The organism is Mesorhizobium sp. M0408 (genome assembly GCF_040321495.1).
In the GTDB taxonomy this organism is placed as follows: domain Bacteria; phylum Pseudomonadota; class Alphaproteobacteria; order Rhizobiales; family Rhizobiaceae; genus Mesorhizobium.
In genome coordinates, this window is the sequence record NZ_JAMYRO010000009.1 from 164,554 (window position 1) to 221,786 (window position 57,233).

At 63.4% G+C, this 57,233-nt stretch carries 53 protein-coding genes (2 of these 53 only partly in view); 20 read left to right on the top strand and 33 right to left on the bottom strand.

What is annotated here, in order from left to right; genetic code table 11:
- From NKI67_RS13345 to NKI67_RS13360, 4 genes are all read right to left on the bottom strand, one after another.
- Positions 1-1,077, bottom strand: the 5' portion of a protein-coding gene (locus NKI67_RS13345) for a Gfo/Idh/MocA family protein (RefSeq protein ID WP_352576507.1). 12 nt of this gene lie to the left of the window's left edge; the window shows 1,077 of its 1,089 coding nt (coding positions 1-1,077); it begins with the start codon at positions 1,075-1,077; its stop codon lies beyond the left edge, outside the window.
- 55 nt (positions 1,078-1,132) lie between these two features.
- On the bottom strand, positions 1,133-1,918 hold the full coding sequence (locus tag NKI67_RS13350; protein ID WP_352645549.1) for a ThuA domain-containing protein: 786 nt from the start codon (positions 1,916-1,918) through the stop codon (positions 1,133-1,135).
- Between the two features lie 365 nt (positions 1,919-2,283).
- Positions 2,284-3,819, bottom strand: coding sequence for a DUF2778 domain-containing protein (locus NKI67_RS13355; RefSeq protein WP_023677239.1), 1,536 nt, complete (start codon positions 3,817-3,819; stop codon positions 2,284-2,286).
- 569 nt (positions 3,820-4,388) lie between these two features.
- Positions 4,389-5,201 (bottom strand): class I SAM-dependent methyltransferase, encoded by an 813-nt coding sequence (locus NKI67_RS13360; protein WP_352645551.1) that lies wholly within the window; start codon positions 5,199-5,201, stop codon positions 4,389-4,391.
- A gap of 191 nt (positions 5,202-5,392) precedes the next feature.
- Between NKI67_RS13360 and NKI67_RS13365 the strand changes: the two genes are divergently transcribed.
- Positions 5,393-5,815, top strand: a complete 423-nt coding sequence (locus NKI67_RS13365; RefSeq protein ID WP_031211929.1) for a cupin domain-containing protein — start codon at positions 5,393-5,395, stop codon at positions 5,813-5,815.
- Between the two features lie 285 nt (positions 5,816-6,100).
- On the opposite strand, the gene NKI67_RS13370 is transcribed toward NKI67_RS13365, so the two are convergent.
- Together NKI67_RS13370 and NKI67_RS13375 are read right to left on the bottom strand one after the other, a co-directional pair.
- Positions 6,101-6,697, bottom strand: coding sequence for a cation efflux transmembrane domain-containing protein (locus NKI67_RS13370; RefSeq protein WP_352645553.1), 597 nt, complete (start codon positions 6,695-6,697; stop codon positions 6,101-6,103).
- Between the two features lie 32 nt (positions 6,698-6,729).
- Positions 6,730-8,928, bottom strand: coding sequence for a heavy metal translocating P-type ATPase (locus tag NKI67_RS13375; RefSeq protein WP_352645555.1), 2,199 nt, complete (start codon positions 8,926-8,928; stop codon positions 6,730-6,732).
- A gap of 63 nt (positions 8,929-8,991) precedes the next feature.
- Here NKI67_RS13375 and NKI67_RS13380 point away from each other — a divergent pair, with 63 nt between their 5' ends.
- From NKI67_RS13380 to NKI67_RS13420, 9 genes are all read left to right on the top strand, one after another.
- Positions 8,992-9,417 (top strand): MerR family transcriptional regulator, encoded by a 426-nt coding sequence (locus NKI67_RS13380; protein WP_352645557.1) that lies wholly within the window; start codon positions 8,992-8,994, stop codon positions 9,415-9,417.
- Positions 9,418-9,504: 87 nt separating this feature from the next.
- On the top strand, positions 9,505-9,912 hold the full coding sequence (locus NKI67_RS13385; protein WP_352645559.1) for a hypothetical protein: 408 nt from the start codon (positions 9,505-9,507) through the stop codon (positions 9,910-9,912).
- Positions 9,913-10,042: 130 nt separating this feature from the next.
- Positions 10,043-11,476 (top strand): multicopper oxidase family protein, encoded by a 1,434-nt coding sequence (locus NKI67_RS13390; RefSeq protein WP_352645561.1) that lies wholly within the window; start codon positions 10,043-10,045, stop codon positions 11,474-11,476.
- Between the two features lie 29 nt (positions 11,477-11,505).
- Positions 11,506-11,946, top strand: a complete 441-nt coding sequence (locus tag NKI67_RS13395; RefSeq protein ID WP_023677230.1) for a DUF411 domain-containing protein — start codon at positions 11,506-11,508, stop codon at positions 11,944-11,946.
- Between the two features lie 7 nt (positions 11,947-11,953).
- The gene (locus NKI67_RS13400) at positions 11,954-12,481 is read left to right on the top strand and encodes a TlpA family protein disulfide reductase (protein WP_156937355.1); all 528 of its coding nucleotides are present in this window, start codon (positions 11,954-11,956) and stop codon (positions 12,479-12,481) included.
- A gap of 67 nt (positions 12,482-12,548) precedes the next feature.
- Complete coding sequence (locus tag NKI67_RS13405; protein WP_502902184.1) at positions 12,549-13,232, top strand: SCO family protein; 684 nt, start codon at positions 12,549-12,551, stop codon at positions 13,230-13,232.
- Between the two features lie 53 nt (positions 13,233-13,285).
- Positions 13,286-14,065: a DsbA family protein gene (locus tag NKI67_RS13410; protein WP_031211922.1), complete on the top strand. Its 780-nt coding sequence runs from the start codon at positions 13,286-13,288 to the stop codon at positions 14,063-14,065.
- A 65-nt stretch (positions 14,066-14,130) separates the two neighbouring features.
- Complete coding sequence (locus tag NKI67_RS13415; RefSeq protein WP_352645564.1) at positions 14,131-14,628, top strand: hypothetical protein; 498 nt, start codon at positions 14,131-14,133, stop codon at positions 14,626-14,628.
- Positions 14,629-15,363: 735 nt separating this feature from the next.
- Positions 15,364-17,898 (top strand): NAD-dependent epimerase/dehydratase family protein, encoded by a 2,535-nt coding sequence (locus tag NKI67_RS13420; protein WP_352635973.1) that lies wholly within the window; start codon positions 15,364-15,366, stop codon positions 17,896-17,898.
- Here NKI67_RS13420 and NKI67_RS13425 read toward each other — a convergent pair.
- The 3 genes from NKI67_RS13425 to NKI67_RS13435 are packed head-to-tail and all read right to left on the bottom strand — an operon-like array spanning position 17,895 to position 20,889.
- The gene (locus tag NKI67_RS13425) at positions 17,895-19,115 is read right to left on the bottom strand and encodes an NAD(P)/FAD-dependent oxidoreductase (RefSeq protein WP_352645566.1); all 1,221 of its coding nucleotides are present in this window, start codon (positions 19,113-19,115) and stop codon (positions 17,895-17,897) included. The two genes, NKI67_RS13420 and NKI67_RS13425, sit on opposite strands and share 4 nt — an antisense overlap.
- Entirely contained in the window at positions 19,112-19,825 is a 714-nt protein-coding gene (locus NKI67_RS13430) for a methyltransferase domain-containing protein (protein ID WP_352645568.1), read from the bottom strand. Before NKI67_RS13430 ends, NKI67_RS13425 begins: the two co-directional genes overlap by 4 nt.
- Positions 19,822-20,889 carry a type III polyketide synthase gene (locus NKI67_RS13435; RefSeq protein WP_352645570.1) on the bottom strand — a complete coding sequence of 356 codons (1,068 nt, stop codon included), beginning with the start codon at positions 20,887-20,889 and terminating at the stop codon, positions 19,822-19,824. The genes NKI67_RS13430 and NKI67_RS13435 overlap by 4 nt, the downstream gene beginning before the upstream one ends.
- A gap of 264 nt (positions 20,890-21,153) precedes the next feature.
- Between NKI67_RS13435 and cueR the strand changes: the two genes are divergently transcribed.
- Positions 21,154-21,552, top strand: coding sequence for a Cu(I)-responsive transcriptional regulator (gene cueR / locus NKI67_RS13440; RefSeq protein ID WP_352645572.1), 399 nt, complete (start codon positions 21,154-21,156; stop codon positions 21,550-21,552).
- Entirely contained in the window at positions 21,549-22,106 is a 558-nt protein-coding gene (locus tag NKI67_RS13445; protein ID WP_352645574.1) for a cytochrome c, read from the top strand. The genes cueR and NKI67_RS13445 overlap by 4 nt, the downstream gene beginning before the upstream one ends.
- A 5-nt stretch (positions 22,107-22,111) precedes the next feature.
- Here NKI67_RS13445 and atzF read toward each other — a convergent pair whose 3' ends face one another.
- Genes atzF through NKI67_RS13485 form a run of 8 tightly spaced genes read right to left on the bottom strand, consistent with a single transcriptional unit; the run spans position 22,112 to position 30,384 of the window.
- Entirely contained in the window at positions 22,112-23,917 is a 1,806-nt protein-coding gene (gene atzF / locus NKI67_RS13450) for an allophanate hydrolase (protein WP_352645576.1), read from the bottom strand.
- Positions 23,914-24,264: a cupin domain-containing protein gene (locus tag NKI67_RS13455; RefSeq protein WP_352645578.1), complete on the bottom strand. Its 351-nt coding sequence runs from the start codon at positions 24,262-24,264 to the stop codon at positions 23,914-23,916. Before NKI67_RS13455 ends, atzF begins: the two co-directional genes overlap by 4 nt.
- On the bottom strand, positions 24,257-24,925 hold the full coding sequence (locus NKI67_RS13460; protein WP_352645579.1) for a cysteine hydrolase family protein: 669 nt from the start codon (positions 24,923-24,925) through the stop codon (positions 24,257-24,259). Before NKI67_RS13460 ends, NKI67_RS13455 begins: the two co-directional genes overlap by 8 nt.
- Positions 24,925-26,457, bottom strand: coding sequence for an ABC transporter ATP-binding protein (locus NKI67_RS13465; protein ID WP_352645581.1), 1,533 nt, complete (start codon positions 26,455-26,457; stop codon positions 24,925-24,927). The genes NKI67_RS13460 and NKI67_RS13465 overlap by 1 nt, the downstream gene beginning before the upstream one ends.
- 10 nt (positions 26,458-26,467) lie before the next feature.
- Complete coding sequence (gene biuH, locus NKI67_RS13470; RefSeq protein WP_352645583.1) at positions 26,468-27,169, bottom strand: biuret amidohydrolase; 702 nt, start codon at positions 27,167-27,169, stop codon at positions 26,468-26,470.
- Positions 27,170-27,185: 16 nt separating this feature from the next.
- A complete protein-coding gene (locus NKI67_RS13475; protein WP_352645585.1) occupies positions 27,186-28,112 on the bottom strand; it encodes an ABC transporter permease in 927 nt (308 codons plus the stop codon).
- A complete protein-coding gene (locus tag NKI67_RS13480) occupies positions 28,112-29,236 on the bottom strand; it encodes an ABC transporter permease (protein WP_352645587.1) in 1,125 nt (374 codons plus the stop codon). Before NKI67_RS13480 ends, NKI67_RS13475 begins: the two co-directional genes overlap by 1 nt.
- A 20-nt stretch (positions 29,237-29,256) precedes the next feature.
- Positions 29,257-30,384: a BMP family ABC transporter substrate-binding protein gene (locus NKI67_RS13485; protein WP_352645589.1), complete on the bottom strand. Its 1,128-nt coding sequence runs from the start codon at positions 30,382-30,384 to the stop codon at positions 29,257-29,259.
- A gap of 322 nt (positions 30,385-30,706) precedes the next feature.
- On the opposite strand from NKI67_RS13485, the gene NKI67_RS13490 reads away from it, so the two are divergent.
- On the top strand, positions 30,707-31,366 hold the full coding sequence (locus NKI67_RS13490) for a GntR family transcriptional regulator (protein ID WP_352645623.1): 660 nt from the start codon (positions 30,707-30,709) through the stop codon (positions 31,364-31,366).
- A 3-nt stretch (positions 31,367-31,369) separates the two neighbouring features.
- Here the strand turns inward: NKI67_RS13490 and doeB are convergent, their stop codons facing one another.
- From doeB to ehuR, 10 genes are all read right to left on the bottom strand, one after another.
- Positions 31,370-32,371: a N(2)-acetyl-L-2,4-diaminobutanoate deacetylase DoeB gene (doeB, locus tag NKI67_RS13495; protein ID WP_352645591.1), complete on the bottom strand. Its 1,002-nt coding sequence runs from the start codon at positions 32,369-32,371 to the stop codon at positions 31,370-31,372.
- A 5-nt stretch (positions 32,372-32,376) separates the two neighbouring features.
- On the bottom strand, positions 32,377-33,555 hold the full coding sequence (doeA, locus tag NKI67_RS13500) for an ectoine hydrolase DoeA (protein WP_352645593.1): 1,179 nt from the start codon (positions 33,553-33,555) through the stop codon (positions 32,377-32,379).
- A gap of 38 nt (positions 33,556-33,593) precedes the next feature.
- Positions 33,594-34,586 (bottom strand): cyclodeaminase, encoded by a 993-nt coding sequence (locus tag NKI67_RS13505; RefSeq protein ID WP_352645595.1) that lies wholly within the window; start codon positions 34,584-34,586, stop codon positions 33,594-33,596.
- Positions 34,583-35,575: a hydroxyectoine utilization dehydratase EutB gene (gene eutB / locus NKI67_RS13510; protein WP_352645597.1), complete on the bottom strand. Its 993-nt coding sequence runs from the start codon at positions 35,573-35,575 to the stop codon at positions 34,583-34,585. The genes NKI67_RS13505 and eutB overlap by 4 nt, the downstream gene beginning before the upstream one ends.
- A gap of 10 nt (positions 35,576-35,585) precedes the next feature.
- A complete protein-coding gene (gene eutA / locus NKI67_RS13515) occupies positions 35,586-36,359 on the bottom strand; it encodes an ectoine utilization protein EutA (RefSeq protein ID WP_352645598.1) in 774 nt (257 codons plus the stop codon).
- Complete coding sequence (ehuD, locus tag NKI67_RS13520) at positions 36,356-37,015, bottom strand: ectoine/hydroxyectoine ABC transporter permease subunit EhuD (RefSeq protein WP_023677202.1); 660 nt, start codon at positions 37,013-37,015, stop codon at positions 36,356-36,358. Before ehuD ends, eutA begins: the two co-directional genes overlap by 4 nt.
- Positions 37,016-37,031: 16 nt before the next feature.
- On the bottom strand, positions 37,032-37,691 hold the full coding sequence (gene ehuC, locus NKI67_RS13525; RefSeq protein WP_254819481.1) for an ectoine/hydroxyectoine ABC transporter permease subunit EhuC: 660 nt from the start codon (positions 37,689-37,691) through the stop codon (positions 37,032-37,034).
- A gap of 171 nt (positions 37,692-37,862) precedes the next feature.
- On the bottom strand, positions 37,863-38,714 hold the full coding sequence (gene ehuB / locus NKI67_RS13530; RefSeq protein ID WP_352587308.1) for an ectoine/hydroxyectoine ABC transporter substrate-binding protein EhuB: 852 nt from the start codon (positions 38,712-38,714) through the stop codon (positions 37,863-37,865).
- A 65-nt stretch (positions 38,715-38,779) separates the two neighbouring features.
- Positions 38,780-39,565 (bottom strand): ectoine/hydroxyectoine ABC transporter ATP-binding protein EhuA, encoded by a 786-nt coding sequence (ehuA, locus tag NKI67_RS13535; RefSeq protein WP_352645600.1) that lies wholly within the window; start codon positions 39,563-39,565, stop codon positions 38,780-38,782.
- Between the two features lie 121 nt (positions 39,566-39,686).
- A complete protein-coding gene (ehuR, locus tag NKI67_RS13540) occupies positions 39,687-41,072 on the bottom strand; it encodes a MocR-like ectoine utilization transcription factor EhuR (protein WP_352645602.1) in 1,386 nt (461 codons plus the stop codon).
- Between the two features lie 82 nt (positions 41,073-41,154).
- Between ehuR and NKI67_RS13545 the strand changes: the two genes are divergently transcribed.
- The 5 genes from NKI67_RS13545 (at position 41,155) to NKI67_RS13565 (ending at position 47,172) form a co-directional block, all read left to right on the top strand.
- Entirely contained in the window at positions 41,155-41,646 is a 492-nt protein-coding gene (locus NKI67_RS13545) for an Lrp/AsnC family transcriptional regulator (protein ID WP_352484028.1), read from the top strand.
- Positions 41,647-41,773: 127 nt separating this feature from the next.
- A complete protein-coding gene (locus NKI67_RS13550; protein WP_352645604.1) occupies positions 41,774-43,267 on the top strand; it encodes an NAD-dependent succinate-semialdehyde dehydrogenase in 1,494 nt (497 codons plus the stop codon).
- Positions 43,268-43,302: 35 nt separating this feature from the next.
- Positions 43,303-44,682, top strand: a complete 1,380-nt coding sequence (locus NKI67_RS13555) for an aspartate aminotransferase family protein (RefSeq protein ID WP_352645605.1) — start codon at positions 43,303-43,305, stop codon at positions 44,680-44,682.
- 9 nt (positions 44,683-44,691) lie between these two features.
- The gene (locus NKI67_RS13560; RefSeq protein ID WP_352645607.1) at positions 44,692-45,840 is read left to right on the top strand and encodes an alcohol dehydrogenase family protein; all 1,149 of its coding nucleotides are present in this window, start codon (positions 44,692-44,694) and stop codon (positions 45,838-45,840) included.
- Positions 45,841-46,059: 219 nt separating this feature from the next.
- The gene (locus NKI67_RS13565) at positions 46,060-47,172 is read left to right on the top strand and encodes a nucleotidyltransferase family protein (RefSeq protein WP_352645609.1); all 1,113 of its coding nucleotides are present in this window, start codon (positions 46,060-46,062) and stop codon (positions 47,170-47,172) included.
- 87 nt (positions 47,173-47,259) lie between these two features.
- On the opposite strand, the gene NKI67_RS13570 is transcribed toward NKI67_RS13565, so the two are convergent.
- Positions 47,260-48,636, bottom strand: a complete 1,377-nt coding sequence (locus NKI67_RS13570) for an aspartate aminotransferase family protein (protein WP_352645610.1) — start codon at positions 48,634-48,636, stop codon at positions 47,260-47,262.
- A gap of 167 nt (positions 48,637-48,803) precedes the next feature.
- On the opposite strand from NKI67_RS13570, the gene NKI67_RS13575 reads away from it, so the two are divergent.
- Together NKI67_RS13575 and ftsZ are read left to right on the top strand one after the other, a co-directional pair.
- A complete protein-coding gene (locus NKI67_RS13575) occupies positions 48,804-49,922 on the top strand; it encodes an NAD(P)/FAD-dependent oxidoreductase (RefSeq protein ID WP_352645612.1) in 1,119 nt (372 codons plus the stop codon).
- Between the two features lie 222 nt (positions 49,923-50,144).
- Positions 50,145-51,152, top strand: a complete 1,008-nt coding sequence (ftsZ, locus tag NKI67_RS13580; protein WP_023677189.1) for a cell division protein FtsZ — start codon at positions 50,145-50,147, stop codon at positions 51,150-51,152.
- 43 nt (positions 51,153-51,195) lie between these two features.
- On the opposite strand, the gene NKI67_RS13585 is transcribed toward ftsZ, so the two are convergent.
- The 5 genes from NKI67_RS13585 to NKI67_RS13605 all read right to left on the bottom strand — a co-directional run.
- On the bottom strand, positions 51,196-52,212 hold the full coding sequence (locus NKI67_RS13585; RefSeq protein WP_352645625.1) for a phosphotransferase family protein: 1,017 nt from the start codon (positions 52,210-52,212) through the stop codon (positions 51,196-51,198).
- 7 nt (positions 52,213-52,219) lie between these two features.
- Positions 52,220-53,461 (bottom strand): acyl-CoA dehydrogenase family protein, encoded by a 1,242-nt coding sequence (locus NKI67_RS13590; protein ID WP_352645614.1) that lies wholly within the window; start codon positions 53,459-53,461, stop codon positions 52,220-52,222.
- A gap of 222 nt (positions 53,462-53,683) precedes the next feature.
- Positions 53,684-55,825: a beta-galactosidase gene (locus NKI67_RS13595; protein ID WP_352645616.1), complete on the bottom strand. Its 2,142-nt coding sequence runs from the start codon at positions 55,823-55,825 to the stop codon at positions 53,684-53,686.
- Positions 55,826-55,843: 18 nt separating this feature from the next.
- Entirely contained in the window at positions 55,844-56,983 is a 1,140-nt protein-coding gene (locus NKI67_RS13600) for an ABC transporter ATP-binding protein (protein WP_352645618.1), read from the bottom strand.
- 61 nt (positions 56,984-57,044) lie between these two features.
- Positions 57,045-57,233: the 3' end of a carbohydrate ABC transporter permease gene (locus tag NKI67_RS13605; protein ID WP_352621439.1), read on the bottom strand. Its footprint extends 663 nt past the window's final position; only the last 189 of its 852 coding nucleotides appear in the window; the start codon falls outside the window, past its right edge — the gene reads right to left on this strand; its stop codon occupies positions 57,045-57,047.

The window sequence follows — 57,233 nt, forward strand, 5'->3', positions numbered from 1 at the left end:
CCTCTCACGATTCCCTGAACGATATCGCTGCGTATCGGTGCTCAATTCGGCCCGCTTCTCATCCGAGACGACTGCGAGGTCTAGGACCTTCTGCAATTCGGCCGCGTGGCGGAACGACGGTTCAGCCTGGACGCCGCTGCGGACCGCATCGACGAAGCGCTGGTAGTTGGTCGGCACCGTTCCGGCGTCCAGAACTTGCCATTTGGCGTTCTCGACATCCTCGCCGATGCAGGCTTTCAGCTCCGAGCCGGTCAGATTGTGCACGACTTCGATGCCGCCCTTGTCGCCGTAGATGCGCAGGCGGAGTTCGTTCAAATGGCCGGTTGCCCAGCGGCTGGCATGGACGACGCCGAAGGCGCCATTGCTGAAATCAAGCGCCATGGTGAAGCTGTCGTTGGCGTCGAGCTCGTATTCGCCGATCCGGTTGCCGGGCGCCTTGTCGAAGGATCTCAGGCGGCAGAACACATGGTCGATGTCGAGCGCCGCGCCATAGCTGGCGAAATCGAGAATGTGGATGCCGACGTCGCCCAGCACGCCATTGGAGCCGTGGCCGCGCGACAGCCGCCACAGCCATTTCGGATCGGTGCGCCAGTCGCCCCAGAACTTGGATATCAGCCAGCTCTGCAGATAGGACGCCTCGACATGCCTGACGGTGCCGATCTCGCCTGCCAGCACCATAGCGCGCGCTCTCTGCAGCGGCGCGACATTGCGATAGGTCAGGTTGACCATGTTGATGATGCCGGCCCGCTCGGCGGCATCGGCCATCTCACTGGCTTTCTGGTAATTTTCGGCCAGCGGTTTCTCGCACAGCACCGGCTTGCCCGCCGCGATCAGCATCATGGTGGTCGGATGGTGGATGCGATCGGGCGTCACGTTCGCCACCGCGTCGAACTTGCCCCATGCCAGCGCCTCGTCCAGCGACGCGAAGCGGTTGGGGATACCATAGATGTCCGAAAACTTGTCGACACGCGTGCGGTCGAGATCGACGGCGCCGATCAGTTCGACGCCCTCGATCTTGCCGAACTGCCTGGCGTGCTCCTCCGCCATCCAGCCGGTGCCGAGTATCAACAGACGCATGATTCTTATCCTTAGGACAGGGCTTTATCTTCTTGTTCGATCATGGATTTGTCGTCTAGCGGAAGCCGGCTTCGCCGGCGGAATGAAGTTTTCCGCCGCGCTCGACGATCGGCTCGAGCGCCTTTTCCACCGGCACGTTCGGCGCATCGAGGATGGCCGGATTGGCGCCTTGCGGGTTGTGCGCCCATCTCACCGCATTGCGCAGCACCTTCTGGACATTGGCGTCGTGATAGGTCGGATAGGTCTCATGGCCTGGCCTGAAATAGAAGATGTTGCCGGCGCCGCGACGATAGGTCAGCCCCGACCGGAACACTTCTCCGCCCTGGAACCAGGAGATGAAGACGGTTTCGAGCGGCTCCGGCACGGCGAACTGCTCGCCGTACATCTCCTCGTTCTCGAGCTCGAAATACTCGCCAAGTTCCGCGGCGATCGGATGGCTTGCGCTGGTCACCCAGAGCCGTTCGCGCTCGCCGGCCTCGCGCCATTTCAGCGTGCAGGGCGTGCCCATCAGCTTCTTGAAGATTTTCGAGAAATGGCCGGAATGGAGAACGATCAGCCCCATGCCTTCCCAGACGCGGCGCGCCACGCGCTCGACCACTTCGTCGGCGACGGCGCCATGGTCCTTGTGCCCCCACCACAGCAAGACATCGGTCTCGGCCAGACGGTCGGCCGGCAGCCCATGCTCCGGCTGCTCCAGCGTTGCCCACGACACTGATATCTCCGGGTCGAGCTTCAGTGCATTGGCGATCGTCGCATGCATGCCGTCGGGATAGATGCCCGCGACCACCTCGTTGGTCCGCTCATGGATGTTCTCGCCCCAAACGACAGCGCGTATTGTCATGATGTCCTCGTGATTGTTTGAAGCTGGAGCCGCCCCTACGGGTCAGTCATAATATCCTCGGCCGGGAATGAAAACCGTTTCGCGGCCGGCTGCTGACAATCCGTTGGAAATCCGGCGGGGAAGTCCACACTGCAAAGCCAGCGATGCCGGCGGGACAGCGCCCCCCTCTGTCCTGCCGGACATCTCCCCCACTTGGGGGGAGATTGGATATCACGCCGGTTTTCGCAAATCGCCAACGTTGCAGGAATGAGCGGAGCGTGAAAACTGCCGATCTCCGCCCTCGTGGGGGAGATGTCCGGCAGGACAGAGGGGGGCGCGAAGGAACGCTACAGAGCGGCTTTCATTCTCCGCCGCCCGCGAGCAATCTAAGCGCCTCGCCCCTCTTGGGCGACGCGTGTCAGCGGCTTCGACAGCCGCGGCACGACTACAAGCCGCTTGATCTTGCCCTTCTTGTAGGCGGCGAGGAAGCGGGCATAGTCCTTGAAGACGACGCAGCCATTGGATTCGGCGCGCCCGCCGCGCAGCATGTAGGTGTGGGCGAGCAGGCCGTCGCGGCCATATTTGTTGCTGCCGCTGGCCGGCGTCAGACGGATCGCCTCGACACCGTGAAAGCGCGATTCCCGCATCGTCAGATTGTAGGTATCCGGCGGCGTCGGGCCGACATTCTTCTTGTGGACGTAGCGTGGCTGGTCGACCATCGCGCCCAGTCCCGAATGTGCCTCCAGCCGCGAGCCGTCGGGCATATAGACGGTCTTGGCCGAGATGTCGTAGACGGCGACGCCAGTACCCATGTTGGGCGTGGTGAACAGGTTCCTGAAGGCTCCGCCGAGACCGCCGGAAGGCATGTCGGGCTTGGCATAGGCCAGCATGTCGCCGCCCTGCGTCTTCGACCGTTTGCCCGGCTTGCCCGACACGGCCGGCACTGCCGCTTGTGACGAATTGCGAGGCGACAGGCTGCCGGGTAGCGTCTCGGCCGGCGGAGCGTCGGCCGTCTGCACCTTGCTCGCCCTGGCGGTCCTAGAGGTCTGCGCCTTGGGCGGCTCCGTTTTCGATGCTTGATCCTTTTGCGCCTGGGCCCTTGGCGCCTGGTCTTTTGGCGCCTGATCTCTTGACGCTTGAGCCCGCGGCGCCTCGGCCGGCTTATCGATGTCCGCCCGCGGACGCAGCGTCGGCAGCGGAATGCTGTCGGGCATGTCGTCTTGCGGCGGCAGCGAGGCTAGCTGGACCTCAGGTTCTTGCGGCTCTTGCGAAGCCGCGGGCTCGCTTGCCGCGATGGCTGCCGGGAGCACATCGATCATCTGCTCCGGCAATGTATTCGCCAGCGCCAGCGCCAGGCGCGACGAGCGTTCGATCTCCGCCACCTCCGGCCCGAAGCGCACCGGTGCCGGGCCGTTCGGGTCGGGTATGCGTACCGGCTCGGCGAACCGGGCGTGGGCCGGCAGGCTGGCGAGCATGACGGGAGAGCGGGCTGAGGCACGGGCAAAGGCGGCGGCAAGCTTTTGCGGCGACAGCGCGGCCTTGGCGACCACGTCGTCGAAGCTCGATTGCCGCGACGCATCGGCGACAAGCGGCACGGTGTTGCGCTTGAGGCGGGCCGATTTTCCCTGGTGGACGAAGTTCGACGCCGACCGCAGGCAGTTGGCATCGCACCCGTGCTGCAGCAGCTTGGCCGACAGCGCCGCGTTGGCCGCGGCCCATGTCGGGGCCTGCGCCTTTGCAAGGCTGCGGCGAGGATCGGCAAGCGCGATGGTGCGCGGCGCGAGCAGGCTTTGCGGGAGACCGTTGGAAGCGGCGCTGAGCGAGGTTCCCACTGAATAAAGGCCGGCCAAAGTCGCCACCGACCATAAAGCAATGGCTGCGCCGACGGCCGGAACCGCGACCCAGCGTAGGCCGGGCCTCATCGAAGTCAATCCAGTTGCAGGACTGTCACCCCGGGTTTTCGCACTTACAAACGCCATTCAACCACTCTCAATCGGCCGATGCCGGCTAGCGGATTTCGCAGCCGTGACATTCACAGTTCGCCTGGTGCCCCCAGCACGCTTTGCGTCTGTTGCCGATTGATTCAAAAGATGGACAAAGTTGGTTAACCAATCCCTCTACCGACCGCCGATTGGGCGACGGTCACACCGAAAAACGCCCTCCAAAACCTGCATAGTTGGCAAAACTGCCCTCCAATGATGACTTTGCTGCCCGTTTTTGTCGGCCGAGTCAAGAAAGCGAAATGACTAGACCTTGCTGGGCGGAGTCGGCCATGGCTGCGAAAGTGAAGCCGGGCCGACCAGAATCTTGCGGCCGGCAGCCGCCGCCATCAAGCCCCGGCGATCGATCAGACCGGCGATTATCGAGCGGGCACTTGTCGACCTGCCACTCGGCGAATGAACGATTAACGTCTGAGAATTCGGGACAGCGGCAAGATGTTTGCCGCGCAGCAGCTGAATGTCGCCAAGTGCCGGAGCGGGATATCCAACACCTAGGCCACAGCCACCACTATGTGAGCCTGGATTTTGGCGGCAACCTTGCCGCTGCCATGCCTGTCTGCAATGGCGGCTGCGGCATAGTCGGTTGCAGCGTCCAGTTTTCCCGCCTCTCTGGCCTCGATTTCATTGCGAAGGAGAGTGCCCTGGCAATAAGCAACGGCCGGAAGGCGCGGCGAGGAGGCACGGCTTTGTTCGGCTCTCGTCTCGATCACCGCACCGGAAAAACCTGCGTCCTCCAGCTCGCTACGGATCAGTGCCGTATCGTGGCAGCCATGCGGCGTGCGTGCCAGAAAGCGCGGCGGATCGTTCGGAAAAATCCTCGCCAGGGCATTCGTCACATCGTCCGCAAATACATTCTCTTCGATGCGATCCCATACGCTGAATAGAAAATGTCCTCCGGGCTTCAGGACTCGCCGGGCTTCGCGATAGGCAGATGAGCGGTTGGGAAAGAACATCGCGCCGAACTGACAACAAACGAGATCGAAGGCCGCATTTTCAAACGGTAGCGCCAGAGCATCCGCCTGACGCCATTTGATGCGATCGTCGGGAGCTTGCCGCGAAGCGGCGTAGTCGAGCATCGGCTGGTTGAGGTCGGTTACGACATAGCTTGCACCGGGCGACAGTTTTGGCGCCAATGCGCGGGTGACAACCCCGGTGCCCGCGGCGGTTTCCAAAACGGCGCTTGGCGACAAGGACGCTGCCCGTCGTGCAAGATCTGCGGCGAACGGCTCGAAAATCAACGGCACCATATAGCGGTCGTAGTTTTCCGGAATTGAGCCGGCGAATACCTTGTCCGTTTCCAACATTGCTATCCCCCGCCGTCCGTTTGATGGCTCGTCAGCATAGCATGGAATTGTTTGCTATTCGGTCGCATTCGACCGGGAGGCGGTTCGCTCCCGGAAGCTCCGAAACGCCGTGCTGCAATTATCTGCATATGTGTTAATATATTGTGGTCATGCGCATTGGTGCGTGGCCAAACATAAAATGGGAGGATGCGATGAAAACCATAAATCGCAGGTCTGCAATCGCGCTTGGCGTGACGGCGGCAGCGGTAACGCCTTTGTTCACGCTGGCGGCTGCTGCAAAGGTCAAGAAATACGGCCCGAAGGAAGGCAAGGAGATAGCCCCCGGCGTCAGATTGGTCGAGGTCGGCACCGGCAATTCCGATATCCCCGCTTACAAGAGCATCTCAATTGTCGATATAGTCTTTCAGCCCGGAGCAGCCGCCCCTCAAATGGTGATGGACAACGACATGGTCTGCACCATTGCTGCCGGTGAATTCACGATCAAGAAGGCGGACAAGGAATTCAAGCTCAAGGAAGGTGACGTGTACACCTGCTCCAAGGGCAAGACCGACGAGGCAGCCAACACCAGCAAGGTGGTCGGCATCCACCGCATCGCCGTCTTGATACCTGCCTAGGGCATGCCGCCGAAAATCGGGCCCGCGTCCTCCATCAGGGACGCGGGCCTTTTGATGACGTGCGTGGCCTTGAGCGGTTCATCGTTTCACCGCTTCGACCCGGTCGACTTCGTCCAAATGTGGTGAGGCTCATGCTGTTCATGGTTTTCCTCCGATTTTTACTTATGAGCGGTTCTCCCTCCGCCCGCTTTGAAAGGGTGCGATTATATTAGAGATCGCGCAGGTTTCCGGCTGACTGCTGCATTGGCGGAGTGGCAATCGGCAGCGCGCTGAGCGTTTTGGAGTTCACGAAATGGCCCGGTGCTCTTCCCGAGCTGCCTCCCAGACCTCGCGCGCCGCGTCTGCATTCAGTGCCGCGATTCCCAGGCCGACGATCAGATCCGGCCACGCCGAGCGCCACAGGAAGGCCGTCACCAATCCGGCCAGTATGATCGCAACATTGGCGACCGCATCGTTGCGGGCCGAGAGGAATGCCGCCCTGGTAAGACTGCCGCTGTGATGGCGGTAGCGCGCCAACATGTAGGCGCATGACAGATTGACCGCGAGAGCGCCCAACCCCGCCAGCGTCAGAGCCGTTGGCTGCGGCGGCACCGGCATGTTGAACTTTTCCCACGCGGTCCACAGCGTCGCCAGGCCCGGCACCAGCAGGATAAGCGCCAGCGCCATGCCGACCCGCGAGCGGGCACGCAGCGACCATCCCATGGCGAGCAGTATGAGGAGATTGACCGAGGCATCTTCCAGAAAATCGACGCTGTCGGCGAACAGCGACACCGAGCCGATCGCCAGCGCGACGGCGAATTCAATGCCGAAATAACCCAGGTTCAGCAGTGCGACGACAAGCACCACCCGGCGAAGGCCGTCCGACGTGATGGCTTGCTGCATGGTCTGCCCTTGGCATGATGCCGTTGTCGCTCTTACCAGCTGCTTTTCCAACGCAACAGCCGCATGGAATTGGCCGTCACCAGCACCGTCGCCCCGGTGTCCGCGAGAATGGCGGGCCAGAGGCCGGTGATGCCGGCGATCGTCGTCACCAGGAACACTGCCTTCAGGCCCAACGCAATGGTGACGTTCTGCTTGATGTTGGCCATGGTTGCGTGGGACAGCCTGATCATGGCCGCAACGTCGCCGACGCGTCCATGCAGCACCGCTGCGTCAGCCGTTTCAAGGGCCACATCGGTGCCGCCGCCCATGGCAATGCCGACATCGGCCGCGGCAAGTGCCGGCGCATCGTTGATGCCGTCGCCGACCTTGGCTACCCTAAGCCCCTGCCCCTTCAACTCGCCGAGGATGCCCTGCTTGTCCTCCGGGAGCAGTTCGGCGCGCACCTCGATGCCGAGCTGTTTGCCGATGGCAGCCGCCGTGCGCTTATTGTCGCCGGTTAGCATGACTGTCCTGATGCCTGCATTGGTCAGCGCCTTTAGCCCGGCGAAAGCATCCGGCCGGGGTTCGTCGCGCATGGCAATGAAGCCGGCCAGCGCGTTGTCTACAAGCAGCACCGCCACTGACTTGCCTTCATCGTTCAATGCCACGATGCGCGCCGCCTGGTTTGCTGGCAGCGGGTTTATCTCGCCCGCCGCGACTGGCGATCCCAGAAACAGGTTCTTGCCGCCGACACGACCGATAACCCCTTTACCGCCGATCGCTTTGGCTTCGGCGGCAGGCGGCACGGGAATGTTGCCGGCTTTGGCCCTTTGGAGGATGGCCAAAGCGAGGGGATGGCTCGAGCCGATCTCAAGCGCTGCCGCGAGCGAAAGGATGTCGCGTTCACTGGCACCCACCGCAACGACATCGGTGACCTGCGGCTTGCCGAGCGTCAGCGTGCCGGTCTTGTCGAGCGCCACGGCGGTGATGGTCGCGAGCCCTTCCAGCACCGCCCCACCTTTCATCAGCAGGCCGCGCCGGGCTCCGGCCGAAAGCGACGCCGCGATCGCCGCCGGAACTGAAATGACCAGCGCGCACGGGCAGCCGATGAGCAGCAGCGCCAGCCCCTTGTATATCCATTCGTTCCAATCGCCGCCCAAGAGCAGCGGCGGTGTGGCGGCCACGAGCGCCGCGACGGCGACAACGCCGGGCATGTACCAGCGCGAAAAGCGATCGATGAAGCGCTCGGTCGGCGCCTTGTTTTCCTGCGCCTCCTCGACCAGCTTGATCACGCGTGCAATCGTGTTGTCTGCGGCGGTCGCCGTCACCTTGACGCGCAGCACGCCGTCGCCGTTGATAGTGCCGGCAAAGACCGTGTCGCCGACGTCCTTGCGCACCGGCACGCTTTCACCGGAGACGGGTGATTCATCGATGGCGCTCCCGCCTTCGGTGATCTCGCCGTCAGCCGGAATCCGGTCGCCCGGCCGCACGAGGATGATGGCGCCCACAGCCAGGCTTTCGGCCGGCACCTCGCGGGTCTGGCCGTCTTTCTCGACGAACGCGGTTTTGGGAACGAGGGTCGTGAGCGCTTGAATACTGGACCGTGCCTTGCCGGCCGCAACCCCTTCGAGCAACTCGCCGATCAGGAACAAGAAGACCACCGTCGCCGCTTCCTCGCCGGCACCGATGATGACGGCCCCGGCCGCCGCCACAGTCATCAGCATTTCGATTGTGAACGGAATGCCTGCCGCTGCGGCCATGGCCGCTCGGCGCGCGATCGGAGCCAGGCCGAGCAGCATTGCGGCGATGAAGGCCCACGGGCCGGTCGCAGGCCAGGCGTAATCAATCGCGAAAGCCACGGCCAAGGCGACCCCGCTGGCGATGGCCAGGCGGCCCTTGGCGCTGTCCCACCATAGCTCCGACGCCGGCGCATCATCGTTATCATGTAACCCCGCTACGTTCTCGTCGTGATTGCGCCTTCCGTCGGCATGGTTGTCGGATTGATCGGACGCCGGCGTCCCAGGCTTGGAGGTCAGCGGAGCGACGGCGTAGCCGAGGCCGGTGACCTTCCTCTCGATCGCGCCGAGATTGCTTTCGGGAGTATGAGTGACCGTCAGAGTGCCCGCCGAAACGGATACGTTGATGTCCTGAACACCAGGCATCCGCCGCACGGCCGTACCGATTTTGCTGGCGCAACCGGCGCAATCCATGCCTTCCACGCGGTAGCGGGTCTGTTGTTTGGTCGCAGCCATGGTGAACCTCTTGTATCTTCGAGCGCGACGCTACATCCTCTAGCGACTAGAGGAGCAAGCGAAATGCCAGCAGGTGTGACCATCGGTGAAGCGGCCCGACACAGCGGCGTGAAGGTTCCAACCATCCGCTACTATGAGCAGATAGAGTTGCTTCCTGCCGCTGCCCGCAGCGAAGCCAATCGCCGGCAGTATGAAGCGGCAGACTTGCGCCGGCTCGCCTTCATCAGGCACGCGCGCGAGTTGGGGTTCGGGATCGAAGCCATCAGGGCGCTGCTGACGCTGCAGGATAATCCCAGCCAGCCTTGTGCGACCGCCGACGCCATTGCCCAGGCGCGTCTGGCCGACGTGGTTCAGCGGATACGCAGCCTTACAGCGTTGAAAGCCGAGCTGGAGCATATGGTCGAAGGCTGCCGGCACGGAAAAGTCTGCGAATGCCGTGTCATCGAAGTGCTGGCGGATCACGATAAATGCGAGCATCCTCACCATTGATTTGCCAGAGCAGAGCTCGCGTCAGCCCCGATGTCGCGGCATCCGGAGCTTGCAAAAGCCGCATTTTACGGTCAACCTGAGCGGATGATGGCACGCCTGTCACCAAAACACCTTCTGGTCATGCTTCTCGCGGTCATCGTGACCGCCGGGTTCAGCCTGTCCGCCGCTCAGGCTGCTGTGATGTCGGCCAGGATGGGAGTCGACGGCCGCATGACCATGGCCGCAGATACCGGCACCACCGACGCCGACATGGCCAAGATGGCCGATGCCAGGGACGGTGACTGCAACGCTTGCCTCAAGGGCTCGGCCGGCAATGACAAACCGATGCAATGTGCGCCGACCTGTGTCGCACCGGTTCTGGCGGTGCTGCCGGAGGCTCTCCCCGTGACGGGACTGCCGCAGCCCGAGCTGCCGTCGGCGCGTCCCGCCCCGTTCCTGCACGGGCGAAGTCTGCTGCCCGAGCCATTCCCTCCAAGACCCAGCGCTCTCGTCTGACGCCGTTTCTGCCGTTCCACGGCTGATTAGCGGCGTTTGATCGCCCGGTTGCGCGTACTGCGCAGCGGGCGCGGTAGCAATTCAATCGACGTCGCGACGTTCGCCGTCGGTTACCGCAAGGGTCACAAAAGTGAATTCCGTTTCAAATCCGTTCATAACGCGCCGCAAATTCCTGCTTGCGGCAGCAAGCATTGCCGCCGCGCCGATCCGCCCTACGCTGGCGATGGCCACGGGCGAATACCGGATCAGGGTGGCGCCGAGCCAGGCACGGTTCGCCGGCCCTGATGGTCCGCGCACTCCGGTATGGGCCTATGATGGCACGATCCCCGGCCCGACACTGCGCTTGCGCCAGGGGCAGCCCGCTCGGATCATCGTCGAGAACGGACTGGACGAAGACACCACGGTTCACTGGCATGGCATCCGGCTGCCGAACGCCATGGATGGCGTGCCCGGCCTGACGCAGAAGCCGATCAGGCCAGGTGAAAATTTCATCTATGAATTCACCCCGCCCGATGCCGGCACCTTCTGGTATCACCCGCACGCCAACAGCCTGGTCCAGCTCGGCCGTGGCCTTGCCGGCGCACTGGTCGTCGAGGAGGTCGAGCCGGTCGCCGTCGACCGTGACATTCTGTGGCTGCTGCAGGACTGGCGGCTTGCGGCCGATGGGCAGATCGCCGGCGGCTTCGGCAGTGCCATGGATGCGTCGATGTCGGGCCGCGTCGGCAATGTCGTCACCATCAACGGCACGGGGCCAGGCGATCGGAGCGTGCAGGCCGGCGAGCGCGTCAGGCTGCGGCTCGCCAATGCCTCGCTTGCCCGCATGATGGCGCTGCGCTTCGAAGGCCACCGTCCGGTCGTCGTCGCCATCGACGGCCAGCCCTGCGATCCGCATGAACCGGAGGGCGGTCGCCTGGTGCTGGCGCCCGCCATGCGCATCGACATCGTGCTCGACATGCAGGGCCACCCCGGCAGCCGCCACGCGGTGATCGACGATTTCTACGACGGCCTCGCCTATACGCTGACCACGCTGGCCTATGACGCAGCGCCGCCGCTGAGAACCCATCCGCTCGACACGCCTGTCGGCCTGCCGCGCAACCCCTTGCCCCAGCCCGACCTCGCTGGCGCCGAGCGCCAGGAGATCGTCCTGCAGGGCGGCATGATGGGCGGCGGCAAGCTCAAGGGCGTCGGCGGCATGATGGGCATGGGGATGATGGGCATGAACGGCGGTGCGGCCTGGGCGATCAACGGCATGTCGATGACCGGCGACGGCCATGCCGGCATGGCGCCGCAGTTCACGCTGAAACGCGGTGTGACCTGCCATCTCACCATGCGCAACGAAACCGCCTGGTGGCACCCGATGCATGTCCACGGCTTCAGCCTGTCGGTCATCTCGCGCAACGGCTCGCCGGTGCCGCACCGGCAATGGCAGGACACGGTGCTGCTCGCCCCCAAGGATACGATCGAATGCGCCTTCGTCGCCGACAATCCGGGCGACTGGATGCTGCACTGCCATGTCGCCGATCACCAGATGGCCGGCCTGATGACGGCGTTCCGCGTGACCTGAAACGTTTTATCCAACCAAGGAGAACTGCAATGAAACTGACCCACCGCCTTGCCGCACTGTCCCTGCTGATCGCAACGCCGCTGCCCGCCTTCGCCGCAACGATCAACGCCGTCATGTACAAGAACCCGCAATGCAGCTGCTGCGAGTCCTACGCCAACTATCTCGAGCACAACGGCTTCAAGGTCGACATAAAGCCGGTCAACAATCTCTCCCAGATCAGCAGCGATGCCGGTGTGCCGGCCGACCTCGAAGGCTGCCACACGCTGATGGTCGACGGCTATATCGTCGATGGCCTGGTGCCGGTCGAGATCGTCAAGAAGCTTTTGACCGAGCGCCCTGCCATCACCGGCATAACGCTCGCCGGCATGCCGGCCGGCGCCCCAGGCATGGGTGGCGAGAAGCAAGGCCCCTTCGTCGTCTACGCCTTCACCAAGGACGGCAAGGCGCCCACCGTCTACGCGACCGAGTGAGGACATTGTGAGCAAACTAGCTATGGTCCTGGTTGGCATGCTGCTGGCGTTTTCGTGGCCGGTATCAGCCGCTGAGCCGCCGCAGAACTTTGCCGTTCACGAGGCGCCCGTCCCCGTGCCGGAAATCAGCTTCGAGGATGGCAATGGCAAGCCGAAAATGCTTGCGGATTTCCACGGCAAGGTCGTGCTGCTTAACGTCTGGGCGACATGGTGCGCGCCCTGCCGCAAGGAGATGCCGACGCTCGATCGCCTACAGGCCAAACTCGGCGGTCCGGATTTCGAGGTCGTCGCGTTGTCCATGGACCGCGCCGGTCCTGAGATTGTGAAGAAGTTCTTCGCCGACATCGGCATCAAGCACCTCGCCCTCAACATCGACGTCTCGGGCAGGGCCATGTTCGCCATCGGCACCGTCGGCCTTCCGGCAACCCTGCTGGTCGACCGCGACGGCAAGGAGATCGGCCGGCTGATTGGGCCGGCCGAATGGGACGTCCCCGACATGGTCGACTTCATCCGCAGCCGCATCGCCGCCAAGTGAGAAAGGGACAGATATGTTCGGGCTAAAGGCTCGCTGCGTTGCATCGGCTTTGAACGAATGGAGGTGCTTGCTGCTAAACGTAATTGCCATTGCGGCGCTGACCGCGGGCTTTTCGTATCAGGCGCAAGCCCACTCGCTCGACGAAATCGACGCCACGCTTGAGGCCGACGAGAAATATTTCCAGCCGATCGACAAGCCGGCGCCTGATTTCACGCTGCGCACCGCCGACGGGCGTGTCGTGCGGACGGCCGATCTGCGCGGCAAGGTGGTCGTCCTCCACTTCATCTACACGTCGTGCCCGGATGTGTGCCCTCTTCATGCCGAGAAGATCGCCGAGATCCAGAAAATGGTGAACGGCACGCCGATGAAGGACCGGGTCAGCTTTGTGACCATCACCACCGACCCGACCAGGGACACGCCGGACGTGCTCAGCAAATACGGGCCGGCGCACGGGCTCGATCCCGTCAATTGGCTGTTCCTGACCACGATGGAGGATCAGCCGGAGGATGCGACCCGCAGACTGGCGGAGGCCTTCGGCCACAAGTTCACGCTGACGGATGATGGTTATCAGATGCACGGCACCATCACCCATGTGATCGACAAGGAGGGCCGCTGGCGGGCGAATTTCCATGGCCTGGATTTCGCATCGGTCAATCTCGTCACATTCGTCAATGCGCTTACCAACAATGTCGAGCGCCCGCACCATGAGCAGGAAACGGGATGGTGGGCGAAAATCAAGGGCATGTTCTGAGGCATCATTTGCACGTGCCGGCGGTCCGGCGAAACAGAGGGAAGGAGAACCCTGTGACCCACAAGTCCAATCCATTGAGCGGAGCCGTCGGCAAAATGGCCCGTGCCGTCATGCTGGCCGGCGCGACGATCTGGCTCGCGCTCGGTCTCCACAATCAGGCGATCGCCGCGGGCGAGATGTCCCAGGACCAGTTCGACCAGCGCATTCACGACTACATTCTTGCGCATCCCGAGGTGCTCGTGCAGTCGCTGCAGAGCCTCGACGCCCGCCAGCGCGAGGCTGCCGCAAAAGAGGCGAAAGCCGCTTTGACGGACAAGGCGGACGAGATTTTCCGGGACCCGGCGAGCCCGGTCGGCGGCAACGCCGAAGGCGACGTCACCATGGTCGAGTTCTTCGACTACAACTGCCCCTATTGCCGGCAGGTTGCGCCGATCATGGCGCAAGCAATGGCCGACGATCCGCAGCTCAAGATCGTCTACAAGGAATTCCCGATCCTCAGCACGGATTCCGTATTTGCTTCCAAGGCGGCTCTCGCCGCCGTGCGCCAGGGCAAATACATGGCGTTCCACAAGGCCTTGTATGCGGTGAAGACGCGGGTGACCGAAGCGGTCGTACTGAAGGTGGCTGCCGACGTCGGTCTCGATGTGGCTAAACTGAAGACCGACATGCAGCAGCCCGATATCCAGGCGTCGATCGACCGGAATACGCAACTGGCCCAGGCGCTGAAGATCAGCGGAACGCCAAGCTTCGTCGTTGGCGAGCAGATTTTCCCCGGCGCGACCGACCTCGCAACGATGAAGAAACTGATCGAGCAGGCGAGGACCAGCAAATGAGCCGAATATTTTGCCCAAACCGACGGACGGTTGTTCTGGGGAGCGCCTTTGGCGCCGCTGCGGTCGTGAGCCTGCTCAAGGGGCCGGATTTGGCGATCGCCGCTGAGGATCCCGATCTGGCACGCCGTTTCAGATATCTCAGCCAGAACGGCAACAGCACGTGTTCGGCCAAGTTCACGGAATCGATCGCGACCATGCCGGCGATGTCGCGGATCACGGGCTCGTGCTGCAGCCCAATGGAGACGAAGCGCTATGCCGAGCAGGTGAGCGGCCTGGCCAGGTACCGCGAGATCGCGATGATCCCAAGCGATCCGTACGATATTCCGGCCGGCATCGCACAGAAGATGATGCCCTACTACGATGTGAAACTCTCCGGCGAAGAGCAGCAGGCCTACGACTATGCGATGGCCAATTCCAACGAGAAAGGCCCATGCTGCTGCCAATGCTGGCGCTGGAAAGTGTATGGCGGGCTGGCGAAGTTCCTGATCCGCGAGCACGGTTTCACCGGCAAGCAGGTCGTCGACGTCTGGGATCTCTCAGACGGTTGCGGCGGAGGAGAGTAGAGCCGGCGACAACTCGGCTGCGGTTCAACAAGCGCTCTCAACCTGTTCTACCTTCTTGAAAGGAGCGCTTGACCTCCCGGTGGCTGGAACCGTTAGGCTCATTGCTAACTTCCGGAGGTCGTCCAATTGCGGACCGAACCATGAATTTCGAAAGGCAGCTACTGGCCCTGTTAGAGAGGCATATCGGCAAGGCAGATCAGATGTCGCGGAACACTTGCTGCGGGCACTGGAGGCGCTGGATTAAAGCCTTGCCCTTTCGGAGTTACCGCGCGGTCAGCATGTTCTGACAGAAGCCTATTATGAACTCGTTCGTCGATAGCGTTGAACGTGCCTTGATTGACCGGCAAGCCACTGCCTTCGTGGGCTGATCGAGTTCGCCTTGACGGGCGTACATGGCGAACTAGTTCCCCTCGCAATCGCCGGTGGCAGCGGCGGCGGGAGGGATGATTGTGATGATGATGGACGGTTCAATGTGGATGATGGGCGGCATGGCGCTCATTTGGGTCCTGGTGCTTGTCACCCTCGTGCTCGCGATCGCGGCGCTGGTCAAATATTTGCGAACCTGACGGCATAGGCAGTCGGGGTCAAAAGAGCAAAAAGGGCGGAAAGTTGTAGTCGTCATCGGAAGCAGCAGCGTCATCGGGTCGGCGTCGGAACTGGTCCGGCCCCTCGGCTCTTAACGTCTGTCGCCTTCGGCCCTCTCAGGAGTGGCAAATCGCCGGCTATGAGGTCTGGATGGCGAAGCGCAAAGACACGGTTATTGTTACCGGCAGCACCGGCTTCATCGGCTCGGCTCTGGTCAACAGCTTCGCCGACCGGTTTGCTCTCGTCGGCCTCGACCGGGCGGCGACGCGTCAGCCGCCGCCGGCCGCGGAGTGCGTCTGCATCGACCTGACATCGGAGGACGCCGTGGCAGCCGGTTTGGCGCGCGTGCGGACGGCCTATGGCGCCCGCCTCGCCTCGGTGATCCATCTTGCGGCCTATTTCGATCTCACAGGCGAACGGAACCCGCTCTACGAAGAGATTACGGTTGGCGGCACCGAGAAGCTCCTGCGCGCCCTGAAACAATTTGAGGTCGAGCAGTTTGTCTTCATGAGTTCGATGCTGGCGCACAAGGGTGGCCGACCGGGCGACATCATCGATGAGGATTGGCCGCTCGAATCGAACCTACCCTACCGCACCTCGAAGATCGAGACCGAGCGCCTGATCCATGAGCAGCACGGGGCGATCCCTGTCGTCTATGCCAGGCCGGCCGGCGTCTATGATGATCTCGGCCGTAACGCATTCCTCGCCAATCAGATTGCGCGTATCTACGAAGAGGATCCGACCGGGCATGTATATCCGGGTGACCTGCGCACAGGGCAGTCGTTTCTGCATCTGGAAGACCTCACCGATGCGGTGGCGCGCCTTATAGATCGGCGGAAGAAACTTCCCACGGAGCTGGCGCTGCTTCTCGGCGAGCCTGAGGTCATGGGCTACGGCGAACTTCAAGCCGAGATTGGTCGGTTGATCCGTGGCGAGAACTGGGAGACACGGGAGGTGCCGAAGGCGCTCGCCAAGGCGGGTGCCTGGGTCCAACAGGACGTGCTGGGCGAAGAATCATTCGTTCGTCCCTGGATGGTCGATATCGCCGACGACCACTACGCGATCGATATCAGCCGTGCCCGCAATGTCCTCGGCTGGCAGCCCCGGCATTCCCTGCGCGAGACGTTGCCGCGGATCGTCGACGCGCTCAAGGCAGATCCCGCCGGCTGGTATCGGGCCAACAAGCTCAACGCCGCCAAGGTGGCCGGCAGCGGAACAAAAGCGCGAGAGAAAGACAAGGCGTTCGAGGCCAAACACGACAAGATGAAACCCGGACACATGGCCGAGATGGCGGGGATGGGCAAGCAGATGCTCTGGGCTCATTTCCTGGTCATCACGCTTGGCGTGTGGCTCCTCACCAGCCCGCTTCAGTTCGCGCTGTTCGATCCGGCGGCGGCCGGCACTGTGCGTGACGTCACGCAAGAGCGTGGACTGTGGGAACCGGTGCTGCGCAACGCGCTCACCGGCTGGAGCGACATTGTCTCGGGCTTGCTGCTGATGCTGTTTGGCGGGCTCGCACTGTCGCCGCGTTTTTCCTGGGCGCAATGGGGCACGACGATCGCCGGCCTGTGGCTGCTGTTCGCGCCGCTGTTCTTCTGGACGCCGAGCGCCGCCGCCACCATGAACGACACGATCGTCGGCGCGCTGGCCATCGCTTTCTCGGTGCTCGTCCCGATGATGCCGGGCATGAGCCACGAAGGGATGATGGACGAGAGCACCGTTCCGCCTGGCTGGACCTACTCGCCGTCATCCTGGCTGCAGCGCCTGCCGATCATCGCGCTCGGTTTCTTCGGTTTCCTCATCGCCCGCTATCTCACTGCCTACCAGCTCGGCCATGTGGGTGCTGTCTGGGAGCCGTTCTTCTCCGGCGGAGACGGCAGGAACGGCACGGAATTCATCATCACATCCGACGTTTCTCAAGCCTGGCCAGTCGCTGATGCCGGGCTTGGCGCCGTGGCCTATATGATCGAAACCCTGATGGGCGCGATGGGCACGGCGACCCGCTGGCGCACCATGCCCTGGATGGTGACCTTCTTCTTCATCCTGGTGGTGCCGCTCGGCGGCGTCTCGATCTTCTTCATCATCATCCAGCCGATCATGATCGGCACCTATTGCACACTGTGCCTCATCGCGGCGGCGGCCATGCTGGTCATGATCCCGCTGACGCTGGACGAGGTGGTCGCCATGGGCCAGTACATGCTGCGCAGCGTGCGGGCAGACCGTCCGTTCTGGCGCACCTTTTTCCAAGGCGGGCCGGAGCCGAACGGCGAGGCGGACAAGAACGATCCCGGCTTTTCCGCCGCGCTTGCCGCACAGTCCGCCGCAGCCATTCGCGGTGTCACGTTTCCATGGACGCTGGTCGCATGCTGTATCGTCGGCGGTTGGCTGATGGTCTCGCGGCTGGTCTTCGGCACGGCCGGCGCCATTGCAAACAGCGATCACCTCTCGGGCGCCATGATCATCACGATCGCGGTCTGCGCCATGGCCGAGGTGGCACGGCCGTTGCGTTTCCTCAACCTGCCGTTCGGGTTATGGCTGATCGCAGCGCCCTGGCTGCTCGACGGCGCGACCAGAGGTTCGACATTGAACAATGCCGTTGCAGGGCTAGTTGTGATCGGCCTCAGCCTGCCTCGGGGGCGCCGAAGCAAGGAGCACTACGGCTCATGGGACCGCTATGTCGCCTAGACGAAGCCTGGAACCGGCTTGGTCTTGCCGCTCAGTTGCGCGCCCAGCGTCAGTGCCTGCGGGAAATTCCGGACGATCGCCGCCATCAAGGTGGCGCTGCCGGGGCGAAGGGCAATTCCGGCAACGGCCGCGGCGGCGTAGACCCGTGTCGAAAACAGTCTTTTCCAGGCCGCCTCGTAGCGTCTGGCGGCAGCCTCGCGCCCCGCTCGGCCACCTGGAGTGGATGCGAGTTCGCATGCCAGCAACCAGCCGGACTGAAGCGCCATCGAGATGCCCTCGGCGATGACAGGATGAGACTCTCCGGCTGCATTGCCGACGCGGAAGATGTCCCCTTCGTAGCACGAGCGAATTCCCGGCCGGATCGGACCTGCGGCAAGCCACGGACCGTCGAGGAGAGCCGGTTCCAGGGCGTCCCGCACGCCCCGGCATGAATTCAGGAGATGCCGGGAGACCGCATCGGCGGCCGACACGTGGCTCCGTTGTTTGGGGCCATATTGTTTACGCAGCCGCGCGAGCATATCGCGCCGGATGCAGCACGAGATCGACAACCGGCCATGATCCGCCGAAACCATTCCGCCATAGCCGCCGGGGAAGGCCAGCAGAGGCATCAAATCCGGCGCCAGGGACGACCCGGTGAAATGCGCCTTGAAGCCGAGCAGGTCCGACGGGCGATTGGCCTTTCCGAGCTGGCTGGGCAATGGTCCCGGTTCCCAAGAGCCGTGAGCGGCGACAATCACCGGCGCACGCAACATCGCCGCTTCATCCCCGGCCTGAATTCGCACCCTTTGCATCTCACCGTCCGGCTCGATGGCGACGGCGCGGCAGGGCTGGAAGATTTCGACACCCGCCGATCGCGCCGCCTGTAGAAGCAGAGAGTCGAGAATGTCCCGGCCGAGCGCCCGGCCGAAGCTGTCTTTCGCACGAGGCCCAGCTCCTGCACGTGGCATTGCCGCCTCGACGCAGGTCTCGCCGGAAAACAGGCCGACGCGGCGGATTTCGGGGCCGGCATTGGCACGCCAGGCATCGCCGATCTCGAGCCGGTCGAGAAGCGCAAGATTGCTTGCCGAGATGTATTCGCCGCAGACTTTGCGGCGCGGAAATGCGGTCTTTTCCACAATGGCCACGACCCACCCGCGCCGGGCCAGCGTGAGCGCGACGGAGGTGCCCGCCGGGCCGGCACCAATGACGATCGCGTCATGAGTCGACAATCGCGTCATGGCTCGACACTGGCACTGGCGCCGACGAAGATGTGGGAAAACAGGCCGGCGCGCCGCTCCTCGACCGGTTTGCCGTTGGCCGCAAGCCAGAGACGGGAAAGCTCGCTGCCGCGAAAGCCGGCACGCACGCTTTGCGCCGCATCGTTTCGTGTGACGTCGTTGGCGCCGATTGCCGGCAGAAGACGGGTCGCGGCCAGCGGCAGTTTCGCCCGCAGCGGCTCTGTCGCGATGAGCAACGGGGCTTTCGGCCTGATCAGCGAAAACAGACGCACGAGCTGCGCATCATCGAGGTGATGCAGGAACAGATTGACGGTGACGGCGTCGAACGGCGCACCCTCGATCTTTCCTGCCCAGTCGAAGACATCGGCGGTGACGCCTTCGGCCTTCCATCCCAGCCTGTCAAAATCACCGCGCAATTGCGCGGTGACGAGGTCGACGCGGTCGAGCATCACCAGTTCGACCCCGGGCCAATGCCTGGCCATGCGCCGCGCCACCGCCAGCATGAAGGAGCCATCGCCGGCGCCGATCTCCAGAATGCGGCGTGGCGGCGTTGGCACGAACCTCCTGAGCAACGACGTCATGATCGGCACCTGAAACATCAGCATATTGATGCGCCGAAGGTCGCGGCGCGCGGCCAGCGCTCGCGAATCGTCGGCCGCAAGTCCGTCGAGGATTTCCGGCGCGAGCTGCCGGTGCTCCAGGCCGCTCATGACACCGTTCGAAAGAGCATGGTTTCGGCCGTCAGCCCGGGTCCGAACGACATGCCGCAGCCGAGCAGGCCGGGTGGCGCCTTCAACATCTCCTTCATCACGAACATGACGGTCGCCGACGACATGTTCCCATACTGGCGCAACACCTCGCGCGATGGTTCCAGCGCGGTGGGCTCCAGTTCCAGGGCCCTTTCGACGGCGTCGAGCACCGAACGTCCACCCGGATGCACGGCCCAAAGGTCGATTGCCTCGGTCGGCCGGCCGCCGAGCATGGCGGCCTGGCTGTTCCGCAACGCCTCATGAATCGCTGCCGGCACCTGGCCGGAAAGAACCATTTCGAAGCCGTGGTCGCGAATATTCCAGCGCATCAGATCCCGCCGCTCCCTCGCCACCAGACAGTGAAAGCTATCGAGCTCGATGCCGGCCGGCTCGGCGGTAATGAGCGTGGCCGCGCAGCCGTCGCCCCAGAGGCAGAACGACAGCAGTTTTTCCAGCTCGGTGGTTTCGCGCAGATGCATCGTGCAGAGCTCGATATTGACCAGCAGGACCTTGGCCTGCTGGTCGGAGCGGACGATGTGGCGGGCCAGCTTGAGCCCGTTGATCGCCGCGTAGCAACCCATGAAACCGATCATCGTGCGTTCGACACTATCGGGAAGCCCGCAACGCGCGATCAGCTCCAGATCGATGCCCGGCGCCGAAAAGCCAGTGCAGGTGGTGACGATAAGATGGGTGATGCGGGAAGCGTCGTCGCCAAGCTGCAATCCGTCGATGCCCTTTTGCGCCAGAACAGGTGCGGCATCGTCGAACATCGCCATTCTCGCCGCTGTTCCGGGAAACGCGCCCCGGATGAAGGTCCCGGCCAGGTCGGCAGTTGGTCCTTCGGGGTCGGACGCCGGCGCAAAGCAGGAATAGCGGTGCTCGATGCCGGCAAGATCGGCCATGCGTTCGAAGAGTCTCCGGCGATCGGCCACGAGCATGGAAGCCGCGAAACGCAGGTAGAATTGATGAACCTCATGCTCCGGCACCGCCGTCGCGATCCGGTTGATATAGGCGTTGACGGGCATATTCTGTCTCCTCGGCGTGTGCACGGTGTAACGTGCCGCCGGAGGGTCTTTGCTCATCGGCACCAGGTGTCGAACACCGGGTTTTGAGCGCTGTTCGATAAACGTTTCCGAAAACTGATTTCTTCCCGAAGGTTCAGTGTGCGCTGTTGGCAGGCAAACGGTTGGAGCGGGCGGGCGGTTGCGTCGGGCATCCAAAATCGCCACATCATGTTGACCTTCCATCTACTGGAAGGTCTATTTCCTCCGACAAAGGAGATTTCCGCCATGAACATCGGTATCGCATCCGAAAAATCCGGCCTGCCGTCCAAGACGATCCGTTATTACGAGGACATCGGGCTCTTGCATCCGGCCCGGACAGACAATGGCTATCGCGATTACTCGACGGCCGATATTCACCGGCTGCGCTTCCTGCAGCGCTCGCGAAGCCTGGGGTTTTCGGTCGACGAATGCCGCCAGCTGCTGTCGCTATACCAGGACAGGGAACGTGACAGCGCCGACGTGAAGGCCATCGCGAGCGCCAAGCTGGTGGAGATCGACAGGAAGATCGCCGAACTGGTCGGATTGCGCGGCTTGCTCCACCATCTGGTCAGTCACTGCCACGGCGACGAGCGGCCGGATTGCCCGATCATCGACGAGCTGGCAGGACAAGGCGTCGCCCAGTGAGGCTCGCAGCCGCTGTAACGGTGCTGTCGCTTGCCTGCGCCTCTGTCGTGCTCGCCGCCGCCCATTCGAGCCGTGATGCGATCATCGAGGCTCGCCAGGCCTCGATGAAGGAAATGGCCGCGGCGGCAAAGGCGATCGCCGGGATGTTCGACGGCAAGCAGGCGTACGACGCCGCAGCCTTCAAGGCGGCGGCCGAGACCATCCGCGCCCGCACCGGCCCTGCCCTGATTGCCGAATTCCCCAGCGCGACATTGGGCGCGCCTTCAGGCGCCAGGCCGGATATCGACCCCGCCCGCGCGGAGTTCGATGAGCTGGCTCGCCACATCGGGACGCTGGCCAGCGCCTTGGCCTCCGACGCCGAGCGGGCGCCGCCGCGCATCACCGACGACATGAGAATGGGTTCCGGCCTGGCGATGGGCGGTGGCAGCCTGCTTGGCAAGCGACCATCACTCGCGGAAGCCGATCCCACTAAATTGCCGGCGGAGCACCTCCTGCATCTCATCTTGCAGGATTGCTCGAGCTGCCATTCGAAGTTCAGGCAAAAGGTCGAGTGATAGCGTCAGCTTCGCTGCAGCTGACCCGCCACGAAATTGCGCCAGCCGCCGAAATGCGAAATCTCCTTTGCATCGGTGAGGCCGGCACTTTCGACGAGGAAGCCTTTCGGCGAAGTTCCGTCATCGAGCAGAAGCGTGCCGATGCCGAGCGGCGGCGGGATCGCGGCAACAAAACGGCCGAAGGCTTGTGGCGAGAGCCGCCAGACTTCAACCTCGATCGCTGCGCCCTTGCCGTTGCAGATCCGTTCGAGCCCCGGTCGCGGCACCGACTGGCCGGCGAGCGCATAAAGCCGATAGAGCGGCGCCGTTCTTGCAGCCCGGGCGAACATTGCGCCGAGCTGCTGCAGCTGGCCGTTCAGCGCCATCCCCGACAGATGCGCGCCGACCACCGCCAGCTCGATCGTGCCCTCGTCCACGTCGACGCGAACATCGCCACGCGGCAGCGGCCAGCCTGTAGCGCCCAGCGCAAGGCCGCTTGCCGCATGGACATCGCGCGCAAGCGACGCCGGCAGATGGTCCTTGCCCGCCGCGGCAAGCAAGGTGACGCTCATCGGCAGACCGTCGCTGCGGGTTCCGCTCGGCACGGCAATGCCGCACATGTCGAGCAGATTGACGAAGTTGGTGTAGGTGCCGAGCCGGCTGTTGGTGACGATCGGATCGGCCAGCACCGCTTCGACTGTGTAGTGCGTCGGCGCGGTCGGCACGCAGAATAGGTCGACCGAGGCGATGACCGGCGCAAGCCTGGCCTTATAGCCTTGCAGGGCATAGAGCCCGTTGAAAGCGTCCGCGGCGGAAAGTTTTCGCGCACCGCCGATGATCTGCCGCGTCACCGGATGCATGGCGGCCTCGTTGGCATCCATGAAGTCCCTGATCGCGGCGTAACGCTCGGCTACCCAGGCGCCTTCGTAAAGCAGGTTGGCGGTGGCGTAGAAATCGGCGAACGGGATTTCCACCAGCTGGCAGCCCAGCGTCTCCAGCGAGGCAAGGGCGGCCTCGAAACCCGCCTGCATCGCCTCGTCGCCGAAGAAGGTCCAGTCGGTCCTGGCCGGCACGCCGACAGTCAGCACCGGCGGGCGCGCGGCAAGGCCCTGGACGCCGGGGTCACGCGAATAGGGGTCGGCGTCGTCCTTTGCCGCCGCCGCCTCGAACACGCGGTAGGCGTCATCGACGGTGAGCGCGAAGACCGAGATGCAGTCGAGCGTGCGGCAGGCCGGCACGACGCCGGCGGCTGATAGCGCGCCGACGCTCGGCTTCAGCCCAACGATGTTGTTGAGGCCAGCGGGTATTCGCCCCGAACCGGCGGTATCGGTGCCGAGCGCGAACGAGACGATGCCACGCGCGGTTGCGACGGCCGAGCCGCATGAAGAGCCGCCCGGCACCAGTTTCGGGTCGATCGCATTCCTCGGGATCGGATAGGGCGTGCGCACGCCGACCAGGCCGGTGGCGAACTGGTCGAGGTTGGTCTTGCCGACGACCAGCGCGCCGGCGGCCTTGAGCCGCGCGACGACGGTGGCGTCTTTCGCCGGCAAGTAGGCATATTCGGCGCAAGCCGCCGTGGTCGGCATGCCGGCGACATCAATGTTGTCCTTGACCGCGAACGGTACGCCCCACAGCGGCTTTGCCACGGGATCGAACGGGCCGAGCTTTTCCGCCTCGGCAAGCAACTCCGCCCTGCTCGCCAGATGGATGAAGATGCCGGGGTCATCGGCCGCCGCGAGCCGCGCATCGACCGTATCGATCATCTCGCCGATGCTGACGCCGGCCTGATAGGCGGCGTGCAGGCTCGCTATCTCGAAGCGGATGTCGCTCATTCGGCCTCGCCCAGAATGACTACCGGCAGGTTCCACTGGATGAGCACGACGCAGCCATCCTTCGTCCACACCGAATGCTCGGTTCCGACCGCGTTCAGGATCACGCTGCCCGCGGCATGATCGCCGTTCTCGTCGCTCTGCGTGCCTTCCAGCACGATGATCGTCTCCAGCCCGGCATGGCGATGACGCGGCACGCTGGCGCCAGCCCGGTAGTTCAGGATGGCGACCGACGGTTCCATCGGCCCACCCTTGAGCAGCCAATGCACTGTGATGCCTTCGCGAAAATGCTCGAATGACAGATCACGCCAGCCCCCTTGGATGAAAGCCGCGAATGCGACGTTAGGCATTGGAAAGTCCCTCGAGCACCTGGTCCGTCGTTGCCGTCCAGCCGACGATGGCGCCCTGCGCCCTGATCATGGCAAGGGCTGCCGCCTTGAACTCCGGAAAATAGCTCTCGGTAGCATCCTCGGCCAGCAGGCATTCATAGCCGCGGTCATTGGCCTCGCGCATCGTCGTCTGCACGCAGACCTCCGTCGTCACTCCGGCAAAGACCAGTTGCTGTGCGCCGAGCCGCTTCAGGTCATCGCCGAAGCTGGTGGCATAGAACGCGCCCTTGCCCGGCTTTTCGATGACGATTTCGCCGGGCAATGGGGCAAGTTCATCGAGGATCGCCGTTCCCGGCTCGCCGACGATCAGCACGCGACCCATCGGCCCGACATCGCCGATCCGGATCGACGGATTGCCGCGATTGCGCTTGGCCGGCGGCAGATCCGAAAGGTCTGCCTTGTGGCACTCCATCGTGTGGATCACCGGCAGGCCGGCGGTGCGGAACCCCTCGATCAATCTCTTCACCGTCGGCACAATCGCCACCACCCGGCTGACGTCGTTGCCGAGGCTGGCGCCGAAGCCGCCGGGTTCAGCGAAATCGCGCTGCATGTCGATGACGACCAGCGCCATCGCCTCAGGCTTGAAGGCGAACGGAAACGGCAGCGCCTCGATCTCCGCCATCAGTGATGTCCCGCCATGTGCTCGCCGATCGTCTGCACGCTCGCCTGCGCGATCGGCGTCTCGTAGACCAGCGCGCCGTCCGACATGACGAAGATGCGGTCCGAGAGCTCGAGCAGCTCATCAAGGTCCTCCGACATAAGGAGCACCGCGGCGCCGGCATTGCGCGCCTTCATGATGCGGGCGCGTATTTCGGCGACGGCGGAGAAGTCGAGGCCGAAGCAGGGGTTCGACACGATGAGCAAATCGACCTCGCCGGTCAGTTCCCGCGCCAGCACCGCGCGCTGCACATTGCCGCCCGAGAGCGACGAAATCGGCGAAGCGAGGGATGCCGTCTTGACCTTGAACTGTTGGACCAGACGGGCCGCGTAGTCCCTGATCGCACTCATCCTGATCCAGTTGACCGGCTTGCCGGCCTCGTTGAGGTCGAAGGTCCGGAAGGCCATGTTTTCCGCCACCGTCATCTTCGGTGCGCAGGCATTGCGCAAGGGCTCCTCCGGAATGAAGCGGACATTGAGCGTGCGCGCCTCGCTGCGGCTGGCGCCATAGGGCGAGCCTTTCACCAGAACGTCGCCGCCATTGCGCGCCCGCTGTCCGGCAAGGACTTCGAGAAACTCCTTCTGGCCGTTGCCGGAGATGCCGGCAATGCCGACGATCTCACCCGACTTCACATCGAGTTCGCCGATGTCGATGGTTTTCAAACCGGTGCGGTCGGGCGCCTTCAGCGACTTTACCGTCAGCACCTGTCTGGCGCCGGCCGGCACCGGGGCGCGGCTGTCGAGTGCGGCGATCGGCTGGTCGCCGATCATCATCGCCGCCATCTGCTTGTGGGAAAGTTCGGAGACCTTTCCGGTTCCGGTCAGCCTGCCCTTGCGCAGCACGGTGATATCGTCGGCAAAGGCCGTCACCTCGTGGAATTTATGCGAGATCATCAGCACGGTGAGGTCGCCGGTCCTGGTCATGTCGCGCACCAGGCCAAGCACTTCGTGTGCCTCGCCGGGAGTGAGCACCGAAGTCGGCTCGTCGAGCACCAAGAAACTGCGGCCGAGATAGAGCTGCTTGATGATTTCGAGCTTCTGCTTCTCGCCGGCCGCAAGTTCCGCCACCTTGACGTCGAGCGGCAGCTTGAACGGCATCCGCTGCATGAATTGCGCAAGTGCGGCGCGCTCCTTGCGCCAGTCGATGACGACGGGCACCTTCTCGCGCGAAATGACCAGGTTCTCCGCGCCGGTCAGCGACGGGACGAGCGTGAAATGCTGGTAGACCATGCCGAGCCCCAATGCCGAGGCATCCTTCGGACTGGCGATCGCGACCTCGCGGCCATCGACCAGCATGTCGCCGGCGGTCGGATGGTAAAAACCCATCATGCATTTGACCAGCGTCGACTTGCCGGCGCCGTTTTCGCCGAGCAGCGCATGGAACGATCCCGCCGGCACCTTGATCGAGACGTCGTCCAGCGCGGTGAAGGCGCCGAAGCGCATGGTCATGCCGATGGTCTCGACGCCGACGGCTTTCTTGCCGATGCTTCCGCTCAAGATCGTGTCCTCACGGCAGCTGCGCGACGAAGGATGCCGAATTCGACACCGCGCCGAACACGCCGCCCTGCATCTTGATCATCTTGATCGCGGCGAGATGGTTGCCGTAATCGGTCGCGCCGCAGCAATCCTCCAGCATCACGCATTCGAAGCCGCGATCGTTGGCCTCGCGCATCGTCGTGTGGACGCAGACATCGGTGGTGATGCCGGTCAGCACGATGTTTTCGATGCCGCGCTGGCGCAGGATCAGCTCCAGGTCGGTGGCGCAGAACGAGCCCTTGCCCGGCTTGTCGATGATCGGTTCGCCCGCCGCCGGATAGAGGTCGGGGATGATGTCCCAGCCGGGTTCGCCTCGCACCAGGATGCGCCCGCAAGGTCCGGGGTCGCTGATGCCGGCATTGATGCGGCGCGAGCGCCAGCGCTTGTTGGCCGGCAGGTCGGCGAGATCGGGCCGGTGGCCCTCGCGCGTGTGGATGATGGTGTAGCCCTTGGCCCGCATGGCTGAGAGCACCGACTTGATCGGCTCGATCGGCGCCCGCACCAGCGAAAGATCGTAGCCCATATGATCGACATAGCCGCCCGGCCCGCAGAAATCGGTCTGCATGTCGATGATGATCAGTGCCGTATTGTCCGGCCGCAGCTCGCCATTATAAGGCCATGGATAAGGGTCGGCGTCGATGTAGCGCTGGGTGATCTCGGCTCTGGCGTTCATCGGAAAAAAACTCCAGTCATTTGGTGATCGACAACTCGCCCGGCGCGCCGGCAAGCGAGCGGCTCGGCGACGATGTGGCGATCATGATGATAAGCGTGAGGATGTAAGGTGCGGCGTAGAAGAGATAGTAGCCCTGCGTCACCCCGACCGACTGCAACGCGGGGCCCAGCGCGCCGGCGCCGCCGAACAACAGTGCCGCGGCAAAGCAGCCGAGCGGGTTCCAGCGCGCGAAGATAACCAGCGCCACCGCCATCAGGCCCTGCCCCGACGAGATGCGTTCGGTCCAGCTGCCGGGATAATAGAGCGACAGATAGGCGCCGCCGATGCCGGCGAGCGCACCGCCGACACCTGTCGCAAGCAGGCGCACGGTGTTGGGATTGAGGCCCATGGCGCGCGCCGCATCGGAGCTGTCGCCGACGACGCGCACGACCAGGCCGGCGCGGGTGTTGCGGAAGGCCCACCACAGGAACAGCGCAAGTGCGGCCCCGATCAGGAACAGCACGTTGACGTTGAGCGCCGCCTGCACCTGCGGGATATCCGACCAGCCACCGAAGGCGATGGCCGGCAGGTCTGGTGCCGAGGGCTGGATGAACGGCTTGCCGAAGAAGAAGGCGAGACCGGAGCCGAACAGCATCAGCGCAATGCCGATGGCGATGTCGTTAACCCCGCGGAATTTGCAGATCCAGCCATGGAACAGCCCGAAGCAAAGACCGGCACCTGCGGCGGCCAGCAGACCGAGCCATGGCGAGCCGGTCATCACTGCGACCGCATAGGCGGTCATTGCGCCGAAGACCAGCGTGCCCTCGAGGCCGAGATTGATGCGGCCTGAGCGCTCTGTAATGGCTTCGCCGAGCGAGACGAAGATGAACGGCGTCGAAACGCGGATGGCGCCGCCGAGGATGGCGAGCGGCACGCCCCACAGGCCGATCTCGGTCGCGTCCATCAGGAGCCCCTCTTCCACAGATCGGGATTGAAGACCTTGAAGCGGCCGTAAAAGGTTTCGCTGAACAGGATGACGACGAAGAGCATGCCTTGCAGCACCAGCACGGTGGCGTCGGGCAGGTCCATGCGGCGCTGGATCAGCCCGCCGGAAGCGCCGATGCCGCCGAGCAGGAAAGCGACCGGAACGATGGCGAGCGGATTGTGGCGGGCGAGGAAGGCGACGAGGATGCCGGTATAGCCATAGCCGGCGGCGAGCGAGGCGTTGGCGCTGCCTTGCACGGCGCCGACCTCCAGCATGCCGGCCAGCCCGGCAAAGCCGCCGGCGAGCCCGGTGAAGCCGACGATCAGCGGCCCGACGGCAAGCCCTTGCACCTGAGCTGCCCGGACATTGCCGCCGGCAATGCGGGCGGCAAACCCCCAGCGCGTCTTTTCGATCAACAGCCAGGACAGGACGCAGGCGAGAATGCCGATGACCAAGCCCCAGTGCACGTCCATGCCTGGAATGTTGCCGATGCGGTAGGCATCCGCCAGCGGCTCGGTCGAGGGTTTGTTGAGCGAAGCCGGATCGCGCAGCGGCCCTTCGACCAGATGGTTCATCAGCGCGATGGCGATATAGGCCATCAGCAGACTGGATATGGTTTCGTTGACGGCGCGGTAGTGGCGGAGTGCGCCGACGGCACCGATCCAGATGCCGCCGGCGACCACGCCCGCCACGCCCATCAGCAGGATGACCAGAAAAGCCGGCGCGCCATTCGCCGCGACGCCGATGGCGGCGGCGGCAACGCCGCCCAGCACGATCGCGCCTTCGCCGCCGATGACGACAAGGCCGAGCCGGGCCGGCAGCGCCACGCAGAGCGCTGCCAATAAAAGCGGTGCTGCCCGCGACAGCGAGTTCTGGATCGAGAACCACGAGCCGAAGCCGCCGCGCCACATCGTCTCGTAGAGTTGCACCGGCGATTTGCCGACCAGCGCGATGAATAGGCTGAACAGCACCATGCCGACGATCAGCGCCGCGAGCGGTATGACGAAGGCTTCCGCCCGCCGCGCCGCCCATTCGAGCGCCGCCGGATAATTCCTGGCGCCAAACAGCGCCGGTGCGCCCGCAGTGCTGACCGTGTCTGCCATGGCCCCGTCTCCGATCCGGTTCAGGCGGTCGAACCGACGACGCCCTCGACCAGGTAGTCCATGCTTTCGAGTTCGAGCGCGGTCTCGGCGAAGGCCTGGCCTTCGGTCGCGACGACGACGCCCTTGTTGCTCTTCAGCGGACCCTTGACGACGGAAAAGCCGCCTTTCATCATTTCGGCCAGCGTGCCGTCGAACTGCTTGCGGGCGGCCTCGCCGACAGCGGGGCCGAGCGGGCTCATCTTGACGAAGCCGTCGGCCAGGCCACCGCGCGTGAAATTGGGCAGCGGCGTGCCGGCCACCAGCTCGTCGACGAACATCTTGTAGACCTTGGCCCAGTTCCATTCCGCGCCGGTCAGGTATTTTTCCGGCGCCAGCGGGCTCTGGTTGGCATGATAGCCGCAGACGAAGGCGCCACGCCCGGCCGCCGTCTCGACCACCACCTTGGGGCTGTCGACATGGCAGGTGATGACGTCGGCACCCTGGTCGACCAGCGCATTGGTGGCCTCGGCCTCCTTGACCGCTAGCGACCACTCGCCGGTGAAGATCACCTGGCAGGTGATGGTCGGGTCGACCGAGCGCGCGCCGAGCAGGAAGGAATTGATGTTGAGCAGCACCTGCGGGATCGGCTTTGCCGCGACGAAGCCGAGCTTCTTGATTTTGCTGGTGTGACCGGCGACGACGCCGTTCAGATACTGGCCCATGCCGATATAGCCGAAATAGGAACCGGCATTCATCGGATGCTTGTCCTTGTTCCACATGCCACCGCAATGGCGGAACTGCACGTCGGGGAATTTCGCGCACATGGCGAGCATGTGCGGATCGAAATAGCCGAACGAGGTCGGGAAGATCAGCGACGCACCGTCGAGATTGATCATCGATTCCATCGTCTTCTGCACGTCGACCGTCTCCGGCACGTTCTCCTCCTCGACGACGGAAATTCCTTCGATCCCCTTCAGCGTGGCGGCGCCTTCGGCATGCGCCTGGTTGTAGCCGTAATCGTCCTTTGGCCCGACATAGATGAAGCCGACAGTGGCCGTCGCGGCGAAGGCCCTGCTGATCGGAAACGATGCGGACGCAAGGCCGAGCGCCGCTCCGGCGGCGGAGGTCTTGAGCAGGTCGCGGCGGCTAAGCATGAATCTCTCGGACATTGAATGCTCCCTCTGTGGGGCCTTTGGGGCCGGTTAACACCTCAATGAAAGAAGTGTATGCAATCAGCATGCCAGTTTCAGAAATGAGATTTATTCAGCAATATCAATGAGTGTGTCGATGTGGGCTGCACAAAGCCGGAGCAATTGCATACACTTTTTGCCTCCAAAATCGCCAATTTGACATGAAGGCTAAAACATAGGCATACAGAGATGCGGAGGAATCGAAGCCGGTGAGTGGCTTACGGCTCTAGCGAAAAGACTGGACGGAGGAGACGTGTCGGGAAAGCGCAATTTGATCAGGTCGGGCACGACCGTCGATCAGATGGTGAGGGCGATCAGCGACCGGATCGTCACCGGTTTCCTGCGCCCGGGCGGAAAGCTCGACGAGGCCTCGCTCGCGGCCCGCTTCGACGTCTCACGCACGCCGATCAGGGAAGCGCTCAGCCGGCTCAGCGCCATGGGGCTGGTCGAAAGGCGGCCGAACCGCGGCGCCACCGTCGCCGTGGTGACGCAGGAGCACCTCGCCTCGATGTTCGAAAGCATGGCCGAGCTTGAAGCGATCTGCGCGCGGTTCTCGGCCGAGCGCATGACCGCTGGCGAGCGCCGCACGCTGGAGGCCGAGCACCAGGCCTCGGCGCGCTTCGTGCAGCTCGGTGCTGAAGAACAGTATGAGCTTTTCAACACCGAATTCCACACCCGGCTCTATCGCGGCGCCCACAGCAAGCACATTTATGAACTGACCGTCATGACCCGCGGCCGGCTGGCGCCGTTCCGGCGCGCGCAATTCATGCTGCCCGGGCGGCTGGCCCAGTCCTGGCAGGAGCATGACGCCATCGTCACCGCAATCATGCGCGGCGACAGTACGGCCGCCGGAACAGCCGCCAAGGATCATGTCTCGATCGTCAGCGAGGCGAGCGCCGTCTTTGCCATCGGCGATCGCCCCAAAGGCAGGACCGAGCCGTTCCCGACATCGGCTTCCTAACCGTCAATCGACCAGCACGGCGACCACGGCAGCGCAGTCGCCGGCCTTGACCAGCCCCGGAAAATGCCGCGCCGCCAACAGACCGGACATTGTGGCCCGGATCTCCTGCGGAGCACCGCCGGTGCGGCCTATGGAATGGATACGTGCCAGCACCTGGTTCTCTGCCACCGGCTCGCCGAGATCGATCATCGTTTCGATCATCCCGTCGTCCTCGGCGAACGAGAAGCAATCGCCGGACGGCATGTCGAGCCAGCGGGTTGGCTGCATCTCGACCGCGCCGGCGACGATGCCGGCATGGCGCAGCACATTGAGCACGCCGCGACGTGCGATCCGCACCGTTTCCGCGCGCGAAGTCCCGCCGCCGCCAAGCTCTGTGGTGATGAACAGCTTGCCCATCTCCTCGGCGGCAGTATCGAACATGCCGACCGCGTCGATCTCCAGCATTTTCATCGACCATGGTGCGGAGAAGGCTTCAACCGCAGCGAAACCCTTCGCTTCCAGCACCTTGTCGGGCCGGATGTGGGCGGCGCAGAACGGCACGAAGTCGAGCGTCTTGCCGCCGGAGTGGAAGTCGAGCGCGATGTCTGTACGGGGCAGAAGCTCGCGCTGGAAATAATCGGCGATCTTCTCGGTCACCGTGCCGTCGGGCCGGCCGGGAAAGCTGCGGTTGAGATTGCCCTTGTCGATCGGCGAGGTGCGCGTGCCGGCGCGGAACGCCGGATAATTCATCGCCGGCACGATGATGATCGTGCCGCTGACGTCTTTCGGGTCGAGCGTACGGGCGAGGTCATAGAGCGCCAGCGGCCCCTCATACTCGTCGCCATGATTGCCGCCGGTGAGCAATGCGCCCGGCCCCTTGCCGTTGCGGATGACGCAGATCGGGATCATCACCGATCCCCAGGCGGAATCGTCGCGGCTGTAAGGCAGGCGCAGGAAACCGTGCTGCACGCCGTCGCGCTCGAAATCGACGGTCGGCGTGATCGGTGACGGGCGAAGGCTGGACATCGGGCTCAATTCTTCACCACCAGTTTGCGCGGCACATTCGCCAGGCACTCGACGCCCGTCTCGGTGATGAGGATGGATTCGGTGATTTCCAGCCCCATCGTCTCAAGCCACAAGCCGGTCATGAAATGGAAGGTCATACCGGGCTTCAACTCGGTGCGGTCGCCTGGACGCAGGCTCATCGTGCGCTCGCCCCAGTCAGGCGGATAGGAAAGCCCGATCGGGTACCCGGTGCGATTGTCCTTGACGATGCCGTACCGCTTCAGCACCGCGAAGAAGGCGTTGGCGATGTCCTCGCATGTGTTGCCGGGCTTGGCGGCGGCAAGTCCCGCCTCCATGCCTTCCAGCGTCGCCTTTTCGGCATCGAGGAATTCCTGCGTCGGTTTACCAAGGAACACGGTCCGCGACAGCGGGCAGTGATAGCGGTTGTAGCAGCCGGCGATCTCGAAGAAGGTGCCCTCGCCCGATTTCATCGGCCGGTCGTCCCAGGTCAGATGCGGCGCCGATGCGTCGGCGCCCGACGGCAGCAGCGGCACGATCGCCGGATAGTCGCCGCCGATGCCGTCGACGCCGCGCGTGCCGGCATCGTAGATCTCGGCGACCAAGTCGCATTTGCGCATGCCGACCTCGATCTTGTCGACGATGCGCTGGTGCATCGCTTCCACGATGCGGGCGGCCTTGCGCATGTAGTCGATTTCGGTCGGGCTCTTCACCGCGCGCTGCCAGTTGACCAGTGCCGTGGCGTCGACGAAGCGGGCATTGGGTAAGTGCTTCTGCAGCGCTGCGAAGGCAGCGGCCGAGAACCAGTAATTGTCCATCTCGACGCCGATGCTGAGCTTGCCCCAGCCGCGATCGGAGAGCACACCGGACAGAAAATCCATCGGATGGCGCTCGGTCGACTGCACGTAGTTGTCGGCATAGCCGACGATGTTGTCGTGCGCGAGATAGGCAGTGCGCTTGGCGCCGTTGGCGTCCTGGCCGCGCCCGTACCACACCGGCTCGTCCGACGGCGGCACGATGACAGCCTGATGCACATAGAACGACCAGCCGTCATAGCCGGTCAGCCAGGCCATGTTGGACGGATCGCTGACGACCAGCAGATCGACGCCCTTGGCCTCCATCGCCTTCCGCGTCTTGGCGAGGCGCTCCGCATATTCGCCGCGCGAGAATTTCAAATTGGGCTGCATTGTTCTTGGTCCTCGTTTGTTGGGCCTTGCGGCCAGCATCAGCTTTCGAAAATCGTACCGGTCTTGGCTGCACGTGCACGGTCGCGGGCGAGCGTGGCGATCGCCGTGTCCTGCACGCCGGTGCCGGTCAGGTCGGCAATGGTGATGTCGCTGTCCGAGCGCCGGCCATGCCTTTCGCCGGCGATGATGTGGCCAAGCTCGGTGATTTCGGCATCGGACGCCATCACGCCCGCCGCGATAGCATGGTGCAGTTCGCCCAGCCGGCGCGTCTGTTTGGCGCTATCGGCGACGTAGAGATCGGCCATGCGCAGGATCGCCGGCGCGATCTCGTTCTTGTGCTCGGCATCCGAGCCCATGGCAGTGATATGCTGGCCGGCGGAGACGAAGCCGGCCTTGATCAGCGGCTCGGTCGACGGCGTCGTGGTGACGATGATGTCGGCATCGGCCGCAGCCTTTGCCGCGTCGGGCTCGGCGTCAACGGCGATGCCCAGTCTTTCGGACAATGCGTCGGCCGCGGCCTCGGCCTTGGCGGCATCCCTTGCCCAGATGCGAGCCTCGGAGATCGGCCGCACCAGCATCAGCGCTTCGAGCTGCAGTCCGGCCTGAACACCGGCGCCGAAGATCGCGGCAACGGAGGAACCCGGCCGCGACAGATGCTTGGCGGCAACCGCGCCGGCTGCCGCCGTGCGGATGTCGGTGAGATAGCCATTGTCGAGCAGCAGCGCCTCGACCAATCCGGTTTTCGCCGACAGCAGCACCATCATGCCGTTGACGCTGGGCAGGCCGAGCTTGGGATTATCGAAAAAGCCGGGGCTGATCTTGATCGCAAAACCGTCGATACCCGGTACATAGGCGGTCTTGACGTCGACCTCGCCGCGATGCTCTGGAATGTCCAGCCGCAGGATCGGCGGCATCGCCACCGGCAAGGTAGCGAGCGCCCGGAACGCGTTCTCGACGCAGGCGATGGCATCGAGATCGAGCTTCACGATCTTGCGCAATTCAGCTTCGGTGAGGATCGTCATCCGGCTCATGCTGCGCTCTCCGCAATTGCTTCGCCGCAGATGATCTTGCGGTGCAGTGTCATATCGATGTTGCGGCCGGACAGCACGAGCACCGTCGGGCCGCTCGCCCTGACCTTGCCGGCAAGCACGGCTGCGATGCCGACCGCGCCGGCGCCTTCGACGATCTCGCGCTCCTGTTCATAGGCATGGCGGATGCCGGCGGCGATCTCGTCCTCGCTGAGCAGGATCACATCGTCGAGCAGGTCGCGGCACATCGAGAAGGTCAGCCGGTTGTCGAGGCCGATGCCGCCGCCGAGTGAATCCGCCAGCGTCGGCTGTTCCTCGACCAAAACCGGATGTCCGGCGTCGAGGCTCGCCTTCATCGCCGCACCGCGCGCCATTGAAACGCCCATCACCTTCGTCGCCGGGCTGACGCCCTTCACGGCAGCGGCAACGCCAGCCGCCAGCCCACCGCCGGAAAGCGGCACCAGCACAAGGGCGGCATCAGGAACCTGTTCGATGATCTCCAGCCCGAGCGTGCCTTGCCCGGCGACAATGGCGGGATGGTCGAAGGGCGGCAGCATGATCAGCCCCTCTTCCGCGACCAGCCGTTCGACCTCCCGCTGCGCATCGTCCTGGCTGTTGCCGACGATGCGGATCTCGGCGCCGAGCCGACGGATCTCGTCCAGCTTGTTCTGCGGCACCAGCCGCGACATGCAGATCGTCGCGTGGATGCCTTGCAGTCGAGCAGCATAGGCAAGCGCCCGGCCGTGGTTGCCGGTCGAGGCAGCGACGACGCCACGCGCCCTCTCCTCGTCTGTCAGCGAAGCGATAGCGTTCGAGGCACCGCGCAGCTTGAAGGCGCCGGTGGTCTGCCGATGTTCGAGCTTGAGATAAACAGGAGCGCCCAAGTGCTGGGAAAGACTCCGGGAAGTGACGGTCGGCGTACGCTCGACCTTGCCTGCGATGCGCTCGCGCGCGGCGCGGATATCGGAGAGGCTTATCCTGGACGTGGTCATGGCTCATCAATCAGTTCAACGGCAGCGTCATCAGGCGGCCGAATTCGGCGCGCGGCTCGTCGTCGTCGCAAAGCCGCAGGCAATTCCAGGCCGTCGCCTGGTTGCTGGTGACGACAGGACGGCCGATGGCTTCTTCCATACCGACAACTGCCGCCGCGGACCGCAGTGCCGTGCAGGAGACGAACAGCGCGTCCGAGTGTTCGGCCGTCGCCTCGCGAGCCAGATCGACCAAGGATTTCGGCGCAATCCGCGCCATCTCGCGATCATCCTCGAAGCCGAGGCAATTGAAGCTGACGATTTCGAAACCATGCTCGGTGAAATAGGCCGCCATCGGCCGGCTGGTCTCGACCGTATAGGGAGTGAGGATGCTGATCGTCTTGGCGCCCAGCGCCTTCAGGCCGCGCACCCCGGCCATCGGCGGCGTGACCACCGGCACGCCGGGCTTGGCGGCCTGCACCGCCGCCTCGATTTCGGCATCGCCGATCACGACGGAAGCTGAGGTGCAGGAATAGCAGATCGCATCGAGCGGCTCGTCGGGCAGGATCAGGGCCGCGGCCGCCGTCAGTGACGGCTGCATCTTGCGCAAATTGTCCGGCGTCGTCGGGTTGGCGTAGGGGATGCGCGCGACATAGACGCCGATGCGGTCGCTTGCCACCATGCGGTGAAAATCCGGTTCGCTCGTGTGGTCGGTGGCAAGGATGATCAGGCCCACCCGCTTTTCCAGCGGACGCGCGTCGAGCGCCGGCCGGGCCGAATGCAGGCGGATTTCGGGTGCAGCGCTCATCTTTCGATCCGCCCATAACGGTGTTCCAGCCAGCGCAGCAGCACCACCGAGAACAGGCTGATGGCGAGGAAGAAGGCGCCGACCAAGGTGATCGGTTCGATATACCGATAATAAGTATTGGCGACGCTCTTGGCCTGGTTCATCAGTTCCAGCACGGTGATCGCCGACAGCAGCGGCGTCTCTTTGAACATGGCGATGAAATAATTGGCAAGCGCCGGGATCATCGGCGGGATCGCCTGCGGAATGATGATGTGCGTCCAGGTCTGGGTGGCGTTTAGATTGCAGGCCTTGGCCGCTTCCCACTGGCCGCGGGGCACATTGTCTATGCCGGCGCGGTAGACCTCGGCCGTGTAAGTTCCGTAATGCAGCCCGAGACCGATGACGCCCGCCACCAGCGGCGGCAACAGGATGCCGAAATCCGGCAGCACGTAGAAGATGAAATAGAGCTGCACCAACAGCGGCGTGCCACGGATGAACTCGGCAAGGAAACCGACGGTGCGCGACAGAGCCCTGTTCGGCGACCGGCGCGCCAGCGCGATGCCCAGCCCAACGATGGCCGCCAGCACCGAGCCGAGCAGCGTCGCCAGGATGGTGATCTTCACCCCCTCGATCAGCGTCGGCAGGATCTGCCGGACAAAATCCCAATCCCATTCCATTAGCAGGCCCGATCCATCATACGCGCACCCCGTCGAGGCCACGAGCCATGCGGCGTTCCAGCGACCGCACGCCCCAGGAGATGAGCAGCGCCAGCACGAAATAGATGACGAGGATGGTGCTGAACGGCACCAGAGTATTGCCGGTCTGCGAGCGCACCACCTGCGCCTGGAAGGTCAGGTCGGCGAGCGAGATTAGCGAAACGACGGCGGTGGCCTTGAGCAATTCAATGGCGTTGTTGCCGAAGGTTGGCAGCATCACCAGAAGCGCCTGCGGCAGGATGATATGGCGCATGGCTTGCCAGCGGCCGAGATTGAGGGCGGTGCAGGCCTCATATTGTTCGCGGCCGATAGACTTGATGGCGCCACGCACCACTTCCGCCGCATAGGCGCCGACATTGAGGCCCAGCGCCAGCACGCCGGCCTGCAGCGGCGTCAACGAAATGCCGGCAAAAGGCAGCACGAAATAAGCCCAGAACAGCTGCACGAAAATCGAGGTGCCGCGGAAGAACTCGATATAGGCGGTGGCCAGCGCGCGTAGCACGAAAAACCGCGACAGCCGCCCCAGCCCGGCAAGAAAGGCCATGACCAAGGCCAGCACCGACCCCATCAGCGTCAGCTCGATGGTGACAAGCGCTCCTTGCAATATCAGGCCGAAATAGCCGGACCATTGGGTCATTGGGGCTAAGCATTTCCTCGCTTGGTGATCATTACAGAAGGCCGGCGCCGCCCCTCATCCGCCTGCCGGCACCTTCTCCCCGTTATAGGGACGGGGAGAAGGGTGAAGCTCCAGCGTTGGCGCCCCCTCTCCCCGTTTTTGACGGGGAGAAGCTAGGGTGAGCGGCACTTTTTATTTCGCCGAGCAGAGCTTGTCGCGGCTCGTCGACATTGCCGCCGCCGCCGAGAAGCCGTAAGGCTCGATGATCTTGGCGAACTCGCCGGACTTCTTCAGTTTCGCCAGCTCGACATCATAGGCGTCGCGCAGCGCTTCGTCGCCCTTCTTGAAGGCCGCGCCGTCGCAATAGACCGGCGCACCGACCACCGGCGCGATAACTTCGAGGTTCGGATCATTGGCTTTCTTGACCAGGTCGTTGATCGACAGCACGGGCAGCGAATAAGCATCGATGCGGCCGTCCTGCAGCATCTTCAGGCCGCTCTGGCCGTCCGGCACGACGATGACGCGCTCGCGCGGCACACCTGCGGTGAGCGCCAGCTTCTCTTCAGTGCCGCCACCCGGCGCGCCGATCGTGGCGCTGGTGTCCTTCGCGACGTCCTCGTAGCTCTTGAAGCCCTTCGGGTTGCCCTTCTTCACCAGCATCGCCTCGGCGTCGCACAGTACCGGTTCCGAATAGGCGACCGCAGCACAACGTTCCGGCTTCATGAACAGGCCGGCAGTGACGACGTCGAAACGGCCGGCCTGCAGGCCGGGAATCATGGCGCCATATTCCGAGATCGAGGCGACGATATCGTTGACGCCAAGGCGCTTGAAGATTTCACGGGCAACGTCAGGCGCCGCACCCGAAACCTTGCCGTCGGCAGCGACCGCCGTATAGGGCGGCTCGTTGGCGATGGCGACGCGGGCAAAGCCTTGCGCCTTGAGCTCTTCGAGCTTGCTGTCGTCGGCCGAGCCGGCCGTCGAGGCGGCCAGCACCGCCGTCAGCGCAATACCGGCGACGCCGGCCAAAATGGCAAATTTCTTCATTGTTCCCAACTCCTTGTTTGTCTGTCTTCTTGGCTTGCTTGAGGCGTCGCCGCCTCGCATGGCAGTCAGACCCGATGTCCGGCCGCAATGATCTTCTTCAGGAAACCTCGCGTACGCTCCTGTTTGGGATGGCGGAAAATCTCGTCGGGCTTGCCCTCCTCGACTATTCTGCCGCGATCGAAGAACAGCACCCGGTCGGCGAAGTCATGGGCGAAACCCATCTCGTGGGTGACCAGCAGCATGGTCATGTCGGTCTCGGCGGCGAGCTTGCGCATGACGTTGAGCACCTCGTCGACGAGCTCCGGGTCGAGCGCCGAGGTGACCTCGTCGAACAGCATGATCTTCGGCGACAGCGCCAGCGCCCGCGCAATCGCGACGCGCTGCTTCTGGCCGCCGGAAAGCTGCGCCGGCATCGCCTTGGCCTTGTCGACCATGCCGACCATGTCGAGCAGTTCCATCGCCCGCTTTTCGGCGGCGGCCCGCGGCACGCCTTTGGTCAGCATCGGTGCCAGCGTCACATTGTCGATGACGCATTTGTGCGGAAACAGATTGAACAGTTGGAAGACCATGCCGATCTTCTGGCGCATCTTTGCCAAATGCCGTTCATCGGCCGTCAGCAGCCGGCCGTTACGCTCCATGTGGTACAACTGTTCGCCGTCGACCTGGATGTGGCCGCTGTCGATACGCTCTAGCGTCATCAGGATGCGCAGGATCGTCGTCTTGCCCGAACCAGACGGGCCGATCAGTGCCAGCTTCTCGCCGGGCATGACTTGCATCGAGAGGCCGTCCAGCACCTTGAAGGTGCCGAAGCTTTTTGAAATGCCGTCGATCTTGATGATGGGAGCCGACAATGAATTTCCCGTACTGGAGAAGCTTGCCTTTAACGATGCGGATCGCGGCAAATCATGTCAATCAAGAAAATAATATCATGACAATATTTCGGATTCCGCACAATTTCGCGCCATTCGCCGTCTAGATCGCAAGCAGGAGATGCTCGGGATCGCCGAGCAGAAGCTTGGTGACAACGCCGAGACCGGCACGCAGTTCCCCCTCCATGGTCGAGCCCAGCGAAATCCGTACGGCTGGATGCCAAGGCATCTGCGAAATGCGAAACGACGTGCCGGGCGCGATCGCCACGCCCTGCAGGCGGGCCTGGGAAACAAAGCTTTCCTCACCGCGGTCATCGGGCAGTTGCAGCCAGACATGCAGCCCGTCGCGATGAGCGCGATAGTCCACTCCGGCAAGCACCTCGGCGGCTATGTCCAGACGCCGCCGCAAAGCCAGGCGCTGCCATCGCACGAGTTCCATCGCGGTGCCGTCGGTCACCCATTTGGTGGCGATCTCGGCCACCAACGGCGTCGCCATCCAGTTCGAGACGAGATGGCGATTGGCGACCGCGGCGACATAACGATCGGGCGCCGCGAGATAGCCGATGCGCAGGCCCGGCACCACGATCTTGGTGAAGGAGGTGACGTAGAGCGTGCGCTCGGGGGCAAACGCCGCGACGGGCGGCGGCCGGTCCTCGACCAGCGGGCCGAGCACGTCGTTCTCGATGATGGCGATGTCGTGCCTGCGCGCCACCGTCGCGATCTGTTCGCGCCGGCCGGCATCCATCAGGGTGGCCGTAGGGTTGATCACCGACGGCTGCACGAACACGGCGCGGATGTCCGACAGCCGGCAGGCCTCGTCCAGCGCTTCCGGGATCAGCCCATTGTCGTCGATCGGCAAACCCTCAAGGTTGAAGCCGAGATAACGCGCCAGCGGGATCAGCGTGTGATGGCCGATCGCCTCGGTGGCGACGGTCGAACCGGGCGGCGCCACGCTCATCAGCGCTACCGTCATACCGGCGGTGGCGCCGTTGGTCAGGCTGATGTTCTGCGGCGACGCGTCGAGGCCGCAGAGGCGTAGCCACTCGACACCTACCGCGCGGTGGCGCGGGAACACCATGTTCGGCCTGAACGACAGCGCCGAGCTCGACGGCAGGTTTTCGGCGAGCCAGCCCAGCGCCTGCCTCAGCCGCTCCAGATGCATCGGTTCGCAGACCGGCTTCAGGATGGAGAGATCGATGACCTCGCCCAGCCGCTCCGGCAGATAGGGCGGCTCCGGCTCGCGGCGCTGCGTCTGCACGAAGCTGCCGCGGCCGACCTCGCCGGACACCAGCCCGCGGCGGATCAGCTCCTCATAGGCGCGGCTGACCGTCTGCACGGAAAGTTGTAGATCGTCAGCCAACTGCCGGTGCGTCGGCAATCGCGCACCGTTGGCCAGGCGCCCGTCATGGATGGCCCGCGCGAACTGGTCGGCGAGCGATTGATAGGCCGGCCGCCGGATAAGAGCGGGATCTGGTCGCCAAAATGTCATGACTTATTAGAGATCGAAATCAGTGCAATTGACAATCGAAATAATGCGCCGTCATGGTGTCCGGCACTGGAAGTGGGCGATCATGGCTGCAGCGAAACTCGATCCGATCGATCTGAAAATTCTCGACGCCATCCAGCGCGACGGGCGCATCACCAAGCTGGCGCTGGCCGAGAAAGTCGGCCTGTCGCCGACGCCGTGCTGGATGCGGCTGCGCAAGCTGGAAAAGGCCGGCATCGTCTCGGGCTACCATGCCAGGATCGCCATGCGCGCCATCGCGCCGGTCGCTACCGTGCTGATGGAGGTGACGCTGGCTAGCCACCGCCAGGCCGATTTCGACCGTTTCGAGCGTGTCATCCGCGACATCCCCGAGATCGTCGCCTGCTGGTCTGTCGGCGGCGGCGTCGATTACCTGCTGAAGGTGATGGCGCGCGACATCGACGCCTATCAGCGGCTGGTCGACACTCTGCTCGAACGCGAGATCGGCATCGACCGCTATTTCACCTATATCGTCACCAAGACGGTGAAGGAGGAGAGTGTGCTGCCAGTGGCGGATCTGTTGCCGGCATCTTCCTGATACCGGAGAGATCGTCTGGCTGGGCAGGGCAATAGAGACAATCTCTCTACGTGCAGGCACGCAAACAGCCTCTCTGTTTGCGCGGCAGAGATAGTCTTGCGGCATCACCCGAACCGGGAGCCCGATGATGTCCGCACATTTTGCCCGCTCGCACCGCCATGAAGCGCTTGATCGCCTTGCCGACCGGCGGCTGCTGCGCGAACTCGCCTATGTCGCTGGCCACTGGACGGCGAGCGAGACCGCGGAGAGTTTCGAGGTGACCGATCCGGCCACCGGATCCACCGTCGCTTTCGTTGCCGCGCTCGATGCCCGGCAGACCACATTGGCGATCGATGCGGCATCGCGCGCCTTTCCTGCCTGGCGCGCATTGCTGCCGCAGGAACGGTCGAAAATCTTGCGAAAATGGTTCGATCTGATCGTTGCCGCCAAAAATGACCTGGCCCTGCTGATGACGCTAGAACAAGGCAAGCCGCTGAAGGAATCGCGCGGCGAGATCGACTATGCCGCCTCTTTTGTCGAATGGTATGCCGAGGAGGCCAAACGTCTCAACGCCGAAAGCGTCACCAGCCATCTGCCAAATGCCGAGATGGTGGTGCGACGCGAACCGCTTGGTGTCGTCGGCGTCGTCACCCCGTGGAATTTTCCCGCGGCCATGCTGACCCGCAAGGCGGCGGCCGCGCTTGCCGCCGGCTGCACCATCGTCGCGCATCCTTCCTCGGAAACGCCGCTGTCTGCACTGGCGTTGGCCGAGCTTGGCGAACGTGCCGGCCTGCCGGCTGGCGTGTTCAACGTCCTCACCGGCAGGGCTTCGATCATCGTCGGGCGGATGTGCGAAGACCCGCGCGTTCGCGCCATGAGCTTCACCGGCTCGACCGAGATCGGCAGGTTGATCGCCGCGCAAAGTGCGCCGACGATGAAGCGTCTGGTGATGGAGCTTGGCGGTCATGCGCCTCTGATCGTCTTCGCCGACGCCCATCTCGACAAGGCTGTGACCATCGCCGTCGACGCTAAATTCGCGACCTCCGGCCAGGACTGCCTCGCCGCCAACCGCATCTATGTCCAGCGTCCGATATACGATCGGTTCTGCGCTGCTTTCGCTAAACGCGTCGAGGCATTGCGGGCCGGCAATGGCCTCGCTGACGACACCGAAATCGGACCCTTGATGCACGAACGCGCGGTCAAGAAGGTCGAGGAGCAGGTGGCCGATGCGCTCGCCAAAGGCGCGCGTTGCCTGACCGGCGGCAGGCGCCATCCGGCCGGTCCGCTGTTCTACCAGCCGACCCTGCTGGCCGATGTTGACGACGACGCCCTGATCATGCGCGAGGAGACCTTCGGTCCGGTTGCGGCCGTGACGCCTTTCGATAGCGAGGACGAAGTCGTCGCCCGCGCCAACGCCACCGAATACGGGCTCGTCGCCTATGTCGTCACCGAGAACGGCGGCCGGCAATTGCGCATGGGCCGCGCGCTCGACTATGGCATGGTCGCCATCAACCGCGTGAAGATCACCGGCGCGCCGATCCCCTTCGGCGGCGTCAAACAGTCCGGCATGGGCCGCGAGGGCTCGCGTCACGGGCTCGAAGCCTTTACCGATCTCAAATATCTCTGCCTCGACGTAGCGTAAGCCGCGCCCGACACTTTCCCTCAGGAGTTAAAAAAATGCTCGACCAGTCAAACGAACTCGCCGCCTGGGATCGCGATCATTTCTTCCATCCCTCGACCCATATGGGAACGCATGCGCGTGGCGAGAGCCCGACGCGGGTGATCGCCGGTGGCGAAGGCGTCACCATCTGGGACAATAACGGCCGCAAGAGCATCGATGCCTTCGCCGGGCTCTATTGCGTCAATGTCGGCTATGGCCGTCAGAAGATAGCCGACGCCATCGCCGCGCAGGCCAAGAACCTCGCCTATTACCACGCCTATGTCGGGCACGGCACCGAGGCATCGATCACGCTTTCCAAGATGATCATCGACCGCGCGCCGCAAGGCATGTCGAGGGTCTATTTCGGCCTCTCCGGTTCCGATGCCAACGAAACCAACATCAAGCTGATCTGGTACTACAACAATGTGCTCGGCCGGCCCGAGAAGAAGAAGATCATCTCGCGCTGGCGCGGTTATCACGGCTCCGGGATCATGACCGGATCGCTGACCGGCCTCGACCTGTTCCACAACGCCTTCGATCTGCCGCGTGCGCCGGTCCTGCACACCGAGGCGCCCTACTATTTCCGCCGCGCCGACCGCTCGCTGAGCGAGGAGCAGTTTTCGCAATACTGTGCCGACAAGCTCGAGGAGATGATTCTCGCCGAAGGGCCGGAGACGGTCGCCGCGTTCATCGGTGAGCCTATCCTCGGCACCGGCGGCATCGTGCCGCCGCCGGCCGGCTACTGGGAGAAGATCCAGGCGGTGCTGAAGAAGTACGACGTGCTTCTGGTTGCCGACGAGGTCGTCACCGGCTTCGGCCGGCTGGGCACCATGTTCGGCTCCGACCACTACGGCATCAACCCCGACCTGATCACCATCGCCAAGGGCCTGACCTCGGCCTATGCGCCGCTGTCGGGCGTCATCGTCTCAGACAAGGTCTGGCAGGTGCTGGTGCAGGGTTCAGACAAGCTCGGCTCGCTCGGTCATGGCTGGACCTATTCGGCGCATCCGATCTGCGTCGCCGCCGGCGTCGCCAACCTGGAACTGATCGACGAGATGGACCTGGTGACCAATGCCGGCAAAACCGGTGCCTATTTCCGCGCCGAGCTGACGAAAGCCGTCGGTGGTCACAAAAATGTCGGCGAGGTGCGCGGCGACGGCATGCTGGCGGCAATCGAGTTCGTCGCCGACAAGGACGATCGCGTGTTCTTCGACGCCTCGCAAAAAATCGGGCCGCAGGTAGCAACCGCTCTTGCGACAAGCGGCGTCATCGGCCGGGCCATGCCGCAGGGCGACATTCTCGGTTTCGCGCCGCCGCTCTGCCTGACGCGGGAAGAGGCCGATATCGTCGTGTCGAAGACGGCCGACGCGGTGAAGAGCGTGTTTGCAAACATCTGAAGAGCCGACATGAATGCCATGACCAAAACCCTCCCCGCCACCATGGCCGCCGTGCAGCTGATCGGGCACGGCGGACCGGAAAAGCTCGTCTACCGCACCGACGTCAAAGTGCCCTCGCCCGCCCGGGGCGAGGTGCTGGTCAAGGTCACCGCTTGCGGCATGAACAACACCGACGTCTGGGTGCGCCAGGGCGCCTATGGAACGGAGGAGGATGCCGCCGCTGTGTCGACCTGGCGTCGTCAGGGCAATACGCTGAGCTTCCCGCGCATCCAGGGCACCGACACGGTCGGCAACATCATTGCCGTCGGCGACGGCGTGTCGCCGGCCCGCATCGGCGAGCGGGTGATGGTCGATTTCTCCATCTACAATCGCGACGACGATTCACTCGCCGACATCGACTATATGGGCCATGGCCGTGACGGCGGCTATGCCGAATACCAGGCAGTACCGTCCGAAAACGCCCATGTCGTCGACACCGATCTGAGCGATGTCGAGCTTGCCACTTTCTGCTGCGCCTATCTCACCGGCGAGCAGATGTTGGAACGCGCCGCATTGAAAGCCGGCGAGCGTGTGCTGGTCACCGGCGCCTCGGGCGGCGTCGGCTCGGGCATCGTGCAGCTGGCGCGGGCGCGCGGCGCCATTCCCTATGCGGTTGCCGGCAAGGGCAAGGAACAGGCCGTGCGTGACATCGGCGCCGAGGCGGTGATCACCCGTGGCGTGGCCGACCTGCCGGCAGCCGTGAACGAGGCGACCGGCGGGCGGCCAATCGATGTGGTCGCCGACCTGGTCGGCGGCGCCATCTTCAATGACCTCTTGCGCATCTTGAGGCCCGAAGGCCGCTACACCACGGCCGGCGCGATCGCCGGCCCGGTCGTCCAGCTCGACCTGCGCACCATGTACCTGAAACAGCTGCAACTGCATGGCTCGAGCCAGGGCACGCGGGCGGATTTCCGCCGCATAGTGCGCTACATCGAGGACAAGAAAATCCGGCCGCTGGTCGGCGGCGTCTACAAGCTGTCCGATTTCCATCGCGCCCAGGCGGATTTCATCGCCAAGGATTTCGTTGGCAAGCTGGTCGTCGTGCCGGATGCGATCGCCAAAATAGCGCGTCGACCAAAAACGCCTATGACAGGCTCGGGCCGTTCGCGGACGCGGTGAGGTCGAGCGCCACATCCAAGCAGCGTTTTCGTGATGGCTTTGTTTATCTGAATGAGCAAAACCCATTCTGATTTGGCTGCACGCCGGCAACAAGGATTCCTGACCCTCTCCTGCGGCGTTATAAGGTTTTCGCGATTTTCTTATAACTCCCGCTTGCGTCCCTTGAGGTCATGCCGCTATAAGAGAACCGCATTTTTCTTATAACCGGAGCCGCCTGACATGAAGACGGTCGACCTCGTTTACCGCACGATGTATGCGGAACTCGTCCAGCGATCCTTGGACGCAGCCTTCGAAACGGATTTCCCTACGACGGGCAATCTCGTCAAGGTGCCCGTCAAGGGCAAGGTATACTGGTATTTCGAGGAAACGCAGCCGACGAAGACGCGACGGTATGTCGGGCCTGACAGCGATCCCGAGATTGCAAAACGCGTCGAATCCTTCCGTCAGATCAAGGACGACCTCCGCGCCCGCAGGAAGCTGGTATCCACGCTCGTGCGCGAGGCAGGGCTGACAGAACCCGAAAGGTTCACCGGGGATGTCGTCGAGGCGCTGGGGAAGGCTGGCATCTTCCGCTTGCGCGGCGTCCTGGTCGGCACAGTCGCCTTTCAGTCCTACGCGGGCTATCTGGGCGTGAAGCTGCCCGGTGCAGCGTTGCAGACGGGCGATGCAGACTTCGCCCTATTCCATTCCGTGTCGGCCGCGGTCGAGGACAGCCTGCCGCCCATCCTCGAAATCTTGAGGGAGATCGACCCAACCTTCAGGGAAATCCCTTACAGATCAGATCCCGGACACGCGACGCAATTCGAGAACGCAGTCCGATACAAGGTCGAGTTCCTTACACCGAACACGGGCAGCGATGACTACGCCGATCATGCAACCTCGATGCCGTCTTTGGGCGGTGCATCCGCGCAGCCTCTTCGGTTTCTCGATTTCCTGATCCACGAACCAATCAGAACTGTGCTGCTGCATCGATCGGGAGTGCCTGTCGTGGTACCGTCGCCCGGACGATATGCGGTTCACAAGCTGATCGTTGCCTCGCGCCGACAGAACAACGCAAACGGCGTGGGCAAGCGGGAAAAGGATGTCCACCAGGCAGCACTTCTGGTCGAGGCACTGGAAGCTACCCGTCGCCAGGACGATCTCGCCATCGCGTTTTCGGAAGCGTGGGACAGGGGGAAACATTGGCGTAAGGCGATACAAAAAGGACTTGGCTTGATTCCCCAGAAACAGCGTGGCGACGTCGAGGCGACGATCGTCAACGCACTTTCAGGAATCGGCGAGGAACTGGAAGGATTCAGCGGCTCATCTGCGAAAACAAAGCACGGAGACTAAACGGCAGCAACGGGTGTGGAGGGTAACCTTCTGCCAGCCGTCGCCGAGGCGTTTTTGTTTTCAGGTTTCAAAATCGACTTTGCCTATTCAGCTCTGCGATCGGACCTGCTTGACGGCAGCCTCGAGCGACCGTTCAAACGCGTCGATCACCTGGTCGACCTGCGGCTCGGTGATGATCAGCGGCGGGCAGAAGGCCAGCGCGTCGCCCATATTGCGCGAGATGACGCCGTTCTGCTGCATGAAGCCGTTGACGAGCCCGCCCAGTTCACCGGTCTTCCCCCACGGCGTCTTGTTTGCCTTGTCGCCGACCAGCTCGACCGCCGCGACCAGGCCGATGCCGCGCACCTCGCCGACAAGCGGGTGCGAAGCGAGCGTGCGCAGCCGCTTCTGCAAATGCGCGCCGACCGCACGCGCATTGCCGACAAGGTCGCGCTCCTCGATCAGCTTCAGGTTCTCGAGCGCGACCGCTGCCGCAACAGGATGGCCGCCGCCGGTGAAACCGTGGCCGAAGGTGCCGATACGGTTGCTCTCGTCGGCGATCGGCTCGAATACCTTGTCATTGATCAGCAGGGCTGAGATCGGCAGGTAGGACGAAGAGATCTGTTTCGACAACACCATGATGTCGGGCCTGATGCCGAAGGTCTGCGAGCCGAACATCTCACCTGTTCGGCCAAAGCCGCAGATCACCTCGTCGGCGATGAGCAGGATGTCGTATCTCGATAGCACCGCCTGTATCTTCTCCCAGTAGCCGGCCGGCGGAACGATGACGCCGCCGGCGCCCATGATCGGTTCGCCGAAAAAGGCGGCGATGGTTTCCGGTCCTTCGGCGAGGATCAGCTTTTCCAGCTCGTCGGCGAGCCGCGTCGAAAACAGCTCTTCGCTTTCACCCGGCAGCGCCTCGCGCCAATGGTGCGGCGTCGAGGTATGCAGCACATTGGCAATCGGCAGGTCAAAGGAAGTGTGGTTGTTGGGCAGTCCGGTCAGGCTTGCCGAGGCGATGGTGACGCCGTGATAGCCCTTCTTGCGACTGATGATCTTCTTGCGCGCCGGCTGGCCGAGCGCATTCGACCGGTACCAGATCATCTTCATGGCCGAATCGTTGGCCTCGGAGCCGGAATTGGTGAAATACGCCTTGCTCATCGGCACCGGCGCCATCTGCACCAGTCTCTCGGCGAGATCGATCAGCGGCGAATGCGATTTGGAGCCGAAATCGTGATAGTAAGGCAGCTTCGACATTTGCCGTACTGCCGCATCGACCAGCCGCTTCTCCGAAAAACCGACCGCGACGCTCCAAAGCCCGGCCATCGCCTCGATATAACGGTTGCCGGCGAGGTCCTCGACATAGATGCCGTCGCCCTTCTCGATAATGAGCGGCCCCGATTCCTGATGCTTGCGCGCATTCGTATAGCCATGCATGTGAAAGCTTATGTCGCGGGCTTCGGGAGAATTCGGTCGTGCGTCCATGATGGCTCCTGTGCTGCACGCGGAAACAGTCCTGCCGCCGGTCCGGCTCGGCAGGTCCCCGTGCATTATGCCGTTTGATGCATCTTTCTCGAACGGTATAGTGTCAAGCGCTTTCGACAGGGCCAGCGGATGGATGGACGCATGCAGAACTTCGGCTTGACCTGACCGTGGACCATGTCGACTGCATTGTCGCCGGCGCCGGCGTTGTTGGCCTGGCGATCGCGCGAGAGATGGCGCAGCGCGGCATCGATACGCTGGTCCTGGAAGCCGAGAGCGCTATCGGCACCGGGACAAGTTCGCGCAATTCCGAGGTCATCCATGCCGGCCTCCACTATCCGGTTGGATCGCTGAAAGCCCGGTTCTGCGTGGCCGGCCGGGAAAGACTCTATCGCTATTGCGAGGAGCGGGCGATCCCGCACGCGCGCTGCGGGAAGCTCATCGTTGCCACAAGTGCCGAACAGGAGCCGGTGCTCGCCTCAATCCGGGCCAATGCACGCGCTTGCGGCGCCGGCGACCTGGTGCCGTTGCGCGAAGCCGAGGCGCATGCGCTGGAGCCCAGCCTTAAGTGCACGGCGGCGCTGCTGTCGCCCGCCACCGGCATCATCGACAGCCATGCCCTGATGCTCGCCCTGTTGGGCGACGCCGAGGAGCACGGGGCGGCACTTAGTCTCAACACGCGCATCGCCTCCGGCCGCATCGAAGCAGGCCGCGTCGTGCTCGAGACGGTGGACGCTGCCGGCGGCGAGCGCTTCGAGATCGCCACTCCGCGTTTCGTCAATGCCGCCGGGCTTGGCGCCGCAGCACTTGCCGGTTCGCTTGAAGGGCTCAATCAGCAATTCGTGCCAAAGCTCCATTATGCCAAGGGCAATTATTTTTCGGTGGCCGGCCGGGCGCCGTTCTCGCGATTGGTCTATCCGGTGCCCGAACCCGGCGGGCTCGGTGTTCATCTGACGCTCGACCTCAATGGCGTCGCCCGCTTCGGGCCGGACGTCGAATGGACCGATCAACTCGACTACCGCGTCGACCCGGCTCGTGGCGAGCGCTTCTACAGCGAGATCCGCAAATACTGGCCGGACCTGGCCGATGGCAGCCTGCAACCCGCTTACAGCGGCATCCGGCCAAAACTGTCCGGTCCCGGTGAGGCCAATGCCGACTTCGTCGTCCAGGACGTGGCGGTGCACGGCGTGGATAGCCTGGTCAACCTGTTCGGCATCGAAAGCCCCGGCCTGACCTCCTGCCTGACGATTGCCGACCATGTCGCGCAGTGCCTCGCGCCGAAGTTGTAGCGTGCGGCGCCCCGCGCCGCGATCTGCACTGTATCAAGGCGCATTGCGTGAACTTTCAGACGCAAGTCCCCTATGAGGCACATCGCGCACTTGCAGCCCGCTCCGCGCTCTGATTCCCTGCATTCTGGGGCTGTCCTGATTCGCACTGCCCGGTTCAGAGTTTTCGCAGTGCGCCCGGGACAAGCTTCCAGCGACCACTCGGCGTATCCAGGGAGAACGGCAATGAACACCGCGACGAGGCCGGTAATCTCGGAGATGAGGCCCAAGATCACCGTCGTCGGGGTCGGCGGCGGCGGCGGCAACGCCGTCAACAACATGATCGCCGAAGGCCTGCAGGGCGCGGAATTCATCGTCGCCAACACCGATGCCCAGGCCCTTGCCATGTCGAAGGCAACGAGGCTGATCCAGTTGGGCGCTCATATCACCGAAGGTCTCGGCGCCGGGTCCCTGCCCGAGGTCGGCCGTGCTGCGGCCGTGGAATCCATCGACGAGATCATGGATCACCTTGCTGGAACGCACATGTGCTTCGTGACCGCCGGCATGGGAGGCGGAACCGGCACTGGTGCCGCGCCTGTGATAGCGCAGGCAGCGCGGGCAGCCGGAATACTGACCGTTGCCGTCGTCACCAAGCCATTCGTCTTCGAAGGCAGGCGCCGCATGTACGCTGCCGATGAGGGCATCGAGCGCCTGCGCGAAAGCGCCGATACCGTCATCGTCATTCCCAACCAGAACCTGTTCAGGATCGCCGACGCCAGAACCACGTTCGCCGACGCCTTCGCCATGGCCGACCGGGTCCTCTATGCGGGTGTCGGCTGCATCACCGATCTGATCGTCAAGGAAGGCCTGATCAATCTCGACTTCGCCGATGTGAAGTCGGTGATGCGCGACATGGGCCGCGCCATGATGGGAACCGGCGAAGCCGCCGGAGAAGGCCGCGCCAAGAAGGCAGCGGAAGCGGCAATCGCCAACCCGCTGCTCGACGAAGCTTCGATGATGGGCGCCAAGGGCGTCCTTGTCTCGATATCGGGCGGCATGGACATGACGCTGTTCGAGGTCGACGAAGCCGCTACCCGCATCCGCGAGGAGGTCGACAACGATGCCGACATCATCGTCGGCGCCATCTTCGACAAGGCACTCGCCGGAAAATTCAGGGTGTCGGTCGTGGCGACCGGCTTGCGGCGTGGCTTGGAGATTCCACTGCTTGCCGAACCGGAAGTTCGCATGAACTGAACGCGTATCGCTGCAACTCGCTCAGCCGACTGCCAGCCTCGCGTCACCAGGGCCGCGCGCCGTCGATGACTTCCATGGCGCGTGCAGCAAAACGGCCGGCCAGCGGTGCCACATCCGCCGCATCGGCCGCAACCGCGCTGCCGGCCAGCACGCGGTCGGCGATGCCGACGAAGATCACGGCAAAGCGGAACATGGCAAACACCAGATGGAACCGCTGCAGCGGCGCCGTCGGCACGGCGTGGGCGAAGTAATGATCGAGGAATTCGCGCTGTGTCGGAATCCCGAGGGCTGCCTGATCAAGGCCGAGGATGCCGCCATATTCGTCCGATGAGGAATGCCAGGGCATCGAGCAGAAGCCGACATCGGCAAGCGGATGACCAAGCGTCGACAATTCCCAGTCGAGAATGCCGATCACCTCGGGCCGCTCGGGATGGAAGATGAGATTGCCGAGACGGAAATCGCCATGCGCGATCGAGACGCGGCCGTCATCTGGCGGAAGATGTCGCGGCAGCCATTCGGCGACGGCTTCGAGCGCGGCAATGCGCTCGCTCGGCGATTCCCGCAACTGTCTGGTCCAGCGCGCGATCTGTCGCTCAAAATAGTTCCCGGGACGGCCATAGTCGCCGAGCCCGACCTCTTCCGGCCGGACTGCGTGCAGCTTTGCCAGCGCCTCGGCCATGCCGAAATAGATGCCGCGCCGCTCGTCCGGCGCCAGTCCCGGCAACGCGCCATCGTGGAACACCCGGCCGTCGAGCCGCTGCATCAGATAGAACGGCGTGCCGAGCGGCTCGTCGCCGTCGTGATAGAGCACCGGCCGCGGCACCGGCACCTTTGTCGATGCTAGCGCCTTGATCACCCGGTACTCGCGATCGACTGCATGAGCGCTGCGCAGGATCGGTCCCGGGGGTTTCTTGCGCAGAACCATGCGGCGGCCGCCATAGTCGACGAAATAGGTCGGGTTGGATTGGCCGCCGACGATCCGCTCAAGCGACATTTGGCCATCGCCAAAATGCGCTCTCAGAAAATCCTCCAGGCGTACCGGATCGAAATCCATCCTCATTGCCGGCTCAGCGGTTCCCGCCGCGACCTGTTTCGTCTTGTCTGCCGGCTTCGACATGCCAGCGCCAGAAGCCCGCACCTTCCTTGTTGAGAAAGCGGTTGAGCACCATCTTGTGGACCTCGTCGGCGCCGTCGACCAGGCGAGCCTGGCGGGCGTAGCGGTAGATCCATTCGAGTACAGTGTCTTTCGAATAGCCGCGGGCGCCGTTGATCTGGATCGCCACGTCGGCGGCGTCATGCAGCACGTTGGCGACCTGGATCTTGACCATGGAGACCTCCTTGCGGGCAAAGCCGCCGCGATCGAGCTCCCAGGCCGCCTTCATCACCAGCAGCCGCCCGATCTCGATGCGCATGGCAAGGTCGCCGAGCATCAGCTGGATACTCTCTCGGTCGGCCAAAAGCTGCCCGAAACCGCTACGCTCGGCGGCATAGGCGCGCGCAATCTCGATGCAGCGCTTGGCAAGCCCGAGCCAACGCATGCAATGGGTGAGCCGCGCCGGACCGAGCCGGACCTGGGTAACCATGAGGCCGCTGCCTTCGCCGGCAAGCACATCCTCGACCGGGACTTCAAGACCGTCGAATTCCAGCTCGCAATGGCCGCCATGTTCTTCCGGTCCCATGATCTCGATGCGCCGCACGATCCGCCAGCCCGGCTGGTCCTTGTGGAACAGCAAGGCCGAAAGGCCGTGACGCGGATCGTCCGAAGTGCGCGCAATGAGAATGAAGTGGCTCGCCTCTTGCGCGCCGGTGATGAACCATTTGCGGCCTTTGACGACATATCTGTCGCCACGCCGTTCGGCTCTGGTCATGATCATCGACGGGTCGGAGCCGCCGCCCGGGTGCGGTTCCGTCATTGCAAAGGCCGAACGCACCTTGCCCTCGACGATCGGCTTCAGCCATCTTTGCTTCTGCTCCGGCGTTCCCAACCGTTCCAGCATCATCATATTGCCATCGTCGGGGGCCGCGGAATTGAACACGACCGGACCGAAGATCGAGCGGTTCATCTCTTCATAGCAGACGGCCATATCCACCTTGGAAAGGCCGGCCCCGCCGGTCTCGGGTTTCAGTTGCAGGCACCACAGGCCGGCTGCTTTCGCCTTGCCCCGCAACGTTTCGAGCAGCGGCAGCGCGACATTGCCATGGCCGTCGTAGGAAGCCTTATCTGCCTCGAGCGGCAGGATTTCGCGCTCGACGAAATCGGCGATCCGGGTACGAAAGCTTTCGGTGCGGACGGGAATCTCGAAATTCATGGCGCTCACAAAAATGAAACGAAACCCGCCATCGGCTCCGATGGTCGCTCGGCTAGTGTAACTGCCGTCATTGAATGCGAGCAACAGCAGTGTGCTGACGGAGCCTTGCGCACGTCAAAGCGCCGGTTCGATATGGATCGATGCCGGCGTGCTGCCGATGGCGGTCGAATTCCAGGATCAAAGAGTACTCAGGTTTCGTATGGCTAACGTCCGCGACAATGCTCAGATCAATTCGAGGACAGCGCAGCCATAGCCGTCCAGCGTCAACACTCCGGAGACAGGTGCTTCGCCATCGAGCAGGTTGCTGCCGAAGGGAACGCCGGTTACCGCAACGGGCGTGTCTTTGATGTTTTGCACGAACAGCAGCCGGCGTTCGTCATTCTCGCGCATCGTGACCTCGACGCCGTCCGGCAGATCCGGAACCAGAGGCTCCACATTCGCATCCACGAAAGTGCGCGTAGCGAGTTGAGCTGTCAGCTCCGGGGTTAGATAAGTGCCGACATAGAGCACACGGCCCTTGCCGACGGCGCGGGAGGTAATTGCAGGCGTTCCCGCCGCGTAGCGGTTCGACCAAATCCCTACAATTTCGACTTCCGGTTCGACTGCGAGGTTCTCATAGAAATAACCGGCATCGAACTCGTGGTTTCCAACGGTAAAACGACGGATACGGCGGCTGGATTCGGCCGGTCTGTCGGGAGGAATGACGAGCCCGCCGGAGCGCGACATGGTATTGAACAGGCCATTGGCCCCAGGTGCCGCCAGCCGCCCGAAATCCTCGACGCGAACGCCGGTCAGCTTCGACAGCGACCGGCCCGGGGCTGTCTCGCGGATGACGTGGTTGTTTTCGTCGCGGGTTCCCGTGCGCGCGCCGATGATGACGGTACCGCCATTTTCGGCAAAGACTTGCAGCCGCTCGGTCCAGCTGTCCTTCCAGATCACCCAATGCGGCACGTAGAACACCTTGAGCTTCGACAGATCGTCTTCCGGGTGGATGAAGCCGCAGGCGATGCCGCGGTCATAGCAATACTGATGCAGCAAGGTTGCATCATCCTGCGGACTTGGCAGGCCGATGGGGAAGGTCTTGTGGGCTTCCTGATTGTCGAAGTCCGAGCCGGCGATGCCGACATCCATCCGCACATGGGTGCCTAGGATCTTGTCTTTAAGCGCCGTCATCTCGGTGGCGAACTGCCTGGCTTCATCATAGCGGCGGCGAGCGACATCATCGTGATCGATGATGCCCATCCAATATATCTCCGCACCGAAATGCGCGGGGCGCCAGCGGAAGAACATGATACCATCGGCGCCACGCGCAACCGACGACATCGCCATGCGTCGCATTTCGCCCGGCTCCGGCGTCAGCGTGCAGAAGCCCGGCTGGGCGCCAAAACCCGACTGTTGTTCCGGCACTATGTAGTTGCCGGAAAATCCCCTGCAGATGTCGAGATGCAGCGCCTGGATCTTGGCGTGGTTGCCTAGGCGAAAGAACTCGTCATAGAGGAACGGATAGATGTCGTAGCCGACGAAGTCGAGATCGGTGGAGAATTGGCCGCGAAAGTCGATGTCACGCAATCCGCCGAGATTGTGGAAAATGAACCAACTGGCATTCGCTTTTCTCAGGATCTCGACCTGGTCGTGCTGGAACCGTGCTGTCGAAAAGGCGAGAAAACGGTGGTAGTCCTGGAGGTGACCGGGACCGGGAAAGGACGGGGAAAAATCCAGCGGGAAGACAATTTCGCTGAAATCGCCGTAAGCCGTCGCCCAGAAATCGCCACCCCAGGCGAAGTTCAGCCTGTCTATCGTCTTGTAGGTTTCCTGGAGATAAGCCTGGAATTCCTTCAATGCCGACGGCGAATAGGATTCCGGCATGCTGGTGTTGAGTTCGTTGTCGGTCTGCCAGCCTATGACATTTGCATTGTCGCGGTAGTGGTCCGTCATCGCCCTGGTAATCTTGCGGCTATAGTCGCGAAACACCGGGCTGCTGGTGTCGGCATACTGGCGCGAGCCGTGGCCCATCGACCGGCCATTTCCATCAAGCCGCAGGATTTCCGGATGCTTTGCGGTCAGCCAGCGCGGCGGGGTGGCGGTCGGCGTGCACAGGATCGTGTTGACGCCGTGACGCGCCAGCCCCTCGATTGCCCGGTCGAACAGGTCGAAATCGAAGGTGCCTTCACGCGGTTCGAAAATGTGCCAGGCGAATTCGCCGAGGCGGGCGACGTTGAAGCCGGCCTCGGCCATGCGCCGGGCGTCATTGTCCCAGTAACTCTCGTCCACATGTTCGGGGTAGTGCGGCGCGCCGACCAGAAAGCGGTCGGTCTGGATCGTGCGCCAGACCGACAGGGCGCGGCCTTTTGAAGTCTTGTTCACGAAGGATACTCCTGAAGATCAGTCGGTGATGGTGGATTTGCGGGCACTGATTGTCCGCTCATCGACAGAGGAAAAGAGATAGACGTCACGCGGCTCGACCTTGAAGCCGACGGTCGCATCGGCAGCGACGGCACTCGCATGGCCGATCTGGACGGTGACGTTGCCGCTGCCGCTTTCGGAACTGACGCATTGCAGCGGGCCGGCGTCGGCATAGAGGATGGTCTCGCGGCCGAGATGCTCGACCAGCCGCACCCGTGCGGCAAAACTCGCTGTCCCTTCCGCGGCCAAGCTGATGCTCTCCGGCCGAATCCCCATCGTCACCCTATCGCCGACCTGTACGGATGCCGCTTCCGTCAGTTCGACAGTCAAAGGAGAAAGACCGGCGGTCGACAGCGTAGCGGCGGCGCCGGAGACAGCGGCGACGGTCACTTCGAAAAAATTCATTCGGGGTGCGCCGAGGAAGCCCGCGACGAAGAGATTGGCCGGATTGCGGTAGAGTTCGAGCGGAGCGCCCACCTGCTCGACCGAGCCGCGATTGAGCACGACGATACGGCTCGCCATTGTCATCGCCTCGGTCTGGTCGTGCGTGACATAGACCATGGTGGCGCCGAGCCTGGCGTGCAGATCGGAAAGCTCGACGCGCATCTGCGTGCGCAGCGCTGCGTCGAGGTTGGATAGCGGTTCGTCGAACAGGAACACGTCGGGCGAGCGGGTTATCGCACGGCCGATGGCCACACGCTGACGCTGGCCGCCGGAAAGCTGTTTCGGCCGCTTGTCGAGCTGGTCGGTAATGCGAAGGATCTTGGCGGCTCGCAGCACGGCGGCATCGATCTCGGCCTTGGGGCGATGCGCCATGCGCAGGCCGAAACCCATGTTCTCGGCGACCGTCATATGCGGGTAAAGCGCATAGGACTGGAAGACCATGGCAATGCCGCGCTCACCCGGCTCAGTGGTGGTGACATCGCGGTCGTTGATGAGGATCTCACCGGTCGAGACGGTTTCAAGCCCGGCAATGATCTTCAACAGCGTTGACTTGCCACAACCGGACGGCCCGACGGTGACAATGAACTCGCCCTGTTCGACGCTGAGATCGATGCCGCGCAGCGCGTGGTAGCTGCCATAATTCTTTTGTATCTGCCGGAGTTCAAGACTGGTCATGGAGCCCTGCTTGCGAAATGAGTTTCGGATCGGGTGGGCGACGCCTTGAAGCCATGGTCGCTCATCCCTTGACCGCTCCCATGGTGAGGCCGGTGATGAAGTGCTTCTGCATTAGGAAGAACATGGCAACCGGCGGCAAAGCCACGACGATGGTGCCAGCCGAGATCAGGTTCCAGGCCGAGACCCATTCGCCGCGCAGGTTGGCGAGGCCGGCGGTTACCGGTTTGACGGTATCGCTGATGGTGAGCAC

Bases quoted from the DNA above. Each gene is read 5' to 3' on its own strand.
- NKI67_RS13350 (WP_352645549.1), bottom strand. From the start codon at position 1,918: ATGACAATACGCGCTGTCGTTTGGGGCGAGAACATCCATGAGCGGACC.
- NKI67_RS13355 (WP_023677239.1), bottom strand. From the start codon at position 3,819: ATGAGGCCCGGCCTACGCTGGGTCGCGGTTCCGGCCGTCGGCGCAGCC.
- NKI67_RS13360 (WP_352645551.1), bottom strand. From the start codon at position 5,201: ATGTTGGAAACGGACAAGGTATTCGCCGGCTCAATTCCGGAAAACTAC.
- NKI67_RS13365 (WP_031211929.1), top strand. From the start codon at position 5,393: ATGAAAACCATAAATCGCAGGTCTGCAATCGCGCTTGGCGTGACGGCG.
- NKI67_RS13370 (WP_352645553.1), bottom strand. From the start codon at position 6,697: ATGCAGCAAGCCATCACGTCGGACGGCCTTCGCCGGGTGGTGCTTGTC.
- NKI67_RS13375 (WP_352645555.1), bottom strand. From the start codon at position 8,928: ATGGCTGCGACCAAACAACAGACCCGCTACCGCGTGGAAGGCATGGAT.
- NKI67_RS13380 (WP_352645557.1), top strand. From the start codon at position 8,992: ATGCCAGCAGGTGTGACCATCGGTGAAGCGGCCCGACACAGCGGCGTG.
- NKI67_RS13385 (WP_352645559.1), top strand. From the start codon at position 9,505: ATGGCACGCCTGTCACCAAAACACCTTCTGGTCATGCTTCTCGCGGTC.
- NKI67_RS13395 (WP_023677230.1), top strand. From the start codon at position 11,506: ATGAAACTGACCCACCGCCTTGCCGCACTGTCCCTGCTGATCGCAACG.
- NKI67_RS13420 (WP_352635973.1), top strand. From the start codon at position 15,364: ATGGCGAAGCGCAAAGACACGGTTATTGTTACCGGCAGCACCGGCTTC.
- NKI67_RS13425 (WP_352645566.1), bottom strand. From the start codon at position 19,115: ATGACGCGATTGTCGACTCATGACGCGATCGTCATTGGTGCCGGCCCG.
- NKI67_RS13430 (WP_352645568.1), bottom strand. From the start codon at position 19,825: ATGAGCGGCCTGGAGCACCGGCAGCTCGCGCCGGAAATCCTCGACGGA.
- NKI67_RS13435 (WP_352645570.1), bottom strand. From the start codon at position 20,889: ATGCCCGTCAACGCCTATATCAACCGGATCGCGACGGCGGTGCCGGAG.
- cueR (WP_352645572.1), top strand. From the start codon at position 21,154: ATGAACATCGGTATCGCATCCGAAAAATCCGGCCTGCCGTCCAAGACG.
- atzF (WP_352645576.1), bottom strand. From the start codon at position 23,917: ATGAGCGACATCCGCTTCGAGATAGCGAGCCTGCACGCCGCCTATCAG.
- NKI67_RS13455 (WP_352645578.1), bottom strand. From the start codon at position 24,264: ATGCCTAACGTCGCATTCGCGGCTTTCATCCAAGGGGGCTGGCGTGAT.
- NKI67_RS13460 (WP_352645579.1), bottom strand. From the start codon at position 24,925: ATGGCGGAGATCGAGGCGCTGCCGTTTCCGTTCGCCTTCAAGCCTGAG.
- biuH (WP_352645583.1), bottom strand. From the start codon at position 27,169: ATGAACGCCAGAGCCGAGATCACCCAGCGCTACATCGACGCCGACCCT.
- NKI67_RS13475 (WP_352645585.1), bottom strand. From the start codon at position 28,112: ATGGACGCGACCGAGATCGGCCTGTGGGGCGTGCCGCTCGCCATCCTC.
- NKI67_RS13480 (WP_352645587.1), bottom strand. From the start codon at position 29,236: ATGGCAGACACGGTCAGCACTGCGGGCGCACCGGCGCTGTTTGGCGCC.
- NKI67_RS13485 (WP_352645589.1), bottom strand. From the start codon at position 30,384: ATGTCCGAGAGATTCATGCTTAGCCGCCGCGACCTGCTCAAGACCTCC.
- NKI67_RS13490 (WP_352645623.1), top strand. From the start codon at position 30,707: ATGGTGAGGGCGATCAGCGACCGGATCGTCACCGGTTTCCTGCGCCCG.
- doeB (WP_352645591.1), bottom strand. From the start codon at position 32,371: ATGTCCAGCCTTCGCCCGTCACCGATCACGCCGACCGTCGATTTCGAG.
- doeA (WP_352645593.1), bottom strand. From the start codon at position 33,555: ATGCAGCCCAATTTGAAATTCTCGCGCGGCGAATATGCGGAGCGCCTC.
- NKI67_RS13505 (WP_352645595.1), bottom strand. From the start codon at position 34,586: ATGAGCCGGATGACGATCCTCACCGAAGCTGAATTGCGCAAGATCGTG.
- eutB (WP_352645597.1), bottom strand. From the start codon at position 35,575: ATGACCACGTCCAGGATAAGCCTCTCCGATATCCGCGCCGCGCGCGAG.
- eutA (WP_352645598.1), bottom strand. From the start codon at position 36,359: ATGAGCGCTGCACCCGAAATCCGCCTGCATTCGGCCCGGCCGGCGCTC.
- ehuD (WP_023677202.1), bottom strand. From the start codon at position 37,015: ATGGAATGGGATTGGGATTTTGTCCGGCAGATCCTGCCGACGCTGATC.
- ehuC (WP_254819481.1), bottom strand. From the start codon at position 37,691: ATGACCCAATGGTCCGGCTATTTCGGCCTGATATTGCAAGGAGCGCTT.
- ehuB (WP_352587308.1), bottom strand. From the start codon at position 38,714: ATGAAGAAATTTGCCATTTTGGCCGGCGTCGCCGGTATTGCGCTGACG.
- ehuR (WP_352645602.1), bottom strand. From the start codon at position 41,072: ATGACATTTTGGCGACCAGATCCCGCTCTTATCCGGCGGCCGGCCTAT.
- NKI67_RS13545 (WP_352484028.1), top strand. From the start codon at position 41,155: ATGGCTGCAGCGAAACTCGATCCGATCGATCTGAAAATTCTCGACGCC.
- NKI67_RS13550 (WP_352645604.1), top strand. From the start codon at position 41,774: ATGTCCGCACATTTTGCCCGCTCGCACCGCCATGAAGCGCTTGATCGC.
- NKI67_RS13555 (WP_352645605.1), top strand. From the start codon at position 43,303: ATGCTCGACCAGTCAAACGAACTCGCCGCCTGGGATCGCGATCATTTC.
- NKI67_RS13560 (WP_352645607.1), top strand. From the start codon at position 44,692: ATGAATGCCATGACCAAAACCCTCCCCGCCACCATGGCCGCCGTGCAG.
- NKI67_RS13565 (WP_352645609.1), top strand. From the start codon at position 46,060: ATGAAGACGGTCGACCTCGTTTACCGCACGATGTATGCGGAACTCGTC.
- NKI67_RS13570 (WP_352645610.1), bottom strand. From the start codon at position 48,636: ATGGACGCACGACCGAATTCTCCCGAAGCCCGCGACATAAGCTTTCAC.
- ftsZ (WP_023677189.1), top strand. From the start codon at position 50,145: ATGAACACCGCGACGAGGCCGGTAATCTCGGAGATGAGGCCCAAGATC.
- NKI67_RS13585 (WP_352645625.1), bottom strand. From the start codon at position 52,212: ATGAGGATGGATTTCGATCCGGTACGCCTGGAGGATTTTCTGAGAGCG.
- NKI67_RS13590 (WP_352645614.1), bottom strand. From the start codon at position 53,461: ATGAATTTCGAGATTCCCGTCCGCACCGAAAGCTTTCGTACCCGGATC.
- NKI67_RS13600 (WP_352645618.1), bottom strand. From the start codon at position 56,983: ATGACCAGTCTTGAACTCCGGCAGATACAAAAGAATTATGGCAGCTAC.